53 protein-coding genes and 1 riboswitch (2 of these 54 running past the window's edge) are annotated in these 56968 nt (G+C 64.4%); of the genes, 31 read left to right on the top strand and 22 right to left on the bottom strand.

Translation table 11 applies throughout. The annotated features are described in order from the left end of the window. The 5 genes in view from U741_RS0114205 to U741_RS18640 are tightly spaced (each overlapping or abutting the next) and all read right to left on the bottom strand, a layout consistent with a single transcriptional unit that may run on beyond the window. Positions 1-3297 carry the 5' portion of a pilus assembly protein gene (locus tag U741_RS0114205; RefSeq protein ID WP_029891114.1) on the bottom strand. 372 nt of this gene lie to the left of the window's left edge, so 3297 of the gene's 3669 nt are visible here — the first part of the coding sequence; it begins with the start codon at positions 3295-3297; its stop codon lies off the left edge, out of view. Next, positions 3297-3995, bottom strand: coding sequence for a PilX N-terminal domain-containing pilus assembly protein (locus U741_RS0114200; protein WP_152551624.1), 699 nt, complete (start codon positions 3993-3995; stop codon positions 3297-3299). The genes U741_RS0114205 and U741_RS0114200 overlap by 1 nt, the downstream gene beginning before the upstream one ends. Further along, a complete protein-coding gene (locus U741_RS0114195; RefSeq protein WP_029891112.1) occupies positions 3992-5044 on the bottom strand; it encodes a PilW family protein in 1053 nt (350 codons plus the stop codon). Before U741_RS0114195 ends, U741_RS0114200 begins: the two co-directional genes overlap by 4 nt. Beyond that, positions 5041-5625 (bottom strand): type IV pilus modification protein PilV, encoded by a 585-nt coding sequence (gene pilV / locus U741_RS0114190; protein ID WP_052378848.1) that lies wholly within the window; start codon positions 5623-5625, stop codon positions 5041-5043. The genes U741_RS0114195 and pilV (U741_RS0114190) overlap by 4 nt, the downstream gene beginning before the upstream one ends. After that, positions 5622-6170, bottom strand: coding sequence for a GspH/FimT family pseudopilin (locus U741_RS18640; protein ID WP_052378847.1), 549 nt, complete (start codon positions 6168-6170; stop codon positions 5622-5624). The genes pilV (U741_RS0114190) and U741_RS18640 overlap by 4 nt, the downstream gene beginning before the upstream one ends. 150 nt (positions 6171-6320) lie before the next feature. Here U741_RS18640 and U741_RS0114180 point away from each other — a divergent pair, with 150 nt between their 5' ends. Next, positions 6321-7316 (top strand): NAD(P)/FAD-dependent oxidoreductase, encoded by a 996-nt coding sequence (locus U741_RS0114180; protein ID WP_161776241.1) that lies wholly within the window; start codon positions 6321-6323, stop codon positions 7314-7316. Between the two features lie 3 nt (positions 7317-7319). Here the strand turns inward: U741_RS0114180 and U741_RS0114175 are convergent, their stop codons facing one another. After that, positions 7320-8201, bottom strand: coding sequence for a LysR family transcriptional regulator (locus U741_RS0114175; RefSeq protein ID WP_029891108.1), 882 nt, complete (start codon positions 8199-8201; stop codon positions 7320-7322). Positions 8202-8327: 126 nt separating this feature from the next. On the opposite strand from U741_RS0114175, the gene cysC reads away from it, so the two are divergent. From cysC to U741_RS0114160, 3 genes are all read left to right on the top strand, one after another. Continuing rightward, on the top strand, positions 8328-8948 hold the full coding sequence (gene cysC, locus U741_RS0114170; protein ID WP_029891107.1) for an adenylyl-sulfate kinase: 621 nt from the start codon (positions 8328-8330) through the stop codon (positions 8946-8948). An 88-nt stretch (positions 8949-9036) separates the two neighbouring features. After that, on the top strand, positions 9037-10230 hold the full coding sequence (gene sat / locus U741_RS0114165; RefSeq protein WP_029891106.1) for a sulfate adenylyltransferase: 1194 nt from the start codon (positions 9037-9039) through the stop codon (positions 10228-10230). A 79-nt stretch (positions 10231-10309) separates the two neighbouring features. After that, a complete protein-coding gene (locus U741_RS0114160; protein WP_029891105.1) occupies positions 10310-11275 on the top strand; it encodes a hypothetical protein in 966 nt (321 codons plus the stop codon). Positions 11276-11469: 194 nt separating this feature from the next. Here the strand turns inward: U741_RS0114160 and U741_RS18635 are convergent, their stop codons facing one another. The 3 genes from U741_RS18635 to U741_RS19310 all read right to left on the bottom strand — a co-directional run bounded on the left by U741_RS18635 (position 11470) and on the right by U741_RS19310 (position 16665). Further along, the gene (locus U741_RS18635; protein ID WP_052378845.1) at positions 11470-11973 is read right to left on the bottom strand and encodes a type IV pilin protein; all 504 of its coding nucleotides are present in this window, start codon (positions 11971-11973) and stop codon (positions 11470-11472) included. A gap of 112 nt (positions 11974-12085) precedes the next feature. After that, the gene (locus U741_RS19755) at positions 12086-12412 is read right to left on the bottom strand and encodes a type IV pilin protein (protein WP_052378844.1); all 327 of its coding nucleotides are present in this window, start codon (positions 12410-12412) and stop codon (positions 12086-12088) included. Next, positions 12409-16665: a pilus assembly protein gene (locus U741_RS19310; RefSeq protein ID WP_161776239.1), complete on the bottom strand. Its 4257-nt coding sequence runs from the start codon at positions 16663-16665 to the stop codon at positions 12409-12411. The genes U741_RS19755 and U741_RS19310 overlap by 4 nt, the downstream gene beginning before the upstream one ends. A 259-nt stretch (positions 16666-16924) precedes the next feature. Here U741_RS19310 and U741_RS0114140 point away from each other — a divergent pair, with 259 nt between their 5' ends. Beyond that, the gene (locus U741_RS0114140; protein WP_029888535.1) at positions 16925-17959 is read left to right on the top strand and encodes an IS630 family transposase; all 1035 of its coding nucleotides are present in this window, start codon (positions 16925-16927) and stop codon (positions 17957-17959) included. Here U741_RS0114140 and U741_RS0114135 read toward each other — a convergent pair. The 7 genes from U741_RS0114135 to clpB form a co-directional block, all read right to left on the bottom strand. Then, entirely contained in the window at positions 17918-18613 is a 696-nt protein-coding gene (locus tag U741_RS0114135) for a hypothetical protein (RefSeq protein WP_029891101.1), read from the bottom strand. The genes U741_RS0114140 and U741_RS0114135 overlap by 42 nt on opposite strands. Positions 18614-18658: 45 nt before the next feature. Continuing rightward, entirely contained in the window at positions 18659-19303 is a 645-nt protein-coding gene (locus U741_RS0114130) for a PilX N-terminal domain-containing pilus assembly protein (RefSeq protein WP_161776237.1), read from the bottom strand. Between the two features lie 2 nt (positions 19304-19305). Beyond that, complete coding sequence (locus U741_RS0114125; RefSeq protein ID WP_029891099.1) at positions 19306-20268, bottom strand: PilW family protein; 963 nt, start codon at positions 20266-20268, stop codon at positions 19306-19308. Next, positions 20265-20810: a type IV pilus modification protein PilV gene (gene pilV / locus U741_RS18625; RefSeq protein ID WP_052378843.1), complete on the bottom strand. Its 546-nt coding sequence runs from the start codon at positions 20808-20810 to the stop codon at positions 20265-20267. The genes U741_RS0114125 and pilV (U741_RS18625) overlap by 4 nt, the downstream gene beginning before the upstream one ends. Continuing rightward, positions 20807-21355, bottom strand: a complete 549-nt coding sequence (locus tag U741_RS18620; protein WP_052378842.1) for a GspH/FimT family pseudopilin — start codon at positions 21353-21355, stop codon at positions 20807-20809. The genes pilV (U741_RS18625) and U741_RS18620 overlap by 4 nt, the downstream gene beginning before the upstream one ends. 409 nt (positions 21356-21764) lie before the next feature. Further along, complete coding sequence (locus U741_RS0114105; protein ID WP_029891096.1) at positions 21765-21992, bottom strand: hypothetical protein; 228 nt, start codon at positions 21990-21992, stop codon at positions 21765-21767. 189 nt (positions 21993-22181) lie between these two features. Then, positions 22182-24788: an ATP-dependent chaperone ClpB gene (gene clpB, locus U741_RS0114100; protein ID WP_029891095.1), complete on the bottom strand. Its 2607-nt coding sequence runs from the start codon at positions 24786-24788 to the stop codon at positions 22182-22184. 158 nt (positions 24789-24946) lie between these two features. Between clpB and U741_RS18615 the strand changes: the two genes are divergently transcribed. Genes U741_RS18615 through U741_RS0114065 form a run of 7 tightly spaced genes read left to right on the top strand, consistent with a single transcriptional unit; the run spans position 24947 to position 33519 of the window. Beyond that, positions 24947-26377: an SLBB domain-containing protein gene (locus U741_RS18615; protein WP_084154890.1), complete on the top strand. Its 1431-nt coding sequence runs from the start codon at positions 24947-24949 to the stop codon at positions 26375-26377. Further along, positions 26377-27795 (top strand): Wzz/FepE/Etk N-terminal domain-containing protein, encoded by a 1419-nt coding sequence (locus U741_RS0114090; protein WP_029891093.1) that lies wholly within the window; start codon positions 26377-26379, stop codon positions 27793-27795. Before U741_RS18615 ends, U741_RS0114090 begins: the two co-directional genes overlap by 1 nt. Before the next feature lie 5 nt (positions 27796-27800). Further along, positions 27801-28703 (top strand): CpsD/CapB family tyrosine-protein kinase, encoded by a 903-nt coding sequence (locus tag U741_RS0114085; RefSeq protein WP_161776235.1) that lies wholly within the window; start codon positions 27801-27803, stop codon positions 28701-28703. A gap of 15 nt (positions 28704-28718) precedes the next feature. Then, positions 28719-29909: a glycosyltransferase family 2 protein gene (locus tag U741_RS0114080; protein ID WP_029891091.1), complete on the top strand. Its 1191-nt coding sequence runs from the start codon at positions 28719-28721 to the stop codon at positions 29907-29909. A 4-nt stretch (positions 29910-29913) separates the two neighbouring features. Next, on the top strand, positions 29914-31299 hold the full coding sequence (locus tag U741_RS0114075; protein WP_029891090.1) for an O-antigen ligase family protein: 1386 nt from the start codon (positions 29914-29916) through the stop codon (positions 31297-31299). Beyond that, the gene (locus U741_RS0114070; protein WP_084154888.1) at positions 31277-32221 is read left to right on the top strand and encodes a glycosyltransferase family 2 protein; all 945 of its coding nucleotides are present in this window, start codon (positions 31277-31279) and stop codon (positions 32219-32221) included. Before U741_RS0114075 ends, U741_RS0114070 begins: the two co-directional genes overlap by 23 nt. Before the next feature lie 38 nt (positions 32222-32259). Next, the gene (locus U741_RS0114065; RefSeq protein WP_029891088.1) at positions 32260-33519 is read left to right on the top strand and encodes a lipopolysaccharide biosynthesis protein; all 1260 of its coding nucleotides are present in this window, start codon (positions 32260-32262) and stop codon (positions 33517-33519) included. Positions 33520-33561: 42 nt separating this feature from the next. On the opposite strand, the gene hisI is transcribed toward U741_RS0114065, so the two are convergent. Then, the gene (hisI, locus tag U741_RS0114060; protein ID WP_029891087.1) at positions 33562-34038 is read right to left on the bottom strand and encodes a phosphoribosyl-AMP cyclohydrolase; all 477 of its coding nucleotides are present in this window, start codon (positions 34036-34038) and stop codon (positions 33562-33564) included. A 62-nt stretch (positions 34039-34100) separates the two neighbouring features. Here hisI and U741_RS0114055 point away from each other — a divergent pair, with 62 nt between their 5' ends. From U741_RS0114055 to cobT, 14 genes are all read left to right on the top strand, one after another. Beyond that, the gene (locus U741_RS0114055) at positions 34101-34565 is read left to right on the top strand and encodes a transcriptional repressor (protein WP_029891086.1); all 465 of its coding nucleotides are present in this window, start codon (positions 34101-34103) and stop codon (positions 34563-34565) included. A 26-nt stretch (positions 34566-34591) separates the two neighbouring features. Further along, entirely contained in the window at positions 34592-35383 is a 792-nt protein-coding gene (locus U741_RS0114050) for an adenosylcobinamide-GDP ribazoletransferase (protein ID WP_029891085.1), read from the top strand. Continuing rightward, positions 35383-35961, top strand: coding sequence for a histidine phosphatase family protein (locus U741_RS0114045; RefSeq protein ID WP_029891084.1), 579 nt, complete (start codon positions 35383-35385; stop codon positions 35959-35961). Before U741_RS0114050 ends, U741_RS0114045 begins: the two co-directional genes overlap by 1 nt. A 52-nt stretch (positions 35962-36013) precedes the next feature. Beyond that, positions 36014-36248: riboswitch (cobalamin riboswitch) on the top strand. Between the two features lie 130 nt (positions 36249-36378). Beyond that, the gene (gene btuB / locus U741_RS0114040; protein ID WP_052379032.1) at positions 36379-38214 is read left to right on the top strand and encodes a TonB-dependent vitamin B12 receptor; all 1836 of its coding nucleotides are present in this window, start codon (positions 36379-36381) and stop codon (positions 38212-38214) included. A gap of 44 nt (positions 38215-38258) precedes the next feature. Then, entirely contained in the window at positions 38259-38834 is a 576-nt protein-coding gene (locus U741_RS0114035) for a hypothetical protein (RefSeq protein ID WP_043110640.1), read from the top strand. Continuing rightward, positions 38831-39451 carry a cob(I)yrinic acid a,c-diamide adenosyltransferase gene (cobO, locus tag U741_RS0114030; RefSeq protein ID WP_029891081.1) on the top strand — a complete coding sequence of 207 codons (621 nt, stop codon included), beginning with the start codon at positions 38831-38833 and terminating at the stop codon, positions 39449-39451. Before U741_RS0114035 ends, cobO begins: the two co-directional genes overlap by 4 nt. Beyond that, on the top strand, positions 39448-40740 hold the full coding sequence (locus U741_RS0114025; protein WP_029891080.1) for a cobyrinic acid a,c-diamide synthase CobB: 1293 nt from the start codon (positions 39448-39450) through the stop codon (positions 40738-40740). Before cobO ends, U741_RS0114025 begins: the two co-directional genes overlap by 4 nt. Continuing rightward, on the top strand, positions 40737-41390 hold the full coding sequence (gene bluB / locus U741_RS0114020; protein ID WP_029891079.1) for a 5,6-dimethylbenzimidazole synthase: 654 nt from the start codon (positions 40737-40739) through the stop codon (positions 41388-41390). Before U741_RS0114025 ends, bluB begins: the two co-directional genes overlap by 4 nt. A 5-nt stretch (positions 41391-41395) precedes the next feature. After that, a complete protein-coding gene (locus tag U741_RS0114015; RefSeq protein WP_152551711.1) occupies positions 41396-42199 on the top strand; it encodes a cobalamin-binding protein in 804 nt (267 codons plus the stop codon). A gap of 11 nt (positions 42200-42210) precedes the next feature. Further along, the gene (locus U741_RS0114010) at positions 42211-43095 is read left to right on the top strand and encodes a CobD/CbiB family cobalamin biosynthesis protein (protein WP_200872735.1); all 885 of its coding nucleotides are present in this window, start codon (positions 42211-42213) and stop codon (positions 43093-43095) included. Then, positions 43088-44086, top strand: a complete 999-nt coding sequence (cobD, locus tag U741_RS0114005; RefSeq protein ID WP_029891076.1) for a threonine-phosphate decarboxylase CobD — start codon at positions 43088-43090, stop codon at positions 44084-44086. Before U741_RS0114010 ends, cobD begins: the two co-directional genes overlap by 8 nt. A gap of 148 nt (positions 44087-44234) precedes the next feature. Continuing rightward, positions 44235-45701, top strand: a complete 1467-nt coding sequence (locus U741_RS0114000) for a cobyric acid synthase (RefSeq protein ID WP_029891075.1) — start codon at positions 44235-44237, stop codon at positions 45699-45701. Beyond that, the gene (cobU, locus tag U741_RS0113995) at positions 45698-46234 is read left to right on the top strand and encodes a bifunctional adenosylcobinamide kinase/adenosylcobinamide-phosphate guanylyltransferase (RefSeq protein WP_029891074.1); all 537 of its coding nucleotides are present in this window, start codon (positions 45698-45700) and stop codon (positions 46232-46234) included. The genes U741_RS0114000 and cobU overlap by 4 nt, the downstream gene beginning before the upstream one ends. Then, entirely contained in the window at positions 46231-47295 is a 1065-nt protein-coding gene (cobT, locus tag U741_RS0113990) for a nicotinate-nucleotide--dimethylbenzimidazole phosphoribosyltransferase (RefSeq protein ID WP_029891073.1), read from the top strand. The genes cobU and cobT overlap by 4 nt, the downstream gene beginning before the upstream one ends. Positions 47296-47302: 7 nt before the next feature. Here the strand turns inward: cobT and U741_RS0113985 are convergent, their stop codons facing one another. Further along, entirely contained in the window at positions 47303-48037 is a 735-nt protein-coding gene (locus U741_RS0113985) for a DUF4198 domain-containing protein (protein WP_029891072.1), read from the bottom strand. Next, the gene (locus U741_RS0113980; RefSeq protein WP_052378839.1) at positions 48027-50012 is read right to left on the bottom strand and encodes a TonB-dependent receptor domain-containing protein; all 1986 of its coding nucleotides are present in this window, start codon (positions 50010-50012) and stop codon (positions 48027-48029) included. The genes U741_RS0113985 and U741_RS0113980 overlap by 11 nt, the downstream gene beginning before the upstream one ends. A 91-nt stretch (positions 50013-50103) precedes the next feature. Between U741_RS0113980 and U741_RS0113975 the strand changes: the two genes are divergently transcribed. From U741_RS0113975 to U741_RS0113955, 5 genes are all read left to right on the top strand, one after another. Further along, complete coding sequence (locus U741_RS0113975) at positions 50104-51288, top strand: tetratricopeptide repeat protein (protein ID WP_043110292.1); 1185 nt, start codon at positions 50104-50106, stop codon at positions 51286-51288. Next, positions 51285-52406, top strand: coding sequence for a HupE/UreJ family protein (locus tag U741_RS0113970; protein ID WP_029891069.1), 1122 nt, complete (start codon positions 51285-51287; stop codon positions 52404-52406). The genes U741_RS0113975 and U741_RS0113970 overlap by 4 nt, the downstream gene beginning before the upstream one ends. Before the next feature lie 5 nt (positions 52407-52411). Next, the gene (locus U741_RS17940; RefSeq protein ID WP_152551621.1) at positions 52412-52846 is read left to right on the top strand and encodes a hypothetical protein; all 435 of its coding nucleotides are present in this window, start codon (positions 52412-52414) and stop codon (positions 52844-52846) included. A gap of 121 nt (positions 52847-52967) precedes the next feature. Then, positions 52968-54500 (top strand): DUF4331 domain-containing protein, encoded by a 1533-nt coding sequence (locus U741_RS0113960; RefSeq protein ID WP_029891067.1) that lies wholly within the window; start codon positions 52968-52970, stop codon positions 54498-54500. Positions 54501-54509: 9 nt separating this feature from the next. Next, positions 54510-54797: a hypothetical protein gene (locus U741_RS0113955; protein ID WP_029891066.1), complete on the top strand. Its 288-nt coding sequence runs from the start codon at positions 54510-54512 to the stop codon at positions 54795-54797. Between the two features lie 67 nt (positions 54798-54864). On the opposite strand, the gene U741_RS0113950 is transcribed toward U741_RS0113955, so the two are convergent. The 3 genes from U741_RS0113950 to U741_RS0113940 all read right to left on the bottom strand — a co-directional run. Beyond that, positions 54865-55701: a DnaJ C-terminal domain-containing protein gene (locus U741_RS0113950; protein ID WP_029891065.1), complete on the bottom strand. Its 837-nt coding sequence runs from the start codon at positions 55699-55701 to the stop codon at positions 54865-54867. Positions 55702-55787: 86 nt separating this feature from the next. Beyond that, positions 55788-56222 carry an Hsp20/alpha crystallin family protein gene (locus U741_RS0113945; RefSeq protein WP_029891064.1) on the bottom strand — a complete coding sequence of 145 codons (435 nt, stop codon included), beginning with the start codon at positions 56220-56222 and terminating at the stop codon, positions 55788-55790. A gap of 79 nt (positions 56223-56301) precedes the next feature. Next, positions 56302-56968: the 3' portion of an EAL domain-containing protein gene (locus U741_RS0113940; RefSeq protein ID WP_084154884.1), read on the bottom strand. Its footprint extends 1394 nt past the window's final position; 667 of the gene's 2061 nt are visible here — the last part of the coding sequence; its start codon lies beyond the right edge, outside the window — the gene reads right to left on this strand; its stop codon occupies positions 56302-56304.

Genomic DNA, 56968 nt, shown 5'->3' with positions numbered 1-56968 from the left:
CTGCCAGCCGGTGCTCAGGTTTTGATTGTCGGCACAGTCATCTTGGTTGGCGTTCTGGCAGAGCAGCGTCAGGTCGGCAAAATCGGCATGGCTGGGCAGTTCGTCCTCGTTGACGATGACCGCGTCAATGTCGCGCAGGCTGCCGAGCCGGGTGTCACGGTAGGCATAGAGGTGATTCTGCTGCACCCGTTCCACCGGGTCGGCGCGGTTGCCGCTGCCGATGATTACCGCATCGAAATTCGCACCCGGGCTGCGCACCGGCACCATGTCGACGCCGTGGAAAAAGCGTCGGTCGGTGGCGACGCTGGCCGTGTCGTGGCGGCCGACGCTGAAGATCGGCGACAACGTCCAAGCTGCCGGGTCATCGCCGCCCATGTCACCGCGCCACACGCGGCCGCCGGTGTCGCCGACGTACAGGCGGTTGGCAAAGCCGTCGCCGGTGGTATCGAGGGCTTCGACGCGCGCCGGAATGCTGTCGGTGAGCAGCGGATGGCGGAAGCGATTTTCAGTGATGTCAAACGGCGCTTCGGCGTTGAGTTCCCCCTGGGTCGCCTTCCAGATCAGCGCACCGGTTTCGGCGTCGATGATGAACACCGCGTTGCCGCGCGCATCATTGCTGCCGATCACGCCATCACTGGCGGCCTGCGCGTCCTTGCCCAACGGCGTGTTGGCCGCGTTGCGACCGCCGTCGTAGCCCCCGCCGACGACCAGCACGATGCGGGTTTCGCCGTCGACGCGCATCTGCACCGCCTGCGGTGTGCTGAAGGTCAGGCCCAGCTCGCTGTACCAATCGGCGCGCGCATTGATCACCGCGTCATTGCTGACCAGGCCGTCCGGGGTGATCCGCCACATGGGGGTGGGCAGGTCGGGATTGCTCAGGTTCAGCGCGTACAGCGCGCTGCCGCTGCGCCGCAGGCCGAAAAAGGCCCAGACCGTGTCATCGGCGCTGTCGAGTGCGTCGTCGGCCGGGCCGCCGCCGGGCGCGCGGTTGCGAATCACCACGGCGGGTTCGCCGTCGACACCGTAAGGGAAGCGCGCGCCCGGCTCGTTGTCGCGCAGCACTTTCTGCTGGCCCATGACGGCCTGCGGCATGAAGCCCCAGCTTTCGACCCCGGTGTCGTTTCGCACCATGCGCAGAAAGCCATCTGTGGCGCCATAAAGAATGCGGATGTCGGGGTTCTCCTCGGTGAAGCCGCCGCGCGCGCCATAGTTGATGGCCACCGGGCGGGAATGCAGCACCGCGCCGTGACGCCAGGGCCGGGGTTGGACATCGCCGAGGTTCAGGGTGGGCGCGGCGGTGGTGCCGACCTCCCAGCCGCGGGCGAAGAGCATTAGCGCGCGTGCCTCTTCGTTATCGGCGGCGCCGAGTGCGGGCGTCAGTTCCATCTGGCGGGTGGCGTCGTCAGCATTCAGGCCAACGAGGCTGATCTGGCCATTGGCCACGCGGTCGAAGAACAATTGTCGTGCGCCGGCCGTGCCGTTGCTGCGGCCCGAGATGGGCATTCGGCTGCCGGCGCCGCCCAGGGTCACGTCGCGGCCGTCGGCGCTGGTGCCGGGCGGCAGCTTGGCAGGTTCGGTCCACACGCTGAGCACGTCGCTGCGAATGCGACCGTCGACATCTACCGCATCGCTGCCCTGTGCGTCGGTGTAAAGCGCACCATCGAACTGCAAGCGTTTGAGGTTGCCCAGCCAGCGAGGGGCCTGGTTGGCGGTCGGGCGGAAAAGCCCAAAGAAAGCCGGCGCCAGAATCCGGTTCGGTGCGGTCAGGTCAAACGTCAGTGTCGGCGTCAACAGGCTGGCATCGACCACCACCGTGGGCTGGAGCAGTTGGCCGATCTGGTCGCCCAGACCCAGCAGCCCCAGCCGGTCGGCATACGTGGTGACGTTGGCACCCACCGTGGTCAGCGTCTCGATGCTGGCGAGGTTGTCCTGCACCAAAAAGAATGACTGCAGCGCAATGCGGTTGCCGTTGATGTCGAGAAAGCCGGTTTCGGCCGCTTCGCGCACCACTGCACCCAGCGACACCACGCCGCTTTCCTCGACCCCTGGCAGATAGCCGCGCAGGGTGTCGTCAGAGTCGTCCTGCAACAGCGGGTTGGTGAGCTGCACGTGCAGCAGGTTGGCGCGCCGGCATGCCAGGTCGGGCTGCACATAGTTGCCGCCCGCTTCGATGGCGGTGTCGCGGCCCAGCAGGGCGGTCAGCCCGTCCCAGCGCTTCAGCGGCGCATTGAACACCTCGTCACCAGCGAGGTAATGCAGGACCTCGGCGTAGACCTCCTTGGTCTGGTAGGGCGGCAGCAGTTCGACCTGACCACTGAGCACGCTGCCCGACAGGCCAGTGACGGCGTTGACCACGTTGGTCGGATTCAGCAGGTCGGTGAGCAGGGTCACCACGCGACTCAGCACGGCGCTGACACTGCCCTCGTCGACCAGCGGCGTGCTGCCCAGCAAAAAATACGCCCCGTTGCTGCAGTTGACGGTTTCGCGGCGGGTGGTGGTGATCGACGCCTGGTCACCAAAGTCGCAGTTCACCGCCCGGTCACCCGCGGCATTGGCGCGGTCGGCGTGGGTGACGACGATGGCGACGTTGGAATCGACCAGCTGGTTGAGAATGGCCTCGAGCAGGCTGATCAGGTCAAGCTGGTTGGCGCCCAGCACGCCGCCGACCGTGGTTTGCAGCAGACCGCTGACCGTGGACGGCAGTTGGCCCACCACGGTGCCGAGCAGCGGGTCAACCAATCCGGCTACAAGGTCACCGACGAAGCCGCCCAGCAGCGGGTTGACGATGCTGCCAAGCAATGAGATGCCGAGCAGAAAGTCGAGCGTGCCGCAGGTGAGTTGGCTCACCCCGCCCAGTAGCGGCTGGAGCAGAAAGCCCACCGCTGGCAGATTGACCACTGGAGAGTCCACGCCCAGCACGCCATAGAGATTGCACAAGGCCCGCGCGCGACTGGCGTCGCTGTTGCCGGTGCCCAGCAACAGATCACTGAGCAGATCTTCGGGCTCGTCCTGTGTATTGGTGCCCAGCACGTCGCCCAGCAGCGACTCGTTGGTCAGGTCAAGGCACAACTGCGGCGCATCGGGATTCTGCGTATTACTCGGGTTGGTCAGCGTCGTGTTGCAGATGCCCAGCAGGTTCAGATCCAGCGCCAGAATCGTGGTCGGCGGCTGCAGCGGGTTCTCGGCGGGGTTGATGTAAATGTCGATGTCATCCGCCAGCGCCGGCGCGCTGCACAGCGCCGCGCCCATCAAGACCAGCGGGGTCAGCAACGTGCGAATGGACGGGCGGTGTTTCATCAGAATTGGGCGATCCCTTCGACCTCGGGCACGGCAATCTGCACGCCCTGTTGAATTTCGGCGGCGCCTTGGCCGATGGCGCTGCGATCAGTGCCGGCGGTGACGCGAAAACGTGCATAGCGCACCCGGGCGGTGGTGCCAGTGGTGCCGACCGATGTGGCGGGTACCAGCGCCTGGCCATTGACCGACTCGCGCCAGACCTCGACATAGGTGCGGTCTGCGAGCGCGCCTGAAGGCGTCGACGGCGGCGTCAGGCCGCCGTCCGGGCATCCAAATGGTGCGCGCAGCGGGTTGCTGGCGGCGAGGCCCTCGGGGAAGCACCCAATCTGCAGATCGGCGACCAGGGTCACCGGAAAATGGGTTTCGATGTCGGCCAGCAGCGCGTCGACCAGCGATTGCGACACCTCGATGGCATTGACCCGCGAGGCTTCGTTGTCGGCCATGGTCAGTGAGGTGCTGGCCTCGCGCACAGCGCCGATGCCGAGCAGGGTCAGCACGATCAGAAACAACAGCGCCGTGGCCAGCGCCGCACCGCGTTGCCGATGTGGGGGGAGGGGGAGGGCGGCGCCCGAAGGAGGCCTGGCTGTGGAAGCAAAGTTCGCAGCGCCTGCGGCGCGCCCTCTCCCGACCCTTCGGGCCACCCTCTCCCACGCGTGGGAGAGGGGACGATCCAGTACCAAGGCAATCCGTCCTGTCATGGCAGCGGGTTCTTCAACTGCACGGTAGTGGCAAAGCGCTTGCGGTAATAGTGACGCGGCGCGACGCCGTTGGCTTCATCGTCGGCCTGGCGCGGCGTCCACGCGCGGCCGCCCTCGCGGCCGGGATAGGTGTAGGTCTTCATGTCGCTGTAGCTGCGATCAGGCTCGGACGCGCGGACCCTTAGCGACACCTGTGCGGTGACTGCGCGCAACAGGTCGGCGTCGCTGGGTTGGGCGGTGTAGCGGTCGGGCGTGTTCAAGAAATCCGCATCGTCGTCGATGCCCCAGACAATCTGCAGGTCTTCAACGCCCTCGGCGACGCACTCGTCGTCCCAGCCGGGCACCGCGCCGCGTCGCAAGGTCTTGCGGCACAGGGTGGGGATGCCATCGCCAGCGGCCACCGCCCAGTCGCGAATGTAATAAAGCCGGGGGAGATAGCGGTGCAGCTGCAGCGGTGCATTCAGGGGTTCGCCTTCGGCGCAGGCGTCAATCTCGCCGCTGGCCGGCACCCGCAGCAGGCTGCCGACGACCCCGTTGGTTTTGACGACGTAATCCTGGGGCATCAGTGTCACCTCGTCGCAGGTCTCCGGCGTGACGCTGGCCTGCCCCGAAACGCGGCGAATCAGCACGGCATCGGTGTCGTCGCGCACGTCGGTGAGGCAGCCGAAATGGCTGGCGATGGCGGTGCCGCTGGCGTCGTTGAAGAAGGCCACGCGTGCCGCGCCGTCAAAGGCCCAACCGGGCTCGGCGTCTTCCGGACCACAGTCGGCGCCATCGGCCAGTCCGTCGAGCGCCGAGGCGCGTACGTCAAGGGTTTGCGCCTGAAACAGCCCGCCCCAATAGCCGGCCATCTGCAGGTCGCGGGTCAGAGCAGCCAGTGCATAGCGACCCTGATCCTGCAGCCCGGCAAGCTGCTGGTTCTGTCGGCGGTGGCGGTTGTTGTCGACGAACAACTGCACCAGCGCCAGCAGCAGGATCAAGCCGAGGGTGCCGGCAATCATCAGCTCGATCAGCGTCAGGCCATGCTGTTGGCGACGTGCGGTTGTCATGACACGGCACTGGCGACGAACACGTCCGACACCATGACGCGGCGGAAGTCTTCGAGGCCCTCGTCATCCAGGTAGGCGTCGCGTCCGCAGTCGACGTTGGCAGGATCGGTGGCGTCGTCAGCGTCATCGGGTGGCGCCAGCGGCGTGATGCCGCGCCAGGCGATGGCGATGCGGTAATGCCCCGCCGTGTTGCCGGCAATGATGCACGCGGTGGGCGCAGAAAGGCCGCCAGTGGCCACGCCCTCGTCATCGACTTCGCCGCCGACGGCGAGTTGTTCGGCCCATTCATGGAGATCCCACGCCGCCAGTTCGTCCGGTGTGCACGAGGCCTGGGCGCAGTCCGTGCCGGGCGCTGACAGGGCAATGGCATTGGTCACCAAATAGCGGTTGGCGACACTGGCGTTGGCGCGCATGCGGGTGAGAATGTCTTGCGTGGCCTGCCCGGCGAGGGTGCGTTGGGCGGCGTCAAAGCTGGCTTTCTTGGCAATGATTTGCAGGCCCGCCAGCGCCAGCAGGCCAACGCCCATGACGAACACGGTGATCAACACCTCGACCAGCGTGAAGCCGCGCGCTTGGGTCATGGGCACAGGCTCGCGTGGCGCGATGGGTCGTCGCCCAGATCACGCAGGCGCAGCAACCCGGCCGGGCGTGCGCTGACCTCGCGGCTGTTGCCGGGGTTTGTGCCGCAGACGATCACCCCGACTTCGTCGATGACCCGACCACCGGGATTAAAACGGATGCGCGGCAGGTCGCCGAACTCGCTGATCCATTCAATGTTCAGGTTGCTGAAGGCGACCTCGCTGAGCAGGCCGGCGTCGTCAACCAGGTTGCCGTCGGCGTTGAGGTCCAGGGCGTCAGGCGCGTCGTCGCCATCGTCATCGACGATCACCTGCCAGCCGTTGAGCCAGTCATCGTCGAGGGGAATGACGCTGATCAGGCTGTTGCGCGACACCGCCTCGCTGCGGGCCTGGGCGAGGCTGACGTACAACTCGCGGGTGAACTCGCTGCGCTGACTGTTGGCAAACAGCGCCTGGAAGCCCGGCACGGCCAGTCCCACGGCAATGGCCAGCACCGCGAGGGTGACCATCAACTCAATGAGTGTGAAACCGGAGATGTGACGGCGCATGGAGGGACTCCTTCCGACCGACTGTGCCGAAGTGGGTCGGACAACTTTAGGTCATTCCGATGGACGGCCTCATGGAGCGTCTCAATGGGTGCGGGCGCCCGATGGGCGCGTGCGGTCGCTATCCTTCGCGCCATGAAATCCGGTTTGCACATGATCGTGCTCGGCGCAGGCATCGTCGGGTTGTTCACCGCGCTTTTGCTGCGCCAGCGCGGCGTGGCAGTGACGGTATTCGACCCGGCGGCACAAGCCGCGCGGCAAAGCAGCTGGGCTGGCGGCGGCATCGTCTCGCCGCTATGGCCTTGGAATGAGCCGCCGCAAGTTCAGCAATGGGCGCTGCAGGCGCACCACGTGTACCCCAACTGGGCCGAACGGCTGCGGGCCGAGACGGGCATCGACGTGGAGTATCGACGCACCGGTATCTGCTGGTTGCTGGCCGAATCTGAGCAGGCGCTCGCCGAGGCCTGGCACCAGCAATGGCAGTTGCCCTTCACCCGCACGGCGAGCGGCCTTTCGAGCGGGCAACTGGGGCAAGTGCGCAACCCGCGCCTCGGGCGGGCCCTGGCGGTGGCCGCGCAATTGGCCGGGGTGGACCTGCAGCTTGGCACCCTCGTTGAACCCGTTTTGCGTGACGGGCGCGTGATCGGGGTGCGGCGCGCAGACGGGCCGATACTGCCGGCCGACGCGGTGATCGTCGCGGCAGGGGCCTGGTCGGCTGCGGTGATGGCAGCGGTTGGTTTGTCCTGCGACGTGCAGCCGGTGAAGGGCCAGATGCTGCTGTTTGCGCCGACGCCCGACGCGCCGCGATTGGGTCCGGTCAAGATCAGCCGCGCGGTGTATCTGATCCCCCGTGCCGATGGCCAAATTGTGGTCGGCAGCACGCTCGAACATGCCGGCTTCGACACCGCCACCACCGACGCTGCGCGTCGCCAGTTGCACGACGCGGCCTTGGCGCTGTGGCCGGACTTGGCGGGCTATCGCCTCGCCGGCCAATGGGCCGGCTTGCGACCGGGTGGCGGCGCAGTGCCACAAGTCGACGCCACCGCCATCCCCGGCCTGTGGGCGCACTTCGGGCACTTTCGCAACGGCATCACCCTGGCGCCGGCCACGGCGGCCGCATTGGTGGAAAAAATTTTGGCATCGCTTTAGGGCTCAGGCAGGCGCCTGAAGCACGTCCAGGAACGCTGCCAACGTTGGCCCCGGCGGGGTGTTGCGCAGGCGCACCTGGTACAGGGCACGGGCGATGCGCAAGCCGTCGACATTGAGCACGGTCAGTCGTCTGGCCCTCTGCTCGGTCTTGATCGACAGCGATGACAGGAACGCCAAGCCCGCGCCCGCCGCCACCGTGTGTTTGATGGCCTCGGTGCTGGCCAAGGTCATCGACGGCCGGATGCGCAAGCCCTTTTCGGCCAAGGCGAGCTCGGTGACCGCACGGGTGCCGGAGCCGATCTCGTGCATCAGCAGGCGCAGATCCTGAAGCGTCGCCAGCGTCATGGACCCCTGTTTTGCCGCCGGGTGCCGGGGTGCGGCGATCAGCACCAGTTCGTCCTGCGCGAACTCGGAATAATCAAGCTGCTCACTGCTGACCACGCCCTCGGTGAAGCCGATGTCGATCTCGCCGGCGAGCAGTTTGCGTTCAATGACGTGGGTGTTCTCAACCTGCAGGGACAGCTCCACCGCCGGATAGCGTTGACGAAAGGCCGCCAGTCGCTGCGGCAGCAAGTAGCTGCCGATGGTGCGGCTGGCGCCAATGGTGAGACTGCCGCGCGCCTGCTGCTTGAGATCACCCAAGGCACTGCGGGCCTCGGCCTCAATGGCAAACAGCCGGTTGGCGTAGCCGAGCAGCAGGCGACCGGCCTCGGTCAGCCGCACGCCGCGCGGCAGGCGGTCGAACAGCACCACACCCAGCGCCCGTTCGAACTCGCCCAACTGTTTCGAGACGGCCGACTGGCTGATGTGCAGGCGCTGCGCACCCCGACTGACGCTGCCGTTGGCGGCCACGGCCTGGAAGATCGCCAGATGATTGAGGTTCATATCGGTCCCGGTCGTGCGTCGTTAGTGGCATGAATAATATAGATGGCAATTATTTATATTTTGTATTTTATTTATGGAACGACCAACTCTAAACTGCGCGCCTCTCCACGACCGATGGACTTTTCAGTGACCGATCAAAAAGCGACGAACGTGACCTGGCATGAAGGCGAAGTAACGCGCGCCGACCGTTACCGCCTGCTCAAGCAGAAGGGGGCCACCATCTGGTTCACCGGTCTGTCCGGCTCGGGCAAGAGCACCATCGCAGTGGCGCTGGAGAAGGCGCTGCACCAGCAGGGCAAGCTCTGCTACCGCCTTGATGGCGACAACGTGCGCCTTGGCATCAACAAGAATCTGGGCTTCTCGGCCGAAGACCGCACCGAGAACATTCGCCGCATCGGTGAGATCGCCAAGCTGTTTGTCGACGCCGGCGTGATCGCGTTGTCGAGCTTCGTCTCGCCTTACCGCGACGACCGCGACCTGGTGCGCAAACTGCACGAAGACGCGGGTATCGACTTCATCGAGGTCCATGTCGACGTGCCGTTGGCGGTTGCCGAAGAGCGCGACCCCAAGGGGTTGTACAAGAAGGCGCGCGCGGGCGAGATCAAGAACTTCACCGGCATCAGTGACCCTTACGAGGCGCCGCTGAAGCCTGAGCTGGTGCTGCCCAGCCACGAGCTGAGCCTCGAGGCCGAGATCAAGGCCGTGCTCAAGCTGCTGAATGCACGCGACATCGTGCCGACCACCTGAGGGCGCCCTGTAAGACGATTGCGCGCGTCAATTCGCGCGCGACGCTTTGCAGCGATCCCTCATCACTCAAAAATCCAGGTTCTTAAAAATGATCAAGCCCCATGGTTCTGACGCGCTCAACCCGCGCTTTGTGTTCGACGCCGCACGCCGCGCGCAACTTGCGCAGGAGGCCGAGTCGCTGCCCAGTCTGTTGCTCAATTCCGCCGCCGCCGCCAACGCGGTGATGCTGGGCGCCGGGTATTTCAACCCGCTGTCCGGCTACATGAACAAGGCTGACGCGCTGAGCGTGGCCACCGACCTGAAGACCGCCGACGGCCTTTTCTGGCCGGTGCCGGTGCTCAACGTCACCAAAGAATCGGGCATCAAGCCCGGCAAGCTGGCGCTGCGCGACCCCAACGTCGAAGGCCATCCGGTGCTGGCGGTGATGGACGTGCAGGCGGTGGAAGCCGTCAGCGATGCCGAACTGCAGGGTATGGCCCAAGAGATTTTCGGCAACCTCGATGCCAAGCACCCCGGTGTGCAGACCTTTCTGGGGCTCGGTAACACGATCCTTTCGGGGCCCATTGAGGTGCTCAGCTTCAGCTATTTCCAGAGCGAGTTTCCCGACACCTTCCGCACCGCCGTTGAGATTCGTGACGAAATCAAGCAGCGCGGCTGGAACAAGGTCGTGGCCTTCCAGACCCGTAACCCGATGCACCGCGCGCACGAAGAACTGTGCCGCATGGCGCACGAGCGTTTGGGCAGCGACGGCATCGTCATCCACATGCTGCTCGGCAAGCTCAAGGAAGGCGATATTCCCGCCGACGTGCGCGACGCCTGCATCCGCACCATGGTCGACAACTACTTCCCGAAGAACACGGTGATGATCACCGGCTACGGTTTCGACATGCTCTATGCCGGCCCGCGCGAAGCGGTGTTGCACGCCGTGTTCCGCCAGAACATGGGCTGCGATTACCTGATTGTCGGCCGCGACCATGCTGGGGTCGGCGATTACTACGGCGCGTTCGATGCACAGACGATCTTTGACGAGAAGGTGCCGGCCGGCGCGCTGCAGATCGAGATTTTCCGCGCCGACAACACCGCGTATTCGAAGAAGCTGGATCGTGTGGTGATGATGCGTGAGGCGCCCGATCATTCGCCCGAAGACTTTGTGGCGCTGTCGGGCACCAAGGTGCGCCAGATGCTGGGGCAGGGCATCGCGCCGCCGCCAGAATTCTCGCGCCCTGAAGTCGCCAAGGTGCTGATGAATTACTACCAGGCACTCGACGCCAAGAAGGCTTGAGATTGCCGAGCGCACAGGCCGGATTTGCACTGCAAGTCCGGCCTGTTTTGTTTTCAACTGAATCACCAAAGAGGTGTGCATGGCGGACTTCGACGTTTTCAATGGCGACGCGGACGGCATCTGTGCGTTGGTGCAATTGCGCCTGGCCGAGCCGCGGGACGCCAAGCTGGTCACCGGCGTCAAGCGTGACATCGAGTTGCTGTCGCAGGTCGAGGCACAAGCGGGTGATCGCATCACCGTCCTCGACGTGTCGCTCGACAAGAATCGGGACGCGCTGCAACGTGTCTTGGCGGCTGGCGCCGAGGTGCTTTATATCGATCACCACTATGCCGGTGAGATTCCCGAGAGCGCGCGTCTGACGACCGCGATCAACGAAGCACCGGATGTTTGCACCAGCCTGCTGGTCAACGGTCGCCTCGACAACCGGTATGCCGAGTGGGCCGTGACCGGCGCGTTTGGCGACAACCTCAAGCGCAGCGCCGAGGCCATTGCCCGGCCCCTGGGTCTGTCGGCCGGGCAACTGCAACAGCTCGAAGACCTGGGGATTTACCTCAACTACAACGGTTACGGCGAAAACCTCGAAGACCTGCTTTTCGCGCCTGCTGCACTGTTCAACCTTGTCAGTCAGCATGCCTCGCCTTTCGACTTCATCCGCAGCGGGCGCGAACATTTCGACCGGCTGGCGGAGGGCTACCGCACCGACATGGACCGCGCCGCGTCGACGCCGACCATCGCCGGTTCGACTGAGCACGCCGCGCTGATCGTCCTGCCCGATGCGGCCTGGGCACGAAGGGTATGCGGGGTCTACAGCAACGATCTGACCAACCTGCATCCCGACCGCGCCCATGCGGTGCTCACCGAGAAGCACAACGGCCACTACCTGGTCAGCGTGCGCGCGCCGCTGAACCGCAAGAAGGGCGCCGACGAACTGTGCCGCAAGTTCCCGTCAGGTGGCGGACGCTCGGCGGCGGCGGGCATCAACGACCTGCCGGCCGATCAACTGGGTGCGTTCACAAAGGCGTTCACGGCGCAGTTCGAGGTTTGATGGTGGGCCAGACAGGCTTCGAGTCGATGCCGACTCTCAAGTTGCGCGCCCGCGTCACCACGCCGCGTCACGGGACGCATTGTTGAGCCTGATGACCCCCATCTCAAGGCCTTCCTCCCTGGCCAGCCGTCGCCATTGAACTTACCCCCGGCGCGCCGGGCTCGCGTGCACAGCTGGTTTTGAGAAATGGACCCTTAACGCCAGCACTCGTCTCCGCGGTCGTCGCCTTCGGCGCTCTGGGCGCGCTGCTGCGCGACCCTGTCGAGCGAAATCTCGCGACAGGGAAGGTCGCGGAGTTGGCGTCCAACAGCCGTGGCAATCAACCGCCAGCCGCTCGGGTCATCGCTATCGAGTGAAATCTGATAGAGCGAGTCCGCAGTGGCGGCGGCTTGAAGCTGCCGATCGCGACCCACGAACAGAGGTTCGGCATCGATGCCCACCAGCGTCTCAAAATCGTCGGCATCCTCTCGGCGCAGCAGCCGCTGCTGGGCCTGAAGGTTGGACAACTCGAGAAGCGTACTGGTCGCGACACTGCGGTGCGTGCGATCAACGTAACGCTGGTAACTCGGCAGCGCGATCAGCGCCAGTATGGCCACGATGGCCACGGTGATCACCAGCTCAATCAGCGTGAAGCCCGTCAGCCAACGCGCGCCGGTTTGCGAGTGGCTGGCGCCGCATCTGTCGCCATTGCGGCTCATGACCAGCCAACCCTTGTTTCATTTTTGATGATCCAGCGGTCCAGCCGCCTGGCGTGCGGCAGGCGACCGTCGTAGCGCAAATACAACGATCCGCCCGATTCGGCCCGACGCGTCAGGGGCCGGGCTTCGAGCTCCAGGCAGGGCCTGCCGGGCAAGCGGCCGAGCTGTTGACGCTGACCTCATAGTCGCTTTGTTCGCCGCAGACCTGGCTCAGTTGTTCGTCGTCACCGAAGAGTTCGCCCACGGCGCTGGGGTAGCGATCACGACGCATGTAGAAGCGCTCGGCACGCTGTTGCAGGTTGACGAGGCAGGCCTGTCCATCGACGACGGCGCCACGGGTCAGGTAGCGCTGATAGCTGGGCAGGGCAATGGCCGCGAGAATTCCGATGATGGCCACGGTGATCATGGTCTCGATCAGGGTGAAACCCGCGTTGTTCATTGACGTGGCTCTCGCCAGTCGATTTCACCGCTACGGGCGCCCGCACCGACATCCGCCTCTCGGCTTTCAATGGCGCCTGTCGACGTCTGCGTCAGCACCGTGATGCCGCGACCATCTCGAGCCGCCCCGACATGTAGAGACGGCGCGGACGCCACACCCGCGCCGAGCCCGACAGACCGACGCGCCACGTCGCTCGGCGCTGTTCCGCCACCGACGCTGCCGAAAATCGGCAGGTCGCCGCGTGGGGTACCTGTCTTGTAGTAGACGCCATAGAGCTCGCTTCCGCCCTCTCCGCCGCAGAGGTCGGAGGACGGCGAGAAGCCTGATGCGAACAACACATCCCCCAACACAGAAGTTTGGGTGACATTGCGTTCCGAGGGCAACGACGCAGTGCGTGCCAGCGAGAATCGCCAGCCGTGGACGGGGGCATCATCGCCTTCAAGCGCCGGCTGACCGATCAGCTGCTCCAATTGCGAAATACTTGTTGGCGTCGTGCCGCCAATTGCACCGACGCCGGTCACGGCGTTGTCCAGGGTGACGACCGCATTCGAGACATCGGCCAACTCGTTGGCGAAGTCCGTGAGGGGCTCGGGCGCCGAGGCGGTGTCCTCATGGACGTCAATCACGCCGAAAACCCAGTTCTGAAAATCGGTCGTTTTGTCGATGTCGGTGTAGAGGCGGCCGCTCGCTGCATAGACCCAGCGATTGCCGAGCTCATCAAAACTGACGGAAGGCGTCGACACGGAAGGGCCGCCGGGTTGGAGCATCACCTTGGGCGCCACCCAATTGACTGAGTCGGGCTCTTCCTTCAGATCAAGCTTGAAAAGAGAGCCGTTCTGGCTTGCGATGAAGGCGTTGGCGTCATCGTCATTCCTCCTGCGCGACACGTCGGTTGCAACCGTTCCGAAGTAGACGGCATCGGCCTTGAAGTTCAAGTCCCAGTCTGCCGTCACCGGATCGCCGACGAAGCTCTCGGGGGCTTTGTTCCCAAGGTCATAGGTCTGCCTCAACGATTCGTTGCCAGCCGCCATCTGGGTGAGGTCATGGACAAAGAACTTGCCCGGGTCGTCGCTTGCCGCGTCGATCAGGTTGGTTTGGCGGGTGTTCAAGTTGTCTGGCCCACTGCCAAAAACGAGATACCAGCGATCTGTGTTGGGGTTGTTGTCGGGCGTGCGCCCTCGCTGGCTGTTGGAAACGACGGTGGGGAATGAGGTGGTGAAGCCAATCTGCTCGCCCGACAGTTCCGCCAGTACCTTTGGCGGTTGCTCCGGATCGGTCACATCCAGCACCACGTAGGCGGAGCGGGTCTGGATCTGGTCGTCCACCAGATTACTGAAATCCTGAAACCCAAGACGACGGGTGTTGCGTCGCTCATTTGCCGGCAATACGAGATCGCCGCCGCCAAAGCGGAAACCGACGACCATCAAGGTCGCCCAGCCGCAAGGGTTGCGCGCGTCCGAGCAGGGGCGGTCATACACGCGTGCATCAAAAACCCGCGGCTTGCCATCGACGTACCAGACGTGTTGGTAGCTGGTGTCGGTCAACCAGGTGAGATGGGGCAGCAGGTTGTACGGGGCGTAGGCCCAGACCTCACTGCCCAACGGGTGCTGAACCTCGTTGCGCGTCCCGGTCAGATTGAAGCGTCGGTTGGCGGTGTCGTAAAAGCCTGCGTTAAAGGCATGAAGCAGGCCGTCATTCGCGCCGACGTAAACCATCTGTCGCCGGTTGCGGTAGCGCTCACGAAATTGAGCGTAGGTCGCGTCGTCGTAAAGCAGGTCAAAGGCTTCAGCCGGGGTGGCGGCGACGGTGGGGGTGGATTGAACGATGTCCCCCAAACGCAAGGTCACCGGCTGGTTGTTGTCGAAAAAGTCCAGGGTTCGCGACCGTAACTCTGCATCATCCTGCCCACGGGTGAAGTCAACCAGCCGATCGGCGATCACCTTGGTGGGCGCATTCAGAATGCCGAAGCGGCGGGCACTGAAACTGTCCTTGGTGAAGGCGACCTGCTCGCTTGCATCGACTCTGCCATTCTGATTGAGATCCAAAAAAGTGAGGATGTGACGACCCAGGTTCGCGGGCGTGCCATACGGGCGCTGGGCCGTTACCTGGGCATTGGAGAGGGCCGCCAGCCGGTCGCGGGCATTCCAGATGACGCGCAGATTCGACAACTCATCAAGCTCTGCCACGGTATCTTCGTCGTCCGGGTCGCCCAGAAAACGACGCACGCGCGTGCGGCGGTTTTCAGGGATGGGATTGGTCTCGTCGAAGAAGATTTCGACCACCGGGTCTGCCGCAAAGTCGTCGAGCATGGCGTTGCCGTTGCCGTCTTCGCGCAGGCGGCCCTGTTCATCAATCCACAACGCGTGCAGCGAGCCGATCCACGCCACTTCGTTGCCATTGCTATCACGACGAACGGGCTCGAAGAGTGCCTGAAATACTGCACCGACGCCTTCCCTGGCATTTGCCACCACCGATGCGGCGGTTCCGGAAGAGGTTTGGCCAATAATGGCGTCGAACACACGTCGCAAGGCGTTTTCGAGCTCTTTTGGTTCAACTGCAAAGAAATAATTGTCAGGGTTGCCATCTGGAAGTGGCTCACCTCGAATATTTTGGGTGTCCCATTGCTCCCTCTCCAGCGGCACATTGGAGCCAAATTGATGACTGCCCTGGAATCCTCCATATTTGGCGGCGTACCATAGAGGGTCCTGTAGCGTTCCAGCGGTTGAACCTCCCACGTCGTAGACGACAGTTGTCGGATTATTACTAACTTGGCAGTCGTTACAACCCAGGATTCCGGCTGGGTCAATGTAGGAGAAACTGTTGATTCCTGAATGAGAATGAAAGCCATCCTTGGTGGTTCCAGACAAAATATATCCGAAACCCATCGAGTCTGGGGTTGAGTCACTGATAACGTTTGTGGTGACAGTTAATTTAGATGAGGTAATTGAATATTCAATAATTCCCCACATGTCTTGATCGAAGTCGCCACCCTGTTCAGAGTCTTCCCAGTTAACGTAAAGCTTACCTCTACCAATTCCATCAGTTTCAGAATGAGGTTCAATAATTTTGAAATCGACAATGGCACATGCGCCCCCTCCCGTCACGGCAGGTGTAACGCTGTTGTTTTTGCAAGCCGGCAGAATTGTAACTTTTTGATTTGGCAGGCTTGGAATTGGAATATTTACACTTGGCGTGGCGGAGGCCAGTTGAACGGCGTATGTTTTGAGTCGCTGCTCCCCTGTGACGTTGCCGTCAGAATTGATGTCGTTATTGAACGCGTAATATGCGAGTCCTGCGATTTTGAATGTACCACTCAGGCGAGGCGCTTCCGGACAGACTCCAGTGACATCGCCAAATGCAGTCACTGTTTTTGCGGTGCAAGTCTGATTGTCCTGCGTTCCGCTCGTTCCGACAAACCACTCTTTTCCATGTATGCCCTCCATTTCTCCGATTAGATTGGTTAATTGGGCGGAACTCATGGTTGAGCCGGCAGATTGGATCCCATCTGATTGGTCGTCAAGCTCATCACCATCGTATGAAACCGTGCTGGTGTTGAAGATAACGGTGTTCAAAGACGCACAAGAGTTTTGCTCAGTGACAGAGGCAGGCTGATAAGATTGTGGTGGATTTAACCCAGAAATAAAAGTCGAATCATTCGCCCTGAATGAACCGGACGGAGGTTCATTTCCGTACCAACGAAGGGTACTCAGGTAGGCCTCTGCGAGCGGATTCCCCCAATTTTGACAGGTTCCGGGTGCGGGCGAAGACAAACCAAAGTCACAGTTATTTGTGTTGTTACCGTTTGTTCCGTAGGTTCCGTCTGAGTGCCGGTATTGGACGATCCGGTAAAGAGAAAGTGCGTTTACAATACCGTTAGCACGATTCTGCTGCGCGCCGTTTACAGTGCCGGATTCGTCTTTTAGACCGGAAACGCGTATGAAACGGCCATCGACATTTACATTGACCTCGTTAGTAAATGGCCCAACCCTTTTCATCACATCGCCGCCTGACTGGTTCTTGCTGTAAGTGCCCGCGACCATCCCAAACCACATACGCTCTGTGTCTCCGAACTCCTGCAAGAGGCCAATTGGCTTCAAGGTCCCGGAGGGATAGCGTTTGCAGTTGTCGCCTTCTTTTAAATCCTCGCTGCAAACTTCAACACGAGCATTCCAATCACCATTGGTAACCGTGTCGAATTTTAACGCTTCGCTTGACCTGTTGGGCTCTCTTGCCCATGCCGGGATGCCGCTCAAGGTGTCCCCTGAAGCATTTCCTGGTGGGCTCAGTGTGTTGCCATTGCATCCCGTCCGCCCTGGATCGTCGGTGCAGTCTTCCGGCGCGGGGGTTCTAGTTTCCTCACGCCAGCGACATTGCCAGCGCTCATTCGATGCCCACAAGGAGAAATTCCCCCGAGCAATTCGAATCAAGGGTGGATCGTTTACGTTTTGAGATAAGGCATTATTGGTTACTAACCTTTTAGAAAGTATTGTCATAATATGAGACAATACGGCCATGAAATGCAAGCGCTCATCGGATGGTCGTTCTATCGATCATCATTCATTGCAGGTAATGCGACAGCAGGCGATCAAGGCCATGCGTGAAGGCCAGCCTGCGGCAAGTGTTGCTGCGGCTTTTGGTGTGAACGTTCGCAGTGTTCACAGGTGGTTGGCTGACTTTGTCAATGGCGGGCAGAACGCGCTGCTGGCCAAGCCCATCCCCGGCAGACCACCAAAGGTCAGTGCTGACGAGATGCGCTGGCTCGCACAGACGGTACGGGATCACTCGCCGTTGCAGTACCGCTTTCAGTTTGGCCTTTGGACGCTGTCGCTGATTGCCGAACTGATTCGCCGTGAGTTTGGCAAGAAGCTGTCGCTGGCCTCTGTCAGCCGAATCATGAAGCTGCTGGGCTTCAGTGCACAGAAGCCGTTGTATCAGGCTTGGCAGCAGGATGCGGCGTTGGTGCATCAATGGGAACAGGAAACCTACCCCGCCATCCGGGCCGAGGCGCGTGCAGCGGGCGCGACGATCTACTTTGCCGACGAGTCCGGCATTCGGTCGGACTACCACACCGGCAGCACCTGGGCGCCGCGTGGGCAGACCCCGGTGGTGCAAGTCACCGGACGACGCTTCTCGTTGAACATGATCTCGGCGGTGAGTCCACGCGGAGATTTCCGATTTATGGTCCATGAGGGCTCAGTGACTTCGCAGGTGTTTCGGGAATTTCTGAAGCGGTTGATGATCGGGGCCGAGCAGCCGGTTTTCGTGGTGGTCGACGGTCACCCCATCCACAAGGCAAAGCTGATCAAAAACTACGTCGACAGCCTGAATGGACAGCTCAAGCTCTTCTTCTTGCCGCCCTACTCGCCGCAATTGAACCCCGACGAACAGGTCTGGGCCCATGTGAAACGGCAGGTCTCGCGCCAGTTGGTGCAGAGCAAAGATGAAATGAAGCGCCTTGCCATCGGTGCGCTCCGACGAATCCAGCGGCTACCCGAACTCGTGAAATCATTCTTCCGACAGCCCGAGTGCAAATATGCGGCAGGGTGACATTTCTTTTGAGAAGGTTAGTATATCGACCGTCGTGTTGCACAGGGTTATGCCGTTCTCACGCTTATCTACCTTGTTCGTGCTGATATCTGTGAACGGGGTTAATTTGGCGATATCCGGGCCGTTGTAATACTTCGCAAAAGAGTGCGCGTCGTTCGGCAAATATGTGCGCTGCAGGACGGTGAGATTCTGGTCACCACCACCCGCCGCGGTAGAGTCATCAATTGATCGGGCGCCGCCAAAAAGAATTTTTCTGACCACGTCAATCCGCGTCATGCTCGCCCAGTTAAGAAAATTTCCACTCCATTGATTGTTGCAATATTTATCTTCGGTTCGATTTGCCGGAACAAATCGGTCACTTGAATAGCTATAGCATTTGAAGCTATCGAAATATCCATAATAAATAAAAGAGTGGTTATAAGTTGTTTCTATAACCCCATCGCCATTTAGATCTGTAAAATCGTTGTAGGCTTTAAAAAACAAGGTGTGATCTTTCGACAGCGTGATCATCGCTTGCGGCTGGGCCGAGTCCACACTCGTGACCGGCAGTGCTGCGTACTTGAGCATGTTGTCGGCGCCCGACAGGTAGTCGAGTCCGACAGCCCACACTGCCCAGGGCATCAGGGCCCCGATGCCGAGCGTGGTGAGGCGCATTTTCAGTGTCCGGTGATGTGGCATCAGGTTTCCTGAAAGCAGAGATTAATTGCGGATGACATGACGGAAGTCCGCGCCGGTTTCAGCCTCGGACTGCGCATCGCCAGGTGAATTACCCACGCTGCTGGCGTAGTAAAAGACCCGGCCGCCCCCGGCGCCGGCTGATTTGCCGACGCCCTCATAGCCGGCGACCATCGCCGCGCCGGCACCGGGGTTGAGGTCGGTGATCAATTTGTAGATCGAGATATCGGCGTTAAGCCGCAAGGGCTGGGTGTCCGTGGCTTCGATGACGTAGTCGGCGTCCTGATCCAGAACGGTCGGATCAAAGCCCGGCGCCACTTCGGAGTTGCCGAGATACCAGTTTCGCGGCGTGCCGGCGTCGCAGGCTCGGCCTTGGCTGCCTTCGTCACAGAGGGTCATCCCCGGCGGAAGGTCATAGGCGAAGTCCGCCACCGAGACATTGCCCCCGATCGCTTCTGGCCAGCCTCGGGCGAAGGTATGAACATCGATGATTTCGCCGAGGGGCCGGCGCATGGCCTCGGACGCCGTGAAGGCTTCAATGCGAGAGACGCTGTTGGCGGCCATTTGCACTTCAAGACTGGCGCTGCGCGTGGCGATTACCGCCACCAAGGTGAGGACGGTCAGAAGGATCAGCGCCACCACCAACACGAATCCTTTTTGACGCTTCACGTTCATGATCGACCCAGCCGGTTGCGTAGTTGAATGTCTTGCACGAACAAACGCCTCAGGAAGCGTCGATCGGCCGCCGCAGGGGTGTACGCGTAGCCATCGGGAAGGGTGTAGGTGGCGTCGTCCGAGAAGTCGTCGAGGGCGTCGCCGCGAACAATCAGCGCGGCACGAACGATCAGGGTCCGGTCCCAGTCGGTGTCGAGCATGTCGGCGGTGCTGACGTAGCGATTCACCACGGCATCACCGTCTTCATCGATGCCGAATTGCAGCCGCATCATTTCGACGCCCTCGACCAGTTCGGTGCTGTCCGAGACACCGCCACTGTCAGGTTGGCGAACATAAATGGCCGGGCGCCCCTCGGGGTTTTCGCGCACGAAAAGCACCCGCCCGCCGAGCCGGTAGGTCAGGACGCCGGTGGATTCGTCGCCGGGAAATCCTGATGACACGGCGGCTTCCTGCTCCTGCCAGGGGAACAGCAGCCCGTTTCTGCCGACTCTTGCGCGCAAGATGACGTTGCCGTTGGTGCCATCGATCGCCGGGAGTTGAGCGGTTCTCAGGTACTGCGCCGGGTCTGCGAAGCGCACGACCAGAACGTCGGTGTTGGGCACGTAATTCTGTACGGTACAGGCATTCAACGGTGATGCTGCCGCGCCGGCCCACGCCTGCAGGGGGCGGGTGACATCCGCCATCCAGTTCTCGGTACAGGGCGCGCCGACCGTCTGCAGCGATACGGCTTTCTCAATGGCCCCGGGTGCCGTTCCGCCCCAGAAGTCGGCATGGCGAATCTCGCGCGACAGCAGGTCCATGGCGAAGCGGGCATTTTCCTGAAGGCGCCCGGTGCTTTCCTGCATTCGGTAGCCCTGTTTGGAGCCGAGGAACACCGTGGTCACGCCCAGCACCACGACCAGGCCCAGCGTCATGGCGATCATCAGCTCAAGCAGCGACAGTCCGCGGACGCGCTTCATGGCGAGACCGCCAGACGAACGCATTGCAGGTCATCCTCGTCCTGCGGGTCGCAGCCTGTGCCTTCGACGCCGCGGCGGGTGGCATCCCACAGCACGGTGATGACCCGCAGGCTTCTGTCGTCGCAGGGATCTGCACAGGTCACCGATGCCTGTGCCAGGGGGAGGGCATCGGTCAGGCTGGCCTGGGTGGTTTCAAAGCCTTCTTCGGGCGTCGCCAACATGCTGTACCAATCAGCGAGTTGCCACAGACCCAATTGCGCTGGCGTGCAAGACGCGGCACTGCAGTCGGTGGGCGGTGCGTCAGGCGGCGAGCCCAGTTCCAGCGCGTAGGCGTTGTCGAGTAAACCTTCGCGATTGCTGCGCATCGCCTCAGCCAGATTCTCGGCCAGGCGCGCCGCCATGGAGTACTGGTAAGCCAAGTAGTTGCTCTGCACGGCTGTGGTTTGCAGGCCGGCAATCCCCAACAGTCCGATGCCGATCACCACCAACGAGATCAAGACTTCGATGAGGCTCAGTCCGGATTGGCGCGCTAGGCGACTCATTCGATTTGCGCCCGACCTGACCTGGCAATCACGATCTTCTTGTTGTACTCATCAGAGCCTGAAAGGGGGGCGATGGTGATGTTACCGAGTCCAAGTCCTGCGCCCATTTCCTCGGTGGCCAAACGACCGACTGGCGTCAGAATGAGCCCCGCACTAAAAGCCGCAGGCGAGGGCGTTAGGTCGCTAACATTGCTGAAGGGTTGCAATGATTGAATCAATGGTTCGTCTTCACCCTCTCGGACTCTGTTGCGGTTAGCGTCTACAAAAACCATCAGACCCTCTTCCCAGCTGGCGTTGGGAGCGCACGTTTCGCCGTTCGTCGTCGGGCAGATCGAAACAGACTGGTTGCGCCTGATGGCTTCGCTTCTGGCAAGTCGGTACAGAGAGAGCAACTGGTTGGCCTCCGACACCGCCCGATTGCTGCGAATCACGGCGGTGAACGAGGGCACGGCGATGGTTGCAAGTATCACCAGAACGGCAATCGTCACCAGCAGTTCGATGAGCGTAAATCCCCTCCGGCGAGCGGGTCGTGCGTTCAAGCTCATCTCTCGTTCAGGTCGTCCTGGGTCGCCCGTATCCTATCGGGATTGCATGGCGCTGTCGTGGTTTCACGAGCCTTCGCGCTAAGCCGGGTGAGCTTGCGCCATTGCCGCCCCGAGGAGCGCGCCCCAACCGGACGAACGTCGCGTCTGATGTGATGAGCGCGCGGGCTGGCCCGTGCCGTAGCGACCGTTCGGGAGGCGAGCCCGCGCGTAGGCAACGCATTGATCAACGCGGTTACCCGGCCTTCGCAGCGGCCAACTCGGTGTCGGCGTCGAGAATCATCCCGTTCAGCGGGGACTCGAGCCGGCGCCCGTCTCGTTGACTATTTGGCGCCTCTGCTGGCGTCCAACGCCATGCCGACAAACGCCACGACCACGCCGAGGACAAGGAAAGCAACGAGGATGTCCATGGTTAGAGTCCTTTGAGTCCGTCTATTCGCCGCGCGATGCGACGGTGAATGAGAAAAATGCCCAAGGTCGCGATGATTGCGGCCACGACACCAACCAACAATAACGCAGTTTGTGCTGTGGAAATGCTGGATGCGAGCCACCCCACAAGGCTGATGTCGGTGACCACGAGAATGCCCAGCCATACCTTGAGGTAAGCGATTTGTTCCTTCGCGAAATCAAGCTCGGACACGGTTGGTACCTTTGCTTACGCTGATGACAGAGTACTGCTGACTCGCCGGAGGAGGCTAGGGGCATCGACTCTCAGGGCAAAGGGCAAAGGACAATTTGGTCGGGCTGAAGCCCGACCTACAGCGGCATCTCCGGTAGGTCGGCATTCATGCCGACACGATGCTTCATGCCGCCGACGGGGCATGGGCGCTTACACGACCGACTTGAAACTCAGCCGCTTGTCATCGCCCACGCTTACCTCAATCGTGTCGCCACTGGCAAAGCGCCCACTCAGCACTTCATTGGCCAGCGGGTTCTCGACCTGGTGCTGGATGGCGCGCTTAAGTGGCCGTGCGCCGTAGACCGGGTCGAAGCCCGCTTCCGCGAGACGGTCCAGTGCCGCGTCGGTGAAGCGAAGCGTCATGCCGCGTTCGGCCAGTCGCTGGATGACGCGCTGGGTCTGGATTGCGGCGATGGCGCGAATCTCGCGACTGCCCAGCGGGTGGAACACCACCGACTCGTCGATGCGGTTGATGAACTCTGGCCGGAAGTGCTGGCCGACCACGGTCATGACCGCCTCGCGGATGGCGCTGTACTCGCTGGCCTCGCCGGTCTTGCCCATCATTTCCTGGATGAGGCTGGACCCCAGGTTTGAGGTCATCACCACCACCGCGTTGCGGAAGTCCACGGTACGACCCTGACCGTCGGTGAGGCGGCCGTCGTCCAGCACCTGCAGCAGCACGTTGAACACGTCCGGGTGCGCCTTTTCGACCTCGTCGAGCAGGATCACCGAGTAGGGCTGGCGCCTTACCGCTTCGGTGAGCGTGCCGCCCTGGTCGTAACCCACATAGCCCGGCGGCGCACCGATCAGTCGGCTCACGCTGTGACGCTCCATGAACTCGCTCATGTCGATGCGCACCATCGCGTCTTCGGAGTCGAACAGGAAGCCGGCGAGGGCTTTGCACAGTTCGGTTTTGCCGACACCGGTGGGGCCGAGAAATAGGAATGACCCGATGGGGCGGTTGGGGTCTGACAGTCCGGCACGCGAGCGACGGATGGCGTTGGCGACGGCGCTGATGGCCTCACTCTGGCTGACCACGCGCTGGCCCAGTGCGTCTTCCATGCGCAGCAATTTGTCGCGCTCACCCTCCAGCAACTTGCTGACCGGAATGCCGGTCCAGCGGGCGACGATGTCGGCAATCTCATCTTCGGTGACGCGGGTGCGCACCAGCTTGGATTCGGTTGCCGGCGCGTTGGCGTCACGTTCGGCGGCGGCGGCCAGTTGCTTTTCCAGCTCGGGAATCTTGCCGTACTGCAGTTCGGCCATCTGCGTCAGGTCACCGCTGCGGCGCGCGGTGTCCAGTTCCAGCCGCGCCTTTTCCAGCGCCTCCTTGACGTTGGCGCTGCCCGCGACGCTGGATTTTTCGGCTTTCCATTGTTCGTCTAGGTCGGCGTAATCGCGCTCGAGTTCGGCAATGTCACTTTCGAGCGCGGCGAGTGAGCGCTTGGCACCTTCGTCCTTCTCCTTTTTCAGCGCCTCGCGTTCGATCTTGAGCTGGATCAGCCGCCGGTGAAGCCGGTCCAGAGACTCGGGCTTGGAGTCGATTTCGATGCGGATGCGCGAGGCAGCTTCGTCCATCAGGTCGATGGCCTTGTCGGGAAGGTTGCGGTCAGTGATGTAACGGTGCGATAGCTGTGCGGCGGCGACCAGCGCACCATCGGTGATGTCGACGCCATGGTGCACTTCGTAGCGCTCCTTGAGGCCACGCAGGATGGCGATGGAATCTTCGACGCTGGGTTCGCCGACCGTCACTTTCTGGAAGCGGCGCTCCAGCGCGGCATCCTTTTCGATGTACTTGCGGTACTCGTCGAGCGTGGTCGCGCCGATGCAGTGCAGCTCGCCGCGCGCCAGCGCCGGCTTGAGCATGTTGCCGGCGTCCATGGCGCCATCGGCCTTGCCGGCGCCGACCAGGGTGTGAATTTCGTCAATGAACAGGATCACGTTGCCGTCCTGTTTCGCCAGGTCGGTGAGCACCGCTTTCAGACGCTCTTCGAATTCACCGCGGAACTTGGCGCCGGCAATCAGCGCACCCAGGTCCAGTGACAGCAGTTCACGCCCCTTGAGGGACTCCGGCACTTCGCCGTCAACAATGCGCTGCGCCAGCCCCTCGACGATGGCGGTTTTGCCGACACCGGGTTCGCCGATCAAAGCGGGGTTGTTCTTGGTGCGGCGGCTGAGGACCTGGATGACGCGGCGAATTTCTTCGTCGCGACCAATCACCGGATCGAGCTTGCCGCTCTTGGCGCGCTCGGTGAGGTTGATGGTGTACTTCTGCAACGCCTGTCGCTGCTCTTCGGCATCGGCCGAGTCGGTGCTCTGACCGCCGCGCACAGCGTCGATGGCGCGGGTGATGCCGTCGGGCGTGGCGCCGTGCTGTTTGAGCAATTGGCCGAGCGTGCCGGCGTCCTGGGTGGCGGCGAGCACGAACAGCTCACTGGCGATGAACTGGTCCTTGCGCTGCTGGGCCGCCTTGTCGGCCAGGTTCAGCAAGCGCGCCAGCGCTGGGCTGACCTGCACGTTACCGTCGGCGTTGCCGAGCTTGGGCAGTGCGTCCAGGGCCTCGCCCAGGCCCTTGCGAAAGGCCGGCAATGCGACGCCGGATTGCGCCAGCAATGGCGTGGTGGAACCCTGCGGCTGCTCGAGCAGGGCGGCCATGACGTGCACCGGCTCAATGGCCGGATGGTCGCGCCCCACGGCCAGGCTCTGGGCGTCGGCGAGCGCCTGCTGGAAGCGGGTGGTCAGCTTGTCCATGCGCATTTCAGTCTCCAATGTGAAACCCTGTCGGGATGCCGAAACAATGGTGGCCGCGGTGCTAAATTCAATTGTCCGCCCGGGCCTTCGGCGCAGTGGGTGGACCGCGTATCATCAAATCGTTCGCTCCACCGGGCGCCGCGCGGTCTCTCTGACGCTTCAACATGTGCCCTGACCTCTTTTCCACCCGGTCTTACCCGATGATGCTGGCGACGGTGCTCGCCTTGCTGGCCTGCGCCGGGCCGTCATCGGCGCAACGCTATTTGCCGCAGCCCAATGGGCCGGTGGACGCGGCTGCTGTGCCGCAGGGGCCGCCGTTGACGCGCATCTATCAAGAGCACGCGGTGCCGGTGGGCGGCCACTACCAAGACTCACGATCGTACGTGGCGCCCCCCCGCCTTCAGCGGCTGGAATCATCGGTGTCATCGGTGCCCTCGGGTTACGCGGCGGCGCCGCCGGGGGCGGTGCCGGCCGGGCGTCTTCCAGCCCCGCCGCTGCCCGACGAGCCATCCGCGCCGGCGGGTGACCGTCGCATGCCTTACTTGATGCAACAGTCGATGCAGCGCGCCCCTTCGGCAAAGGCGGCGCTCGCGACGCAGAACCCGCGATCCGCGCCGCCGCCGGCGCGGCCTGCCACTCCGGCTGCTGCGCCAACGTTCGCGCCCGTTGAGCGGCCATCGTCAGCATTGACGGCGCAGCGACCGGCAGGCGTCGCAACGGCCACGGTCGCCACGCCGCGGCGGTCCCAGGGGCTGTCGGCGATGGCGCCACCGCCCGACTTCAACCCGCAGCAAGCGCGTGCGCCAAGCCGAGAGCCGAACGTCGTCACGCAGCGTCTGCCCGCCGCCGCTCTGGCGGACACGGGCGAGTTTGTGATCGGTGTCGCCGACGTGCTGTCGGTGACGGTGGTGGGCGAGCCCGACCTGAGCCAGGAGGTTGATGTGGCCACCAGCGGTGACGTCAATCTGCCGCTGGTGGGCGCGGTTGCCGTACAGGGCTTGACGGCCGCCGCCGCCGCTGAGCGCATTGCTGCGGCTTACGCCGAGGGCGATTACCTGGTGTCGCCGCAGGTGCAGGTCCGGGTGTTGGAGTCGCGCAACCTGATGATTTCGGTGCTGGGCGAAGTACGACAACCGGGTCGCTTTGCAGCGCCCACGCAGATGAGCGTGCTCGATGCACTGGCGCTGGCGGGCGGCATTGCCGAAACCGGTGATCAGCGGGTTGCCGTACTGCGCAGCGACGCACAGGGCGGGATGCAGCGTCGCGAGATTGACTTGACGAGCTTGCTGGCGGGCAACGAAACACAAGGCGCCGAGCGTCTGATGTTGCAGCCCGGCGACACGGTCCTGGTCCCCGAAGCAGCGCTGTTTTATATCTATGGCGAAGTGCGTTCGCCCAATGCCTATCCCCTCAAGCCCGGCATGACCGTGATGCAGGCGCTGGCGCTCGGTGGCGGGGCCAACGAGCGCGGCTCGCGCAAGCGGATTGAGGTCCAGCGCCAGCAGCCTGATGGTCGGGTGATCACCCAATCGGTGTCGCTGGCCGACGTCGTGCAGCCGGACGATGTCATCTACATCCGCGAGCGCTTGTTCTGATGGCCGGCGCCCTGCAAACGCAGCCGGCCCCCATATTGCCGTCGGAACTGGTGCCGCGCGGCATGAGCCTCTCGCAGTTGATCTCGGTGCTGCGCGCCCGGTTCGGTTTGGCGGTTGCCGTCGGGGCTGCGGTGTTGCTGCTGTCGGCGCTGGTCAGTTTTTCGATGACCAAGCAATACCGCGCGACCGCCGTCCTACAGATGGACTTTGACGTGTACGACCCGCTGCTGCAGCGCGACCTGTCGCCGAATCTGGCCGAAAGCTACATGTCGACCCAGGTCGACGCCGTGGGCGCCGGCCGAGTGCTGGCCGAGGTGGTGCGGCAGCTCGGCTGGCTCAGCGATGCCGAGCGTGTGGCTCCGCTGCGCGCCAAAGTGCCGGATGCCGATGATGAAAGCCTGATCGCCTTCATGGTTGCCGACATGCGCAAGTCGCTGTCGATTGGCCGCGAGGGTGACACGCGGCTGGTAAGCATCACCTACGAGTCGGATGACCGGATGATGGCCGCGCGCGTGCCCAATCTCATTGCCGAGGTTTTTCTGGCCCAGCATCTGTCGGCGACCACCGAGCCGGCGCGCCGCAGTGCCGAGCGGTTCAGCAGCGAAATTGACCGGCTGCGCCAGCGGGTCGACGAGGCCCAACAGGCGCTGGCCGACTATCGGCAAGAAAGTGGGTTGATTGACCTTGATCACCAGCTCGACGTCGAAGGGGATCGCCTCACCGACCTCAACCAGCGCCTCAGCGAGGCCGAGGCCGAGGCCCGTCGTGCCCGGTTGCGGCTTGAGGCGGCGCGCAACAGTGCCGGGCAGACTGACGATGGCGTGCTCGGCTCCAGCACCATCGAATCTCTGAAAACCCAGCTTTCGCAGCGCCAGGCCGAGCTGACCAATGCCAGCACACGACTGGGGTCACAGCATCCGACGCGGCGTGCGCTGGAATCTGAGGTGGCCGCCATCCGCGGCGCGCTCGACGCCGAAATCGGTCGCCACCTTGATGGCCTGCGAGCCAATGCCGACGCGGCCAATCGGGCGTTGGCGCAAGTCAGAGCCGAGATGGCGCAGCAGCGCAGCACCGTATTGCAGACCCGCAGCCTGTCGGACGAGGGGGCGCGCTACCAGCGCGAGCTCCAGACCGCGCGGCAGCTTTACGATGCGGCACTGCGCAATTCTGAGAACGTCATGCTGGTGTCCAACAGCAACTACGCCAACGCCCGCCTGGTGGGCGAGGCAACGCCGCCGCTCACGCACTTCAAGCCGCTGATCCGCGTCAACCTCGTGCTGGGCGCGCTGGTCGGCGGGTTTCTCGGCTTGCTCGCGGCGCTGGCCGTTGAACTGATGGACCGCCGGGTGCGCTCGCGCGAAGACGTCGAACGCGAGTTGGGCATTGACGTATTGCTGGAAGCAGGGCCGGCGCGATGACGGCGATGGCCTCTCAAACCGCCTCCGCCAACCGAGACGAACTGTCGCGGATTGCCGCGTACCTGATTCGCACCTGTGGGCTCACCGAAGACGACTTTCTGAGGGTCATCGAAGAGCAGCGCCGCAGCGGCGTTGGCTTTGTCGACGCGGTGCTGAATCTCAAGCTGGCGAGCCCGGCCGATATCGAGGCCGCGCGCAGCGCCACGCACGCCATCAAGACGTTGCCGCAGGCACGCCCCCGCATCGAGCTCAAGGCGCTGCACGACCCGTTTACGGCCCACGCCGAGGCGATTCGCAGCCTGCGCACGGCACTGCTGATGCAGCTCGAACGCCTGCCGCGCAATGACGGTTTCACCAACGTCGTGGCCGTGTGCTCGGCGCAGAGGGGTGAGGGTCGCAGTCTGCTCGCGGCCGAGTTGGCGGCCAGCCTCGCCCAGCTTGATGCGCCCACCCTGCTGATTGATGCCGACCTGCGCACACCGCGTCAGCAGCGGTTGTTTGAGGTCCCGGATGCCCCGGGGCTGGCCGAGGCACTGACCCAGTCCGGGCCCGGGCAGATGCTGACGGTGGACGGATTGCCGCACTTGTCATTGCTGACCGCCGGGCAGGATCGCAGCAAACCGCTTGAGCGCCTCTCGCAGCCCGAGTTCCGCGAGCTGATGCAGGGCTATTCAAGGCGCTATCGCCACGTGGTGATCGACACACCTGCCATAGAGGCCTGTCCCGATGCCCTGGCGGTCGTCGCCGCAGTGCGCAATGTCTTGCTGGTCGTCCACCGGCATCAGTGCCGCTTGTCGGCGGCGCAATCGGCGTTGTCACGCCTGCACGCCGCCAACGGGCGGGTCGTGGGCAGTGTGTTGCAAGACTTTGCCAAGACCACCCGTCCACGGCGCACTCGGCGGCTCTGACCGTCCCGACCCAAAATGAACTGGCTCGACGGATTACTGCTGATCGCCGGGCTTCCGGTGCTGGTCGCGGCCTATTACCTGGGGTTGCTCACCCTGCTGTCGGTCCGTACGGCACCGCCGGTGTTGAGCCCGGCGCAGCGCGCCAGCCGCGTCGTGTTCGTGGTGCCAGCGCACGACGAGGCGGCCGGCATTGTTGCCACGGTGCAGAGCTTGCAGGGTTGCGACTGGCCGGCCGAGTCACTGCAGATTCTGGTGCTGGCTGACAACTGCGGCGACGACACCGCTGAACGTGCCCGCAGTGCCGGTGCGCGGGTGATTGAGCGCAACGACACCCACCGACGCGGCAAGGGCTACGCCTTGGCGCTGGCGTTCTCGACATTGATTGATGAGGGGTGGGCTGAAGCGGTGATCGTCGTTGACGCCGACAGCGTCGTCAGCAACAACCTGGTGACCGCTGTGGTGGCGCACCTCAACAAGCCGGGGCGCTGGGGCGCGGTGCAGGTGTTCTACGGGGTTCGCAACCCGCAGGCGGGTTGGCGCACGCGGCTCATGACGATTGCATTGGCCATTTTTCATCGACTGCGTGGCCGGGCGCGGGCGCGTCTGGGTTTGTCGACCAAGCTCAATGGCAACGGCATGGGATTTTCAATGGAGGCGCTGCGCACGGTGCCGTACCAGGCCTTCTCCATTGCTGAGGACCTTGAGTACGGCATCGCGCTGGTCCGTGCCGACATCGGCATTGCCTACGCCGATGAGGCGAGCATCGCCGCCGAAATGGTCAGTCAGACCGACCGCGCCGTGTCGCAGCGTGACCGCTGGGACGGCGGCCGCGCCAGCATGCGCCGCACCTACGGCTGGCCGCTGATTCGCGAAGCGCTCGGCACTCCGGCGCTGGAGCGTTTCGATCTGGCTTTGGAGGTGCTGATTCCGCCGTTGTCCACGGTGGTGGCGGCGCTTTTACTGTGGTCCCTGGCGTTGCTGGTCAGCGGGCTGATCGTGCCGCTGGGCACATGGCTGCCATGGTTGGCACTGGCCGCGTGGTTGTCATTGATCGCCCACGTGCTGCGCGGCGTTTGGCTCAGCGGGCTGGGCTTGGGCGGGCTGCAGGTGCTCGCCTTCGCGCCGGTTTACGTGGCGTGGTCACTGTTGCTGCGGCTGCGGCGCAAACGGGTGCTGACCGAGTGGGTCCGCACCGAGCGGGAGTAGCCGGATGACGCAAGCCCCGGTCCAGTGGGTCGAAGACCGCGCTTATTACTGGACGTTGACCGTGCTGGTTTTCGCGGCGGTGCTGCTCAGCATCGTGCCGGACGGCTTCAACTTTGCCCGCTCTGACGAGCTGGGCATCACCGAGTCGCGCGAGTCGGGCCTCATCTCGCGCGTCCAGTGGCTGCCGTTCTTTGCCGTGGCAGGCTGGATCGTGCTGCGTCGCCTGCGGCTGGCGCTCGCGCTGCTGCCGCACCTCAACTGGGTGTTTCTGCTGCTCATTGTCTTTGCCTCAGCCAGCGTGCTCTGGTCGCACGACCCTGCGGTGACCTTACGGCGGGTGATCAAGGTGGTCGGCGTGGTGATGATTGCGCTGGCCTTTCAGCTGGCCAGTTGGACGCCGGAGCGCTTTACCCAGGTGACGCGCTGGGCGCTGGCAGGTTGTGTGCTGCTGAGCATTGCCTGGGTGATCGTGGCGCCGGCCAATGGCATTCACCAGTCGTCGTTGTACGAACTGCAAGGCGCATGGCGCGGCATCACCACACACAAGAACAACTACGGGTTGCTGGGCACCTTCACCGCCCTGTTCTGGCTGCACGGCGGGCTGACGCGACAACTGACATGGCGTGCCGCGGCGTTCGGTGTGGTGCTGGGCCTGTCCGCAACGCTGCTGTCGCGCAGCTCCACCAGTCTGATCATGTTCGTGCTGGCGGCGGCGCTGATGACGGCGGCGCTGATGACACCGCGCGCGCTGCGTGACCTGCGGGTTTATCTGGTCGCCACGGTGATTTTGGTGGCGCTGGTCTACGCGTTGCTGCTGCTGCTGGGCTTTCCCGGTTACACCGACCTGATGACACCGGTCGCCGATGCGTTTGGCAAGGATGTCACCCTGTCGAGCCGCACCCTGATCTGGGCACTGGCGCTCGACGAAATCATGGCGCGACCGTGGCTGGGGATTGGCTTCGAGGCTTTCTGGCTCGATGAGCCGGACGGGCCGTCGGCGGCCATGGAGCGTGCGCTGCGCTTCTCGATCAGCTCGGCGCACAACGGCTATATCGACATGGCCATCTCGCTGGGTCTGGGCGGGGTGATGCTGATGATCGGCGCCTACCTTTTTTACGGGTGGATGATCATCAGGGTGGCAAGAATTGACCGTGGTCTGTTTGCGCTCAATGCGGCGTTGCTGCTGATTCAGATCATTTCCAACCTGATGGAAAGCTTTATCCTGAGACCCGTGACCGCCGAGTTTTTCGTGACCACGCTGGCAATGATGGCACTGGGGCGGCGACTGCTCGAAGCGCGCTTTGTCCCGTATCGGCAGGGATTGCCACTGCAATCCGAGCCTTCACCTCCTGCCGCCCGGTCTGCCCATGCGCGTTTCGGTTTGCGTTAACACCTTTCACCGGCCCCAGACCTTGGGGCAGCTGCTCGAAGACCTTGCCGCGCTGCAAGGTGAGCCGACCTTGTCCGAAGTGGTCATCACCGACAACGACGCTGGCGGCAGTGGACGGGCGACCGTCGAGGCCGCGATGGACAAGGTGCCCTTTGCGTTGATCCACCAGATCGAACCCGAGCAGAACATCTCACTGGCACGGAACCGCGGGATCCACCGTGCGACGGGCGACTGGATCGGCTTGCTTGACGATGACGAGCGTGTGGCGCCCGATTGGCTGGCACAAAAGGCTGCACAGGCTGCCCGCAGCAGCGCCGACGGCGTGTTCGGCCCGGTTGAACAGCAGATCCCGGACGATGCGCCGGCCTGGATGCCCCGCGACGGTGGCAGTCTGCATGGCTACGCGCCCCTGACCAGCGGCACGGTGATGCCGGCCAACATGTTGTTCAGCGGCAATGTGCTGATTCGCAAGGCGGTGCTGACCGGACGTGACGGGCCGTTTGATCCCGGTTATGGCCTCTCGGGCGGCGAAGATGCCGACCTTTTCAACGCCCTGCGGCGCAATGGCGCGCACTTTGTCTGGTGTGCCGAAGCGCCGGCCATTGAGCGACTGGGCCCCGAGCGTATGCAGCAGACGTGGTTTTTGACCCGGAGTCGGCGCGGCGCGCAGGACTATGCGCTTCAGGTTCTGGATGGGGTCTATGGCCCGGTCAGTGCATCGACCCGGCTACGTTTAGGGCTCGACGCAGCGGCTAAATGGCTCATCGCCGTTCTGGGATACACCGCGCTTCGGCTGACCGGCGCCGCGCCGCCACAGACCTTTGCCTGGCGCCGCAAGGTCGCCGCGCAGCTGGGCAAGTTCGACGTGCTGCTGGGTCGCGGCCGCATCCTCGAATACCAGAAAAAGCCCGCTGCCAAGTGAGGGGCGCAAGGCTCCAGGCGGCACTCGGCAACACGCGATTGTTCGGTAGTGCGATTGTCACCCAGGCGGTGTTGTCGGCCTGCAACCTGATCATTGGCCTGGTGCTGATCCGCTTTACGACCGAAGAAGATTACGGCCGCTACGTGCTCGCCTACACGGTGCTGGCGCTCGCAATCGCCGTGCCCAATTCGGCGGTGTTCGGCCCCCAAGCCGTGCTCGGCGGCAAATGGCCACTGGACGAGCGCAGGCAACTCTTCAGTCGTGTCGCGACCCAGTTGGCGCGGCTCTGCTGGCAAGTTGGCGGTGTGGTGATGCTGGGCGCAGTGCTGGTGCCCGGCGTGGTGCTGCAGCGTTGGGACGACGTGTGGCTGGCGGCCGCGCTGATCCTCGCGGCGGCCGCCGCGATTCGACGTGAACACTTGCGTGCCGTGCTGTACCTGGGGCGCGCGCCCATTGACGTACTGCGCAGCGACAGCGTTTACGCCCTGGTCGCGGTGATGGCCGCTGCTGCCGCCGCGCTGCTGGCGGGCGGGCAAGCCGCGCCCTGGGTGCTGCTGGGACTGGCGCTGGCCGCGTGGGCCGGCGGATGGCGGGCGAGGGCGGTGGTCGGTGAACGCTTCGGCTGGGCACCGGATGAACCGGTCAACCGGCTGGCCCAGTTGTGGCCGCTGGGCCGTTGGGCGCTGCTGGGTTCGATGATCAACTGGTCGTTCGTGCAGGGTTTTTACTTCGTCATGGTGGCATTGCTCGACGTGCGTGCTGTCGCTGCCGTGGCGGCCACGCGGCTGCTGCTGATGCCGATCAATCTTCTCGCCACCGGTGTCGGGCAACTGTTGCTCCCCATGGCGGCGAGCTGGTTCCCGACCCTGGGCGGCGCCGTGGTCTTGCAGCGGCTGTCGGCGATCGCCGCCGGATTGCTCGGCGTCACCCTGACCTACGTGGCGCTGCTGTGGGTGCTGCAGGACTGGATCATGGGCACGATACTTGGCCGCGAATTTGACGAGCAGGGCGCGCTGATTGCGGCATGGTCTGCGTGCTTTGCGCTGGGCGTGGTGCGTTCGACGATCTCGCGTGCGGCGATGGTGGTCGAACGCTTCAAGGCGCTTTCGGCCCTGGAGGCGATCACCGCCAGCGTGTCGCTCACTTCCGGCGCGCTGGCGATGCTGCAGTTCGGCGCCGTCGGCGGCATTCTCGGGCTGATTGCCGGCGAGGTCACCGGCATGGTGCTGATGGTCGGTTACCTGACCCACCTGCGCCGCAGCGGCGTGCTCGGGCCACCGGCGCCCGTGCAGACATGAAAAAGCCGCCGTGCAGGCGGGTGGTTCAGTGCCGCAGGTGACTCACAGAATGGTCGGATTCGGCGCGTCGCCGTAGACGACTTTCGGGTCGAAGGATTTTTCAGACTCTTCGTACTGTAGCGTGCGTTCGTCCGGTCCTTCGCCCATCGGAATCGAGCGGTAAAAGCACGACCGATACCCGACGTGGCAAGAGGCATCGCCGTTGACTGACACGCGCAACCAGATGGCGTCCTGGTCGTCGTCGATGCGCAGTTCTTCGACCTTTTGCACCAGACCGCTGGTGGCGCCCTTGTGCCAGAGCACCTTGCGGCTGCGCGACCAGTAGTGCGCTTCGCCGGTGAGAATGGTTTTTTTCAGCGCTTCGGCGTTCATGTAGCCGAGCATCAGCACTTCGCCCGTGCCGTGTGCCGTGGTGACGCAGGGCAGCAGGCCGTCGGCATCGAACTTGGGGGCCAACTCGTGGCCTTCTTCCACCTGTTCGATGGTCAGTCGCGAAAAAAATCGTACGTCGTTACTCATGGCCCTTCATTCAACACTCGGCGCCGGGCGGCGCGGGGGCGCAAGTGTAATACCATCAAACCATGAAGGCGACGACCGATTCCCACTCCGCCGAGGCCACCCTCGAACAGGCCGACGCGCTGTGTCGCAAACGTGGCGCGCGGTTCACGCCCATGCGCCGCGAAGTCTTTGAACTGATGCTGGCCGAGCCGGGCCCGCGTTCGGCCTATGACCTGATGGCCACCCTGGAAACCCGGCTGAACCGCCGTCTGGCCCCACCCACCGTCTATCGTGCGCTGGACTTTCTGATGGCGCAGGGCTTTATTCATCGGCTGGAATCCACGCATGCCTATCTGCCGTGCATGCACATCGGCCACGCCCACCACGGCGTGTATCTGGTCTGTGAGCGCTGCGGTCAGACCGTTGAGCTTGACGATCACACCATCGCCACGCGGCTGGAGCAGGGCGCCGAAGCGCATGGCTTCAAGGTGAGCCGACCGGTTGTCGAATTGCACGGCCATTGCGGCGAGTGCCGCGATCCTGCGTGACGTCTGACCGGACAGGGCACGCCGCGATGTCCGACACCCAGCGTGAACTGCGACGCGCCTTCATTGCGCTCGGCTATTTCACCCGTGTTCCGATTCCCGAATGGGTGGGCTGGTCGCCGGACGAACTGAATCGTGCGGCGCGTTACTTCCCGCTGGTGGGCGTCCTGGTGGGCGCTGTCGGTGCCATCAGCCTGTTGTTGGGCGCCGCGCTGTGGACCCCGATGGTGGCCGTCAGCCTGTCGATGCTGGTGACGATTCTGCTCACTGGCGCGTTCCACGAAGACGGCCTGGCGGACTCGGCCGACGGTTTTGGAGGTGGCTTCGAGCCCAAGCGCGTGCTGGCGATCATGCAGGATTCGCGCATCGGCACCTACGGCGCACTGGCGCTGGGACTGGCGCTGCTAATCAAGTTCTGCGCGCTGCTGGCGCTGGCCGAGCTGAATCTCGGACTCGCCGCGCTGGCGCTGGTCATCGCTCATGCCGGCTCACGTGCCAGCGCGCTGAGCGTGATGGTCTGGTTGCCCTACGCGCGCATCGAGGGCGCGACCAAGGCCAAGCCTGTGGCCGAAGGCATCAGCAGCACCGAGTGGCGCATCGGTTGCGCCATCGCGGGGCTGCCGCTGCTGCTCGCGTGGGTCGGGTCGCCATTGACGCTGCTGCAAGGCGTGGCGGTCATGCTCACGCTGCTGGCCGTGGCTTGGTTGGCGGCAAAATACTGTCGCCGCCGCATCAGCGGCTATACCGGGGACGCGCTGGGGGCCACCCAGCAGGTCGCCGAAATCGCGACCTATCTGGTGCTCTGCGCGGCCTGGGTCTAATGCGTCTGTTGCTGCTGCGGCACCTGCCGGTGCAGTTGCCGCCGGGTATCTGCTACGGGGCCAGCGACGTCGCCGCCCGACCGCCGACACCGACCGAGTTGGCCGCGCTGCGTACGGCCATCGGCGCTGTTCCCACCCGGGTCATCAGCAGCCCGCTGCGGCGCTGCGAGGCACTGGCAACCGCACTTGTGCCGGGCGCGCCTGTCGTGCTTGACGACCGGCTCAAGGAAATCAATTTTGGCGATTGGGAGTTGCGCGCCTGGGACGACATCGACCGCGCACAAATCGATGCCTGGGCGGCATCACCCTGGGGCTATCGAATGCCGGGCGGCGAGTGCGCCAACGACCTGCGCAACCGGGTGCTGGCCGCATTGGACGATGCGCTACAGCAGGCGAATCAGGCATCCGTGGTGCAGATGTTGATCGTCACCCACGGCGGTCCGCTGCGGGTGCTGCGCGGCCATTTGCTGGGCCTGCCGCAGGCGCAGTGGCTGGACGGGTCGTGCCCGCCGGGCGGTCTTCTCGCGCTTGCGCGAACCGCCGATGGTCGCTGGCAGGTTGCGCCTGATCAGCCCTGATTTTCTGCCCGAATCGGCGGCGCTGCATTTGCAGTTTTGTCACGGCTCGCCGTAAAGTCGCGCCGCTTCAGGTGTCTCGGCCAACGCAAGTTGTCCGGGATTAAACGGGAAGCCGGTGCGCTGATTCGCCAAGGCGAATCAATCATTCCGGCACTGCCCCCGCAACGGTAAGCGAGTTGAATGCGGCTTCACGCCACTGTGTTTTCGAACATGGGAAGGCGCCGCATTCAGGGTTCTCAAACGCCCAGCTCGTAAGTCCGGAGACCGGCCTGAAGCATCCGATGGCGCGCGGTGGGCGAGGCCGGACGTGACAGGCCACGTTTGTCTGCCGTGCCCCGTTGCGTTCGTCACCTGTCTTCTAAAGCGCCATCTCCACTTCGATTTACGTCGCGTGGGGCGACGCTTCAGGAGATGTTCGTGAAATCCTTTCTTAAAAAATGGGCGCTGACCTTGATGGCCGGCGCGATGTCATGTGTGGCTGCCGCGTCTGAATCACGATCCGTGCCGCCCGCAATGGGCGATGTGATTGTCACCGCATCACGCAACTCGGAGGCGCTGACCGACACGCTGGCGCCGGTGTCCGTGATCACCCGCGACGACCTTGAGCGCCTGCAGTCGCAGGATGTGCTCGACGTGTTGACCGGCCTGCCGGGCATTAACTTCGCCACCAATGGCGGGCCGGGCAAGTCGACCTCGCTGTTCGTGCGCGGCACGGAATCCGACCATGTGCTGGTGCTGGTTGACGGCATCAAGGTCGGCTCGGCCACTTCCGGCAGCACGCCGTTCGAGCAAATTCCCGTCGACCAGATCGACCGTATCGAGATCGTCCGCGGGCCGCGCTCCAGTCTCTATGGCTCGGAGGCGATTGGCGGGGTGATCCAGATCTTCACCCGTCGCGGATCGCGTAGCGGGGTGGTGACGCCTTCGTTCGCCCTCGGCGGCGGTTCGCGTGGCGATGGCCGCATCGAGGCTGGATTGCGCGGCGGTGATGGCAACACCTGGTTCAGCGCCGGCCTGAACGCCCGCACCACCGACGGTATCGACGTGCGCCCCAGCCTCAACGAACCGGACCGCGACGGCTACCGGCAACTGGCGGGCTCCTTGAGCGCCGGACACCTGTTCGACAACGGCGCCGAGGTCTCGGTCAATCTGCTGCGCGCCGAGGGCGAGAATGACTTCGACGGCGCCTCGCAAAACGAAACCGACACGGTCAATCAGGTGATCGGTCTGAGCGGCCGCTTTGCCCCGCTGCCCCGTTGGACGGTGGCGCTCAGTGGCGGCCAGAGCACCGATGACGCCGACAACCTGCTCGACGGCGCGTTCGTCAGTCGCTTCAAGACCCGGCGCGACACGCTGTCGTGGCAGAACGATGTCGCGTTGGCCGCGGGGCACGGCGTAACCGTGGGCGTTGACTACCAGAACGACCAAATCAGCGGCACCACCGCCTACGCCGAAAATCGTCGCGACAACACGGGCCTGTTCGCCGTGTATCAGGGCAGCGTTGGCGCACATGACCTGCAACTGAGCCTGCGTGAAGACGAAAACCAGCAGTTCGGTCGCAACACCACCGGCGGGGTCTCTCACGGCTACGGGTTCGCCGGCGGCATTCGGGCGGTCGCTTCATACGGCACGGCCTTCAAGGCACCCACCTTCAACGAACTGTACTTCCCCAACTTCGGCAGCCCCGATCTGAAGCCGGAAGAGGCCGAGAATGTTGAGCTGTCGCTCCAAGGCAACCACGCCGCTTATCGCTGGGCGGTGAACGTCTTTCGCACGCAGATTGACGACCTGATCGCCTTTGACTCCGATCTGGAAGCGCCCAACAACATCGACCGTGCGCTGATTCGCGGCGTCGAGGCGCAACTCGGCACCCGGTTCGGTGACCTGCGTCTGCAAAGCTATCTCACCTGGCTGCAACCCGAGAACGACGGCGACGGCGCCAACCGCAGCAACACCCTGCCGCGCCGCCGCGAGCAGAGCGCCCGGCTGGATGTGGACTACGACATCCGCGCCTTCAGCGCCGGACTGAGCGTCTACGGGGCCTCCGACGGCTTTGACAACATTGCCAACACCACGCCGCTGCCGGGCTACGCGACGCTGAACCTGCGTTTTGGCTGGCAGGCGTTGCCGCAATGGCTGTTGCAACTCGAAGGCCGCAACGTGCTCGACAAGGACTACGAAACCGCCGCCACCTACGCCAACTATGGCGCCTCGGTGATGGCCACCGTGCGCTTTACCCCCAACCAAGTCTGAAGCCTCAATCACTGGAGCCCGACATGAATGCAATCGCCAATCCCTTGCTGAACCTGCGCCCCGCTACCCAATGGGCGCTGCTCGCCTCGCTGGCTGCACTGATGATGCTCACCCGGGGCCAGCATTTCGCCAGCCTTGACGCGCTGCCCAGTGCGTCGTGGGCGGTGTTCTTCCTGGCCGGTGTGCTGGTCCGGCCCGTCTGGACGTTTGCCGCGCTGTTTGCGCTGGCCTTTACACTTGATGTCACCGCCGTCGGCTGGGCCGGCGTGAGTGACCATTGCTTCACCCCGGCCTACGCCGCGCTGGTTCCCGCCTACGGGTCGTTGTGGTGGGCCGGTCAGTGGTACGCCCGCCAGCATCGCGACCAGTTGTTCACGGTGTTGCCACTGGCGTTCAGCGTCGGCGTTGGTGCCGGTGTCTGCTACCTGTTTTCCGGCGGCGGCTTTTACTTTTTCTCGGGGCGCGAGGTTGATCCGACCCTGCTGGGTTTCCTGCCGCGCATCGCCGAATACCTGCCGCGCTACTTCAGTAACCTGTCGCTTTATGTTGGCGTGGCTGCGTTGATCTACGGCGTCGGCCTGCGGCTGCGCCGCGCCACGACCGAGCCTCAAACCCCATGAGCGAAATCCCCAACGAAGATGCCGCCCGTGATGAACGCCACCGCCTGCGCATGCAGCGCAAGAAGGGCGTCATCGACAACAAGATTGCCGCCGCCGACACCGAACGCGGCGTGCTGCTGGTGCTCACCGGCAACGGCAAGGGCAAAAGCTCGTCGGCCTTCGGCATGGTGGCGCGGGCGCTGGGCCACGGCATGAAAGTGGGCGTGGTGCAATTCATCAAAGGCAAGTTTTCCACCGGTGAAGAAGCCTTTTATCGGCGCTTTCCCGAGGTGGACTACCACGTCATGGGCGAGGGCTATACCTGGGAAACGCAGGACCGCGAACGCGACGTGCGCGCCGCCACGGCTGCCTGGGCCATCGCCCGGCGGATGTTGACCGATGCCACCTATGAACTGGTGGTGCTGGACGAGCTGAACATCGCGCTCAAGCACCGCTATCTGGACGTGGCGCAGGTGGTCGCCGACCTGCGCAACCGGCCGGCGATGCAGCACGCCGTCGTCACCGGCCGCGCAGCACCGCCAGAGGTGATCGAGGCCGCCGACACCGTCACCGAAATGACCGTGGTCAAGCATGCGTTCCAGCAGGGCATCCGCGCCCAAAAAGGGGTGGAGCTATGAGCCAGGCACGCTGCCGCGCACTGCTGATTTCGGCGCCCGCCTCGGGGCAGGGCAAGACCACCGTGACCGCGGCGCTGGCGCGTCGCGCGCGGCAGCAGGGCCTCAAGGTGCGGGTGTTCAAGACCGGCCCCGACTTCATCGACCCCATGCTGCTGGCGCGCGCCAGCGGCGGGCCGGTGTATCAGCTCGACCTGTGGATGGTGGGCGAGGCCGGGTGTCAGCGGCTGTTGCATGAGGCCGCCAGCACGCACGACCTGATCCTCATCGAAGGCGTCATGGGGCTGTATGACGGCAGCCCGTCGAGTGCCGATCTGGCGCGCCGCTTTGGTGTGCCCATCCTCGCCGTGGTGGACGGCTCGGCGATGGCACAAACCTTTGGCGCGCTGGCGCTGGGGCTGTCGCGGTATCAGGACGACCTGCCGTTTCATGGCGTCGTCGCCAACCGTGTTGGCAGCCTGCGTCACGCCGAGATGTTGGCGCAAAGCCTGCGGCCGCCGCTGCACTGGCTGGGCGCCCTGCCGCGCAGTGCCGAGGTTGCGTTGCCGGAGCGGCACCTGGGTTTGGTGCAGGCCGATGAGCTGGCCGACATCGACGCGCGCATCAATGCTGCGGCCGAGGCGCTGGGCGATGCCGTCAACTTTTCAGCGATTCCGCTGAGCACGTTCGACGTGACCGACCCGGCGCCCATCCCGCCGCTACTCGCCGGCCAGCGCATCGCCATTGCCCGCGATGCGGCACACGCCTTCTGCTACCCCGCCAACCGCGACACCTTGCAGGCACTGGGCGCAACCCTGGTGGACTTTTCGCCGCTCAGCGACACCGTATTGCCCGAGGCCGATGCGGTTTATCTGCCCGGCGGCTACCCCGAACTGCACGCCGAAACCCTGTCGGCCAACACCGCGATGCAGGCCGCATTGCGCGCCCACCACACTGCCGGCAAACCGATGCTCGCAGAGTGCGGCGGCATGATGGGGCTGTTTGAAACCCTGACAACAAAAGACGGCCAGAGCTGGCCGATGGTGGGGCTGCTGCCCGGCCACACCGCCATGCAGCCGCGCTTTCAGGCGCTGGGCATGCAGGCCATCGACACACCCGACGGCGAGTTGCGCGGCCACAGTTTTCATTACTCGAAAAGCGACACGTCGCTGACGCCGATCAGCCGTGGCCGCAACCCCAACGGCGGCCCCACCGCCGAGCCGGTGTACCGCGTTGGTGCGCTGACCGCCTCGTACTTTCATGCCTACTTTGCGTCCAATCCGGTGGCGACGGCGCGGTTGTTCTTGCCGTGAGCGTGAAGGCCCACCGCTTTGATGACGCGGCCCGCGCGGCGGTTTATCGCGCCATCGACACGCGGCGCGACGTGCGGCATTTCATCAATGAGCCGTTGGCGCCCGAGGTGCTGCAACGCCTGTTGGCGGCCGCCCACGCCGCACCCAGCGTCGGGCTCAGCCAGCCGTGGGCGTTCATCCACATCAGCGACGCGGCGCTGCGCCAGCAGATTCACCACCTGGTCGAGGTCGAGCGCTGCCGCACCGCCGAAGCACTGGGCGCGCGCGAAGACGAATTCCTGCGCCTCAAGGTCGAGGGTGTGCGCGAATGCGCCGAGTTGCTGGTGGTGGCGGTACGCGATGGCGGCACCCAAGAAATTTTTGGCCGCCGCACCTTGCCGCAGATGTCACTGGCCTCGGCCGCCTGTGCCATCCAGAACCTGTGGCTGGCGGCGCGTGCCGAGGGCGTGGGTGTCGGCTGGGTGTCGATGTTCGATCCGCAGGCGCTGGCCACGCTGCTGGCGCTGCCCGAAGACCTCGGGCCCATCGCGGTGCTCTGCGTCGGCGCCACCGCCGACTTCCACGACCAGCCGCAGCTTGAAATCGACGGCTGGCGGCAGCCGCGACCACTGAGCGACTTCGTGCATCGCAACCGCTGGAGCGGGCCATGATCAGCCTGCCGCGCGGCCCGCAGCGCATCGTCTGCCTTACTGAAGAAACCACCGAGACGCTGTATTTGCTGGGCGAGCAGGACCGCATCGTCGGCATCTCGGGGTTCACCGTTCGGCCGCCGCAGGCGCGCAAGGAAAAGCCCAAGGTGTCGGCCTTCACCAGCGCCAAGATCAACCGCATTCGTGACCTGAAGCCCGACTTGGTGCTGGGGTTTTCTGATTTGCAGGCCGACATCGCCGCTGACCTGATCCGTGCCGGCATTCCGGTACACGTCTTCAACCAGCGCAGCGTCGCGGAGATTTTTGAGTTCATTCGCATGCTCGGCGCCATGGTCGATGCGCCGGCCCGCACGCAGGCGCTGATCGACGAGTTGCAGCGCGGCATTGATCAGGTGGTCGCCACGGCCCGCCGCTGGACCCACCGGCCGCGGGTGTACTTCGAGGAGTGGGACGAGCCGATGATTTCCGCCATTCGCTGGGTATCGGAACTCATCGACATCGCCGGGGGCGATGACTGTTTCGCCGAGCTGGCGGCCGAGTCAGCCGCCAAAGACCGCATCATCGCCGACCCCGCAGAGGTGGTTCGGCGCGCGCCCGAGCTGATCATTGGCTCCTGGTGTGGCAAGAAATTCAGTGCCGACAAGGTGGCGGCACGCCCCGGCTGGGACGCGATTCCCGCCGTGCGCAACGGCCACCTTTACGAGATCAAATCCTGCGACATTCTCCAGCCTGGCCCGGCTGCGCTTGGCGACGGCCTGCGGCAACTGCATGCGCTGATCGCCGCCTGCGCGCGTTTGCCCGTGACATGACGGCGCTGCTGATGGCCCTTGCCGTTGCGGTTGACTGGCTGCTCGGCGAGCCGCGTCGCGGACATCCGCTGGTGGCCTTCGGGCGTGTCGTGCGCGCGCTAGAGCACCGCCTCTACGCGCCGCGACGTTGGCCCGGCGTCGTGGGCGTGGCGATTCTTGTGCTGCCACCCACGCTGTTCGCGGCCTGGGCGCTGATCCTGTTGCCGCCGCTGGCCAGCGCAGCCCTTCACGTGGCGCTGCTGTACTTCGCGCTGGGTCATCGCAGCCTGCACGATCACGCCCGGCCGATTGCCGCCGCGCTGGCGGCGGGTGACATGGCGCGGGCGCAAGACCTGACGGCGCGCATCGTCAGCCGTGATTCCGCCGCCATCGACCCCGCGCCTGCCGCCATCGAATCGGTGCTGGAAAACGGCAATGACGGCGTGTTCGGCGCCCTGTTCTGGTTTGCGATGGCCGGTGGCGCGGGCGCGCTGGCGTTTCGGCTGGTGAACACGCTGGATGCCATGTGGGGCTATCGCAACGACCGCTTCGAGCACTTCGGCTGGGCAGCGGCCAAGCTGGATGATGCGATGAACTGGCCCGCCGCGCGGCTGACCGCACTCACCTATGCGGCACTCGGCCACACCCGCAGCGCGCTGCACTGCTGGCGCACGCAAGCCCCGACCTGGGACAGCCCGAATGCCGGACCGGTGATGGCGGCGGGTGCGGGCGCATTGCAGGTGCAGTTGGGCGGCGCGGCGCGTTACGAAGGGGTGTGGCATCAGCGCCCGCCGCTGGGCTGTGGCGCGACGCCCGCCGTCGCCGACATTGAACGTGCCCTGCGGCTGGTGCGTCGCGGCGTGCTGCTGTGGGTGGCGGCGGTCGCGGTGCTGGGTTGGGGGTGGTCGCATGCTTGAACACGGCGGCCGCCTGCGCCGCGCCGCACACGAACACGGCATTCCACTGGCCGATTGGCTGGACCTGTCCACCGGCATCAGTCCGTGGTCGTGGCTTGGCGAATCCGGCTTTGTGCCGTCGCCTGCCAGTTGGCTGCGACTGCCCGAAGATGACGATGGTTTGGCCGTTGCGGCCGCCGACTATTTCGGCGCCGAGGCGCTGCCAGTGGCGGGTTCACAGGCGGCGATCCAGGCTTTGCCGACCCTGCGCGCCGCCTGCCGCGTGGGCGTGCTGTCACCCAGCTACAACGAACATGCCGAGGCCTGGCGGCGCGCCGGTCACAGCGTGCTGGCGCTGGCGGCGACTGCCATCGACACGCAGATCGAATCGCTGGACGTGCTGCTGATGTGCAACCCCAACAATCCGGATGGGCAGGTTTTTGCGCCTGATCAACTGCTGGACTGGCACGCGCGGCTGGCCACACGCGGCGGCTGGCTGGTGGTGGACGAAGCGTTCATCGACGCCACGCCCGCTGCCAGCGTGGCGCGCTGCAGTGACCGGCCAGGCCTGATGGTGCTGCGCTCGCTGGGCAAGTTCTTCGGGCTGGCGGGTGCACGGGTGGGCTTCGCACTGTGTGAACCTGCACTGCGCCACGCACTGCGGGAGCGGCTGGGCCCATGGCCGCTGGCCGGCCCGGCACGCGAAGTGGCAGCCCGCGCGCTGCAAGATCACGTTTGGCAGCAACGGCAGATTCAGCGTCTGAGTGCCGCAAGTGCCGACCTCGCCACCGGCCTGCGTTCGGCCGACTTGGCGCCAACCGGCGGCTGTGCCTTGTTCCAGCAGATTGAGACGGCTGATGCGCCACTGCTCCACGCCGCGCTGGCGCGGCAGGGCATTCTGGTGCGGGCCTTCGCGGCACCGGGGCGGCTGCGGTTGGGCCTGCCGGGTGATGCGGCGCAGCGACAGCGTTTGCAGGCGGCGCTGGCGAACCTCGAAGCGCGTGTGTCGTGAATAACAGCGCTTTCAACACAGAGGCACAGAGGATAAAGATGAAGCAAAGGACGCAGAGAAAAGCCAAAGGGATATGCCTTTTTCGAATACTTTCCTCTGTGTCCTCTCTTTTCCCTCTGTGCCTCTGTGTTGAAGGCTTTTAGTCCGCATGACCGCCAAAACCCTCATGGTGCAGGGCACCACCTCGGACGCCGGCAAGTCGACCTTGGTGGCCGCGCTGTGCCGGGTGCTGATGCGGCGTGGCGTGCGGGTGGCGCCGTTCAAGCCGCAGAACATGGCGCTGAATTCGGCGGTGACGGCCGACGGCGGTGAGATTGGCCGCGCTCAAGCGCTGCAGGCGCAGGCGGCGGGCGTGGCGCCGACCACCGACATGAACCCGGTGCTGCTGAAACCCAATACCGACATCGGCGCACAAGTGATCATTCACGGCAAGGCCGTGACGTCGATGGATGCGCGCGCGTATTACGACTACAAGACGGTGGCGATGGAGGCGGTGCTGGCCTCGCACGCGCGACTGATTGCTGCCTACGACGCAGTGATCGTCGAGGGCGCGGGCTCGCCCGCCGAGATCAACCTGCGTGATCGCGACATCGCCAACATGGGCTTTGCCGAAGCGGTGGACTGTCCGGTGATTCTGATTGCCGACATCGACCGTGGCGGTGTGTTCGCCCACCTGGTCGGCACCCTGGAATTGCTCAGCACCCGTGAGCAGGCCCGGGTCAAGGGCTTCGTCATCAACCGTTTTCGCGGCGACATTGCCATGCTGGAACCCGGTCTGCGCTGGCTGGAAGACCGGACCGGCAAGCCGGTGCTGGGCGTGCTGCCGTACCTGAAGGGCCTGCAACTCGATGCCGAAGACGCGATTCGCCGCGACGCCAGGGACAAGCCGCAGGCCTCGCTGCGCGTGGTCGTTCCGGTGCTGCCGCGCATCAGCAACCACACCGATTTCGACGCACTCGCCGCGCACCCGCAGGTCGACCTGATCTGGGTCGGACCGGGCGATGTGCCGCCAGCGGCGGACCTGGTGGTGCTGCCGGGGTCCAAGTCCGTGCGTGCCGACCTGGCGTTTTTACGCGAACGCGGGTGGGCCGACTATTTGGACCGGCATCTGCGCTACGGCGGCAAGCTGATGGGCATTTGCGGCGGCATGCAGATGCTGGGGCGCACCATCGCCGACCCGCTGGGGCTGGAGGGCGATGCCGGGTGCAGCGACGGCTTTGGGCTGCTGGACCTGAGCACCGAGTTGGCCGCCGACAAGCAGTTGCGCAACGTGCAGGGCGAGCTGCTGCTGGGTAAGCCGGTCCTGGTGCGGGGCTACGAAATCCACGCCGGGGTGAGCCAGGGCCCGGCGCTGATGCACCCTGCCGTGCGCTGCGGTGACCGCCCGGATGGCGCGCAGTCCACCGACGGACAGATTGTCGCCACCTATCTGCACGGCGTGTTCGATGCGCCCGAAGCGCTCGCTGCGCTACTGCACTGGGCCGGCCTGCGTGACGTGCAAGGCTTCGATCTGGACGCCCACCGCGAGGCCTCGCTGGAACGGCTGGCCGACAGCGTCGAGCAACATCTTGACCTTTCTCGAATCCTGAAAATGTTGGAGATGGAAACCGTATGAGCGATGCAAGCAGCACCCTGATTCTGGGCGGCGTGCGCTCGGGCAAGAGTCGTCTCGCCGAGCGTCTCGCCATCGAGTCCGGCCTGCCGGTGACCTACATCGCCACGGCAACGCGCAGCGACGATGCCGAAATGGACGCGCGCATTGCCGCCCATCAGCAACAACGCCCGCCGCACTGGACCACGGTCGAGGCGCCGCTGCGGCTAGCCGCGCAACTACAAAATCATTGCGCGCCGGCTCGTTGCGTTTTGGTCGATTGCTTGACCTTGTGGCTGACGAATCTGCTCTGCGCCGACGATGCAGGGCAACTTGAATCGGAGTGCGAGGCGCTGGTCGCACAACTGCCATCGTTGCCGGGGCAGGTGATTTTCGTCAGCAATGAGACCGGTCTGGGCGTGGTGCCGATGGGTGAACTGACGCGGCGGTTTGTCGATGCCGCCGGCACGCTGCATCAGCGGCTTGCCGAGCGCTGCGACACGGTGATTCTCACCGTTGCAGGTCTGCCACACGTGCTCAAGCCGGTGCGCGAATGAACGATCCTGACTGGTTGAACCGGCCCGTCAGGTTGCCCGACGAGGCCATCGCCGAGCGCGCACTGCAGCATCAGGCGCAGCTCACCAAGCCGCCCGGATCGCTGGGCAGGCTTGAAGGGCTGGCGGTGCGTCTGGCGGCGATGCAGCGTCGCGAGAGGCCACGTGTCGATACGGTGCACATCAGCATCTTCGCGGCCGATCACGGGGTGGCGGCCGAGGGGGTGTCGGCGTTTCCACAGGCCGTTACCGCGCAGATGATCGACAACTTTGCCGCCGGTGGCGCGGCCATCAGCGTGCTGGCGCGACAGTTGGGCGCGAGCCTTGAAGTGATTGATCTCGGCACCGTCGTCCCGTCCACCCGCACGGCGGGCGTCGTGCGCCACTCCATCGCGCCGGGCACAGCGAACCTGTCGCGGACGGCGGCGATGACGGACGAACAGCTTGGACTCGCATTGCGCGCCGGACGCGAAGCGGTCGTGCGCGCGGTGGCGCAGGGCGCTGACCTGTGGATTGGCGGTGAGATGGGCATTGGCAATACCACGGCGGCCACGGCACTGGCCTGCGCGCTGCTCGGCGCCGCGCCGGCCACGCTGACCGGGCGCGGCACCGGCATTGACGACGTGCGGCTGCAACACAAGGTGAGGGTCATCGAGCGTGCGCTGGCGCTGCACGCCGGGGCGAAGACGCCGCTGGCGTTACTGCGCTGTCTCGGCGGTTTCGAGATCGCCGCACTGGTCGGCGCGATCGTGACCTGCGCTCAGCGCGGTTTGCCGGTGTTGGTCGACGGCTTCATCGTCAGCGTCGCGGCACTGCTGGCGGTGCGGGTCAATCCACGGGTGGCCACCGCTTTGATCTTTGCCCACCGCTCGGCTGAAGCCGGGCACCAATCCGTGCTTGCGGCGCTCAACGCCCAACCGCTACTCGATCTTGATCTGCGCCTGGGGGAAGCCAGCGGCGCGGCGCTGGCGGTGCCGCTGCTGCGCCTCGCGTGTGCGCTGCATCGCGAGATGGCGACGTTCGCAACGGCGGGCGTCTCGGCATCGGACGAGAGACAACCCTGAGCGGTGTCTAGCGCTTCGGAATGTCGAGTACCAGCGTGGCGTTGTAACCGTTCTCGTCACAGCGCGCCGGGTCGGGGTAGGGCGTGGTGGCGCGGGCGTAGAGCATCCACCGACCGGCGTCTGGCCGTGGCACGGTGAAGCGGCCCTGGTCATCGCCATCGAATAGAGCGGGGCGCGCTTCCGGCGCGACGCCGATCAGGCTCAGGCGGCCGGTGTAGGGCGCATCGAGAAAGCGCACCCTGAGCTGTAGCGTGTCGCCTTCCTGCGAGTGGGGGTCCAGCCTGATTTCCAGCGGGTGGCCCAGGTCATCGCCGGTTGCAGCCGCCGAAAAGTCCAACAGCGCTTTCAGGCTGTTGCGCGAGTAGACGCAGCTTTCCGCATCGGGCACCTCACTGCGCGGGCGCCGCTCGCCACCGCCCCCGGCTTTTGGGCTCCAGTAACCGGGTTGCTGGATGACCGCGACCGCCACGGCGTCAGGTGCGAGGGTGAAGCGGGTCTGCGCCGGGTCGTCGGGCGTCAGCGTCTGCGTGGCGCCGCCGGCGTCGAAGCTGGTCACGGTATCGAGACGCCCGGCCGGCAAGGGTGCGGCATCACCGGGGCCATGGCCGAAATGCACTTCGATGAACGGCGCGTCAACCGCGTCCATGTCGGCGGCAATCCATGGAAAGTGTGCAAGCGCCGGTGCGCAGGCGGTCAGCAGTCCGGCAGTGAGCAGCCGGCGCGCAAAACGTTTAGAAGTCATAGCCGATTTGCAGCCTCAGGTTGCGTCCGGGGTTGGGCACCAGATTCACCGCGCGACGGTACTGCCGGTCGAAAAGATTGTCGATGCGGGCATCCAGCCGCAGCGCGCTGCCGAGTTGCCAACTGGCGAACAGGTCGGCAACGGCGTGCGACGGTGCCACGCCGGCGGCGTCGGGGTCGGTGGTGAGCGGCAAGCGGTCCTGGGTGGCGGCATGGCGACCACGGCCGCCGATCTCCATGCCCTCGACGGCGCGCCACGCGGCCAACAAGGTGATCTCGTCGGCGGGGATGGCGGCCAGCGGATCGCCCTGGGTGCGGTCGTCTCCGCGCACCCGTGAGCCGATCAGTGCCGCGCGGTAGCGCGGATGGTCATAGCGCAGTTCCAGCTCGATGCCTTCGAGGCGTGCTTCGGTGACGTTCTCGAAGCGCGTGGTGTTGGGCATCGCCGGGTCGCCGTCACCACGCACGATCTGTTCGATGAAATCGTCGATGTCGTTGCGGTAAACACTGAGCTGGCCGTGCACACGGTCGGCGGTGTTCCACACGCCGCTGCGCGACCACAGCAGCCCGGCCTCAAGATTGTGGGCGCGCTCGGGGTCGAGGTCAGGGTTGGGCACAAAGGTGTTGCCGGGGAAGTGCTGTCCGCCCACGTACAACTCGCGTAGCGATGGTGCGCGGAAGGCTTCGGCGTAGCTCAGATAAGCGTCGAGTCGGTCGGTGAGCACCACACTCAGGGTCGCCTGCGGCGAGACTTCGGTGTAACGAATGGATTCAAGGCCCTGTCGCTCGGCGCTGAGCTTGATGCGATCAACGCGCGCGCCAACGGTCAGCGCGGCGCGTTCAATCAAGGCGATGCGGTCCTGGATGAACGCGCCCATCACCGCTTGCTCGGCGTTCTCGAACTGCGGTCGTGGCTGGCCGTTTTCGAGCCCCACCTGTTCGTCGCGGTACAGCTCGATGCCGTAGGTGAGCTGATGCGCCATCGGCCCGGTGACGGCGCGGCTGGTGTTGAAAAGATCGAGTCCGGTGGTTTGAAGTTCGTTGACGATGCTGGGGCGGGTGGGGTCTTCGGGCTGCTCGTCCATGTCGACGGTGGTTCGATACGCACTCACGTCGAGGTCCCACAGTGCTGAACCCAGGGGCTGAAAGGTGTAGCGCAGGCTGCCGGTGCGCTGCTGGATGTCCCGCACGATGACGTCTCCGCGCGGCCGGTCGGCGGTGACCCTGCTGAGGCTTTCGTCGTCAAAGCTCAGGTAGCTCGCCGAAAAGTTGCTGGCCTCACCGGCGGCCCACGTCGCCTTCAGCAGTGCGCTTTCACTGTCGCTGCCGGAGAAGGCGATGCGCTCGCCGTTGCCATCCTGATAGTCGTTGGCCTGGGCCGTGCTGAGGCTGCCGAGCAGTCCGAAGCCACGTTGCCGGGTGGCGAGGGTGGCGCCCAGCACGCGTTCGTCAGCATTGCTCTGATAGCCGCTGAACACGCGTCCACCGTGCACGGCACCGGAGGCCAGCAGCGCGTCGGCATCGAGCGTGCGCAGGTCGACCACGCCGCCGATGGCGCCGCTGCCGTAGAGCGTTGACGCGGGACCGCGCAGCACTTCAACGCGCTGCAACAGCGCCGGGTCGAAGAAGGTCTGACCCCGGTGGTTGATTTGCAGGTTTTGACGGGCGCCGTCGATGCGCACCACCACGCGGCCGTCGCTCAGGCCGCGCAGGGTCGGCTGCAGAGCGTCGCGGCGCGGCCCGGATGAAGCGGTCACGCCGGGAATTTCCTGCAGCACGTCGTCGAGGCTGCGTGCCTGGCGCTGGTCGAGCGTCTCTCGGTCGATGACCGAAATTGGTGCGATGGTTTGCCCTTGCACCTGCTCGACGCGGCCCGCCGACACGGTGAGATCCGGCAGCACGACGCCCGGCTCGTGCGCCAAGGCTGCGCTCGCGAAGCAGCAGCCCGACAGCGTCATGGCGACACGTTTGATCATGGGTTTTCCTGAGGGTTGGTCGTTTTACGCCATCACTCAAGCGGCGGATGCGACTGAATCTGCGGCGCCAGCCCCAGCGTAAACTGCCCCCATGACGCTTCTTCGATTGTTGGCGGCCTTGTTGTGTTTATCGGCCGCAGGTCTGGCGGTCGCCGAGCCCTATCGACCCGATGATGACCGGCTGGTGCTGCTGCGGGTGACCCCGCGCGAGGCGCCGCAGTTTGCCGAGCTGTGGGCGGCGCGCGCGGCCATGCGCGCGTCACCCGGCAATCTTGAACGGGCCTTGGACTTCGCGCGCCGTGCCATCGATGTCGGCCGTCGCCACGGCGACCCGCGTTTCATGAGTTACGCCGAGGCGGCGCTGGCACGCTGGCAGGGGCCCGAAACGCCACTGGAGGTGCGGGTGATTCGTGCCACCTTGGCGCAAAACCGGCATGCATTTGAGGCAGCCCTGAAAGAGCTCGATCTCGTGCTCGACGCGGAGCCGAACCATGCCCAGGCGCGCCTGACGCGGGCGGTGGTTCACAAGGTTCAGGGGCGCCCGGCGGAGGCACTGCGCGACTGCGCGGTGTTGCTGGGGCGCGCCAGCCCGCTGATCGTGGCGACCTGCACGGCCGACAGCGCGGGGCTGGGGCCGAAACCGGCATCGGCGCTGGCATTCCTCGAAGCCGAAATTGTTCGTGCCCCTGACGCGCCGATTGCCGAGCGGTTGTGGGCGTGCACGGTGCGGGCCGAGATTGCCGAGCGCCTGGGGGCGGCAGACGCCGAGCGGTATTTTCGTGAGGCCTTGCGGCTCGACAGCGCCGCAACGCCGGATCCGTATCTGCTCAATGCCTACGCTGACTTTCTGCTGGAGGAAGGGCGGCCCGCCGACGCACGAAACCTGCTCAGTGCCCACGCAGACGGCAATGACGCTCTGTTGCGACTGACGATTGCCGAGCGCCAATTGGTGTCGGAAGGTGACCGCGATCTGCAGCCGACCTTCGAGCGACATCGTCAGACCCTGGCGCAGACGTTTGCCGCCAGCCAGCGACGCGGCGACAGGCCTCATCGGCGTGAGTGGGCGCGGTACCTGCTCGAGGTCGAGGGTGATGCGACGAAGGCCCTGCCGGCCGCGATTGCGAACTGGTCGGAGCAGCGCGAGCCGGCTGATACCCTGCTGCTGTTGGATGCGGCCATCGCGGCGGGTCAACCGGAGGCGGCTGAACCGGTCAAAGCATGGCTGCAGAAGGTGGGTCTGGAAGATGTGCGCATCCAGCGGCGTCTGGACGCATGAGGGTCTGGTGGTGGTTGATTGCCCTGGGCGCGATCAGTTCAGAGGCCGGCTCCCACAAGCCCAGCGACAGCTACCTGCGGATCAAGGTGGTTGACGAGCGGATCGAAGGCCGCTGGGACGTGCCGCTGCGTGATCTCGATTACCTGATGGACCTCGATGCCGATGGAGATGGCCGTGTCCGTTGGGGTGAGGTCCGCCAGCGTGAGAACGAGGTCACTGGTCTGCTCCAGGGCCATCTGGCCGTTGAAGCCGATGGCGCACGCTGCCTGCTGGATGCGCTGCCGCTGCAGGTGACCGACCTTGCCGACGGCACGGGCATCAGCCTGCCCCTCGCGGGTCGCTGCGCAAATGTCCCTGAGATACTGACGGTGCGCTACGGACTGCTGTTCGAGGTGGATCCGCAGCACCGCGGACTGTTGCAACTGGACTGGGACGATGCCTCGCACGTTGGCGTGTTCTCGCCGCAGCGCAGGGCACTGACGCACGTCCGTGATCGCGCCAGTCTCGGGGCGACGTTTGCGCAGTTTTTCGTCATTGGCGCGCGCCACATCGCCATTGGGCTCGATCACCTGTTGTTTCTCGCGGGCCTGTTGCTGCCGGCCGTGGTCTGGCGCGAGCGTGGCGGCTGGCAGGCGGCCAGCGATGCCCGTCAGGCGTGGTGGGGGGTGGTGCGCATCGTCACGGCATTCACGCTCGCCCACGCGCTGACGCTGAGCCTCGCGTCGCTGGACCTGCTCCGCGTGCCGACGCGGCTCACCGAGTCCCTGGTGGCCGCAACCATCGTCTTCGCCGCACTCAACAACCTGTGGCCAATGGTGCGACGTCGCCTGTGGACGGTGGCCTTCGGCTTCGGGCTGATCCACGGCGCGGGCTATGCCAGCGTGCTGGGCGATCTTGGTCTGCAAGGATGGATGCTGGTCACCGCGCTGCTGGCCTTCAATCTGGGCGTCGAGGGGATGCAGGTGGCCGTCGCCGCGCTGTGGGTGCCGCTGGCCTACCGACTCAGGCAGCAGCCGGTGTATCAGTGGGGTGTGGTCGGCTTCGGGTCGCTGCTGGTCGCGATGATGGGGCTGGTCTGGCTGCTGGAGCGCAGTCTCAATTTACGTTTCATCGGGTGAAACTGATGCGTCTATATCGCGGCATGGGTGGGGTTGCGCTGCTGTTGGCTGTGGGCATGGCGCACGGGCATGGCGCCGAGTTTCGATCGCTGCCGGATGTCGATGCGTTGAGCCTGCGCTTTGGCTACAGCGTGGGTGAGCCGATGGCCGACACCGACGTGCGCGTCGTGGCGCCCGACGACACGCTGTGGCAACAGGGCCGGACTGATGGGGCCGGTACGTTCAGCTTTTTGCCAGATCGGGCGGGTCGCTGGCAGGTGATCGCCGACGACGGCCTGGGCCATGAGGTGATGGCGGACCTCGACGTGTCGGCCGACGGCGCGGCGGCAGCCGGTCAGGCGCCGACGGTCATACGCGTGCCGCCGCTGCTGCTCTTCGGACTGCTACTGGCAAGCCTGGTGGTGAATGGGCTTTTGATCTGGCGACGGCTCGCGCGCTGAGCCGGGCCGTCACAGAAGATTCACCGCTCGGCTGCATCCACCTGGTCGTCCATCACGTTTCACCTGGCGTTAAGTCGAATTTGCAGCACACCCACAATTGTTCACCGAGGGGAATCAGTCGATGTCGAAAAAAATCATGACCCAGACCGCGCTTGCCGTGGCACTGGCCACCGCTTTCAGCGCGCCCGCGCTGGCGTCAAGCCACCGCGAAGCGCCGTTTATCACCACGTCGCCCAAAGTCGACGGCACCGATTTCTACATGTTTCGCAGTTATGAGGAAGGCCGTGAAGGCTTTGTGACCCTCATCGCCAATTACCTGCCGCTGCAGGACGCTTACGGCGGCCCCAACTATTTCGCGCTGGACCCCAACGCGTTATACGAAATTCACATCGACAACGACGGCGATGCGGTTGAAGACATCACCTTCGGCTTTCGCTTTACCAACACGCTGGCGGGTGCATCGCTGAACATCGGCCCCGATGGCGCGCCGGTCGCCGTGCCGCTGCGTAACATTGGCGGCATTGGTCCTGGGGTGGCCGACAGCGGCAACTCCAACCTCATCGAAACCTACGAGGTCAGCGTGACCCGCGGTGATCGTCGCAGCGGTGACCGCAGCATGGCCACCAACGCCGACGGCGGTGATTTCGTGAAGCCGACGGACAACATCGGCGGCAAGTCGATCCCCGACTACCCGACTTATGCGGGCAACCACATCTTCCCGATCAGCATTCCCGGCTGCGCGACCGATGGCAAAGTGTTTGTCGGTCAGCGCAAGGAAGGCTTTCCGATCAACCTCGGGCAGGTGTTTGACCTCGTTAACCTCAACCCGCTCGGTGAACGTCAGCGCAACCTGAACATTGTCGATGACAAAAACATCACCTCGATTGCGCTGGAAGTGCCGATTAGCTGCCTGACCGAAGGCGAAGAACCCGTCATCGGCGGCTGGACCACGGCCAGTCTGCGTCAGGCGCGCGTGCTCAACCCCGAGCCGCAGCGCACCGACACTTCCGGCGGCATGGCTGGCAACACCGGGCCCGAAGTGGTCGGTGGTGCGTGGAGCCAGGTGTCGCGCCTGGGCTCACCGCTGGTCAACGAAGTGGTGATTGGCCTGCCGGACAAGGACCTGTTCAACACCAGCGAGCCGTCGAATGACGTCGATAACTTTGGCGCGTATGTGTTGTATCCGACCTTGCCGGTGTTGATCGATATCCTGTTCTTTGGCGGCGAAGGCAACGCGGTACCCGCCACGCCGAGAACGACCGACCTGCTCCCAGCGTTTGTCACCGGGGTGCCCGGATTGAACCAGCCCGCAGGTGGTGGTGCTGGCGAAATGCTGCGGCTCAACACCGCAATCGACGTGACGCCCGCCGCAATGCAGAGCGATCTGGGTTTCCTCGGCTGCGACTTGGCCGGCTTCCCCAACGGTCGTCGTCCGCTGGAAGACGTGACGGACATCGCCCTCAACGTGGTGATGGGCGCGATCACCGCCGAGAATCAGAACGAGCTGCAAACCTGTGACCTGTCGGGCGATGCGCCTGCGGTCGTCAACGCTGGTGCCGTGGTCAATGACGGCGCGCTGTTCACCATCGACGACTTTCTGCCCGGCTTCCCCTACCTCAACCACCCGACGCCCGGCGCGCCGGCGGTCGAGTAAGGGGTGATCATGAGCACGATCATCAAAAGAGCCGCACTGCTATCACCCCTGCTGGCGGTGGGATTGCTGGTGGGCTGCAACGACAACGACACTCGTTTGTTAGTGAATCCGGCACCAACGCCGTCCGTCACCCCGACACCTCCGCCTGACGCGGCGGCGTTCGAAGGCGACGCTGCAGCGTTCGTGGTGTTTCTGAGAGATCTGGACACCGACGGTGACCCGCTGCCGGTCAACGACGGCAACATCGTCTTTCAAGACACCTCAGAGGTCACCGACCCGGTGCCGGTGAATCAGTAGTCGGGTTTGTCGCAGGTTACAAAAAAGGCGGGGTTTCCCCGCCTTTTTTGTGCCTGCTATCTGGTGATCAGCTTGGGAATGCGTCTCGCAAGGCTTCATACGCCGCCCGCTGCGTATCGGTCGTGGCCGCCGGTACATTGACCGCCAGGGTGACGATTTGGTCGCCCGCAGGGAGTCCGGGCAGGCCGCGGCCCTTGAGCCGTAATTTGTTACCCGAGGTGCTGCCCGGCGCGACATTGAGGGTGACGTCGCCGCCGAGGGTCGGCACGCTGACGCTGCCGCCCAGTGCGGCCACCCAGGGACTGATCTGCGCCGTGTGATAGACGGTTTTCTGATCCACCGTGAACTGTGGGTGTAGCGCGAAAGTGACCTCGAGCAAGACATCGCCACCACGATTGCCTTGGCCCGGCACGCGGATGGTCTGACCGTCGGTGATGCCTTTGGGGATGCGCACGTCCAGCGCCCTGCCGCCGAGCGTGAAGCGCCGCGTGGCGCCGCTGTAGCTGTCTTCCAAGGTCAGCGTGATGCTGCTGCGGGTGTGTTGCGGCGGTCGCGGACCACGGCCGGTGCCGCCGCCCATGAAGTTGGAGAACAGGTCTGAGAATCCGCCGGCATGGCCTGCGCCGAAGCCGCCACCGTCGCGGTAGGCCGCATCCCAGCCGGGGGGCGGCGCAAAGCCGCCGCCTTTCCAGTTAGCGCCCAGTGTGTCGTAGCGGCGGCGCTTTTCGGGATCGCTGAGCACCTCATTTGCTTCGTTGATGTCTTTGAAACGCCGCTCGGCATCGGCCGCCTTGTTGCGGTCGGGGTGATAGTCGCGCGCCAACCGCCGGTAGGCTTTTTTGATGTCGTCGGCCGAGGCATCGCGGGAGATGCCTAGCGTCTTGTAGTAATCGGGGTTTTCCATCGTCGGGCTCTGAGAACGAAATGGGGCGCCGCGAAAGGCGCCCCATTGAGACTCAACAGTTTAGCGCCTCGACCGCGGCGCCTCGGTTACTGGGTCACGGTGATCCGCCGTGGCTGGGCCTGGGGCCGCTTGGGGATGTGCACTTCGAGCACCCCGAGCCGCCCGCTGGCGGTCACGGCTTCGGCATCGGCCGTGTCGGGCAACGTGAAGCGCCTGTGAAAGCGCCCGGCAGCCCGCTCGCGACGACGTCGCTCGATATTGACCGGCTCGTCGGCTGCCTGACGGTTGCCGGACAGCGTGAGCACGCCCTCGTCGAGGGTGACATCAATGCTGGCCGGGTCGACACCGGGCACGTCGGCATAAATGACAAACCGGTCGGGGTACTCCTCAATGTCGACCGGCGGTGCCCAGTCGGCGGTTGCGCCGCTGCTGTCGTCGCCCGGCGAGCGGTCGAGAAAGCGGCTGAAGTCGTTGACCAGATCGCGATGCAGGGTCCAGGGGGTGTAGTGGATGAGGCTCATGACGCACTCCTTATGAGGTGGCTTGACATGAAACCCATACTGTGAACGCCTTGAAAATTTTCAAGAGGGCGGCTGCGGGTCATGACGACAGCAGCACCACCTCCGGCTCCTGAACGCCATAGCCCTGGATGAAATTGACGCCGAGCTGCCACAGCCGCGCCATGGTCTGGGCGTTTTCAACGTGGCTCACCACCGACTTGACGTTGCGCTGGTGGACCAGCTCGACCAGCTTCTTGAGCTGGTCGAGACGCTCGCCGGTCTCGGTTTTGTGGGTGAAGCTGGGGGCCAGCTTGACGTACTGCACGGGCAGGTGGTCGAGCAGCTTGAGCGCGTGCGAGCTTAGACCGAAGTGTTCAATGGCGAGGTCTGCCCCTAGCGCGCGTAAGCCGCGACTGAGGACGATGGCCTTGCGGATATGTTTCTCGATTTCGCTTTCGCGCAGGCCGAAGACGATTTTGCCCGGCTCCAGCGGATGCTCGGTCAATTGCGGCGTCAGCCATGCCAGGAAGGCGTCGGCGTCGCGTACGGTCTGTTCGCCAAGTTTGACGATCAGCGGCGGCGCGTTGCCCTGTTCCCGGCGTCGCTGCATGGCGATGACGCGCGTCGTGACCCAGCGGTCAAGCTGGGTGATCAACTGAAACTGCTTTGCCGCTTCGATGAACCAGCTTCCGGTTTGCTCCTCGCCCTGTTCGTCCATGATCCGCAGCAGCACATCGTGCGGATGGATGGCGTCACCCTGCAGGCTG

It is taken from the genome of Polycyclovorans algicola TG408 (assembly GCF_000711245.1).
GTDB classification, from domain to species: domain Bacteria; phylum Pseudomonadota; class Gammaproteobacteria; order Nevskiales; family Nevskiaceae; genus Polycyclovorans; species Polycyclovorans algicola.
The sequence above is the reverse complement of the archived record's forward strand: the minus strand, read 5'-3'. Positions and strand labels throughout refer to the sequence as shown.

Excerpts from the sequence above, each read along its gene's own strand:
- U741_RS0114200 (WP_152551624.1), bottom strand. The coding sequence starts at position 3,995 with ATGACAGGACGGATTGCCTTGGTACTGGATCGTCCCCTCTCCCACGCG.
- U741_RS0114195 (WP_029891112.1), bottom strand. The coding sequence starts at position 5,044 with ATGACAACCGCACGTCGCCAACAGCATGGCCTGACGCTGATCGAGCTG.
- pilV (WP_052378848.1), bottom strand. The coding sequence starts at position 5,625 with ATGACCCAAGCGCGCGGCTTCACGCTGGTCGAGGTGTTGATCACCGTG.
- U741_RS18640 (WP_052378847.1), bottom strand. The coding sequence starts at position 6,170 with ATGCGCCGTCACATCTCCGGTTTCACACTCATTGAGTTGATGGTCACC.
- U741_RS0114180 (WP_161776241.1), top strand. The coding sequence starts at position 6,321 with ATGATCGTGCTCGGCGCAGGCATCGTCGGGTTGTTCACCGCGCTTTTG.
- U741_RS0114175 (WP_029891108.1), bottom strand. The coding sequence starts at position 8,201 with ATGAACCTCAATCATCTGGCGATCTTCCAGGCCGTGGCCGCCAACGGC.
- sat (WP_029891106.1), top strand. The coding sequence starts at position 9,037 with ATGATCAAGCCCCATGGTTCTGACGCGCTCAACCCGCGCTTTGTGTTC.
- U741_RS0114160 (WP_029891105.1), top strand. The coding sequence starts at position 10,310 with ATGGCGGACTTCGACGTTTTCAATGGCGACGCGGACGGCATCTGTGCG.
- U741_RS18635 (WP_052378845.1), bottom strand. The coding sequence starts at position 11,973 with ATGAGCCGCAATGGCGACAGATGCGGCGCCAGCCACTCGCAAACCGGC.
- U741_RS19755 (WP_052378844.1), bottom strand. The coding sequence starts at position 12,412 with ATGAACAACGCGGGTTTCACCCTGATCGAGACCATGATCACCGTGGCC.
- U741_RS0114140 (WP_029888535.1), top strand. The coding sequence starts at position 16,925 with ATGAAATGCAAGCGCTCATCGGATGGTCGTTCTATCGATCATCATTCA.
- U741_RS0114135 (WP_029891101.1), bottom strand. The coding sequence starts at position 18,613 with ATGCGCCTCACCACGCTCGGCATCGGGGCCCTGATGCCCTGGGCAGTG.
- U741_RS0114125 (WP_029891099.1), bottom strand. The coding sequence starts at position 20,268 with ATGAAGCGCGTCCGCGGACTGTCGCTGCTTGAGCTGATGATCGCCATG.
- pilV (WP_052378843.1), bottom strand. The coding sequence starts at position 20,810 with ATGAGTCGCCTAGCGCGCCAATCCGGACTGAGCCTCATCGAAGTCTTG.
- U741_RS18620 (WP_052378842.1), bottom strand. The coding sequence starts at position 21,355 with ATGAGCTTGAACGCACGACCCGCTCGCCGGAGGGGATTTACGCTCATC.
- clpB (WP_029891095.1), bottom strand. The coding sequence starts at position 24,788 with ATGCGCATGGACAAGCTGACCACCCGCTTCCAGCAGGCGCTCGCCGAC.
- U741_RS18615 (WP_084154890.1), top strand. The coding sequence starts at position 24,947 with ATGTGCCCTGACCTCTTTTCCACCCGGTCTTACCCGATGATGCTGGCG.
- U741_RS0114090 (WP_029891093.1), top strand. The coding sequence starts at position 26,377 with ATGGCCGGCGCCCTGCAAACGCAGCCGGCCCCCATATTGCCGTCGGAA.
- U741_RS0114085 (WP_161776235.1), top strand. The coding sequence starts at position 27,801 with ATGGCCTCTCAAACCGCCTCCGCCAACCGAGACGAACTGTCGCGGATT.
- U741_RS0114080 (WP_029891091.1), top strand. The coding sequence starts at position 28,719 with ATGAACTGGCTCGACGGATTACTGCTGATCGCCGGGCTTCCGGTGCTG.
- U741_RS0114075 (WP_029891090.1), top strand. The coding sequence starts at position 29,914 with ATGACGCAAGCCCCGGTCCAGTGGGTCGAAGACCGCGCTTATTACTGG.
- U741_RS0114070 (WP_084154888.1), top strand. The coding sequence starts at position 31,277 with ATGCGCGTTTCGGTTTGCGTTAACACCTTTCACCGGCCCCAGACCTTG.
- hisI (WP_029891087.1), bottom strand. The coding sequence starts at position 34,038 with ATGAGTAACGACGTACGATTTTTTTCGCGACTGACCATCGAACAGGTG.
- U741_RS0114055 (WP_029891086.1), top strand. The coding sequence starts at position 34,101 with ATGAAGGCGACGACCGATTCCCACTCCGCCGAGGCCACCCTCGAACAG.
- U741_RS0114050 (WP_029891085.1), top strand. The coding sequence starts at position 34,592 with ATGTCCGACACCCAGCGTGAACTGCGACGCGCCTTCATTGCGCTCGGC.
- U741_RS0114045 (WP_029891084.1), top strand. The coding sequence starts at position 35,383 with ATGCGTCTGTTGCTGCTGCGGCACCTGCCGGTGCAGTTGCCGCCGGGT.
- cobO (WP_029891081.1), top strand. The coding sequence starts at position 38,831 with ATGAGCGAAATCCCCAACGAAGATGCCGCCCGTGATGAACGCCACCGC.
- U741_RS0114025 (WP_029891080.1), top strand. The coding sequence starts at position 39,448 with ATGAGCCAGGCACGCTGCCGCGCACTGCTGATTTCGGCGCCCGCCTCG.
- U741_RS0114010 (WP_200872735.1), top strand. The coding sequence starts at position 42,211 with ATGGCCCTTGCCGTTGCGGTTGACTGGCTGCTCGGCGAGCCGCGTCGC.
- cobD (WP_029891076.1), top strand. The coding sequence starts at position 43,088 with ATGCTTGAACACGGCGGCCGCCTGCGCCGCGCCGCACACGAACACGGC.
- U741_RS0114000 (WP_029891075.1), top strand. The coding sequence starts at position 44,235 with ATGACCGCCAAAACCCTCATGGTGCAGGGCACCACCTCGGACGCCGGC.
- cobU (WP_029891074.1), top strand. The coding sequence starts at position 45,698 with ATGAGCGATGCAAGCAGCACCCTGATTCTGGGCGGCGTGCGCTCGGGC.
- cobT (WP_029891073.1), top strand. The coding sequence starts at position 46,231 with ATGAACGATCCTGACTGGTTGAACCGGCCCGTCAGGTTGCCCGACGAG.
- U741_RS0113985 (WP_029891072.1), bottom strand. The coding sequence starts at position 48,037 with ATGACTTCTAAACGTTTTGCGCGCCGGCTGCTCACTGCCGGACTGCTG.
- U741_RS0113980 (WP_052378839.1), bottom strand. The coding sequence starts at position 50,012 with ATGATCAAACGTGTCGCCATGACGCTGTCGGGCTGCTGCTTCGCGAGC.
- U741_RS0113975 (WP_043110292.1), top strand. The coding sequence starts at position 50,104 with ATGACGCTTCTTCGATTGTTGGCGGCCTTGTTGTGTTTATCGGCCGCA.
- U741_RS0113970 (WP_029891069.1), top strand. The coding sequence starts at position 51,285 with ATGAGGGTCTGGTGGTGGTTGATTGCCCTGGGCGCGATCAGTTCAGAG.
- U741_RS17940 (WP_152551621.1), top strand. The coding sequence starts at position 52,412 with ATGCGTCTATATCGCGGCATGGGTGGGGTTGCGCTGCTGTTGGCTGTG.
- U741_RS0113960 (WP_029891067.1), top strand. The coding sequence starts at position 52,968 with ATGTCGAAAAAAATCATGACCCAGACCGCGCTTGCCGTGGCACTGGCC.
- U741_RS0113955 (WP_029891066.1), top strand. The coding sequence starts at position 54,510 with ATGAGCACGATCATCAAAAGAGCCGCACTGCTATCACCCCTGCTGGCG.
- U741_RS0113950 (WP_029891065.1), bottom strand. The coding sequence starts at position 55,701 with ATGGAAAACCCCGATTACTACAAGACGCTAGGCATCTCCCGCGATGCC.
- U741_RS0113945 (WP_029891064.1), bottom strand. The coding sequence starts at position 56,222 with ATGAGCCTCATCCACTACACCCCCTGGACCCTGCATCGCGATCTGGTC.